At 71.5% G+C, this 56,551-nt stretch carries 52 protein-coding genes and 2 pseudogenes (2 of these 54 cut by a window edge); 33 read left to right on the top strand and 21 right to left on the bottom strand.

Annotated features, from left to right (window positions below):
• From ACIBN2_RS21900 to ACIBN2_RS21880, 5 genes and pseudogenes are all read left to right on the top strand, one after another.
• Positions 1–86: the 3' end of a recombinase family protein gene (locus tag ACIBN2_RS21900; protein WP_399136373.1), read on the top strand. 1,564 nt of this gene lie to the left of the window's left edge; the window shows 86 of its 1,650 coding nt (coding positions 1,565–1,650); the start codon falls outside the window, past its left edge; it ends in the stop codon at positions 84–86.
• Between the two features lie 303 nt (positions 87–389).
• Entirely contained in the window at positions 390–698 is a 309-nt protein-coding gene (locus ACIBN2_RS21895; protein WP_399136372.1) for a hypothetical protein, read from the top strand.
• The gene (locus ACIBN2_RS21890; RefSeq protein ID WP_399136370.1) at positions 691–1,230 is read left to right on the top strand and encodes a hypothetical protein; all 540 of its coding nucleotides are present in this window, start codon (positions 691–693) and stop codon (positions 1,228–1,230) included. Before ACIBN2_RS21895 ends, ACIBN2_RS21890 begins: the two co-directional genes overlap by 8 nt.
• A gap of 284 nt (positions 1,231–1,514) precedes the next feature.
• Positions 1,515–2,069 (top strand): annotated as a pseudogene (locus tag ACIBN2_RS21885) (recombinase family protein).
• Positions 2,070–2,137: 68 nt separating this feature from the next.
• Entirely contained in the window at positions 2,138–3,127 is a 990-nt protein-coding gene (locus ACIBN2_RS21880; protein WP_399136369.1) for an aldo/keto reductase, read from the top strand.
• A 135-nt stretch (positions 3,128–3,262) separates the two neighbouring features.
• On the opposite strand, the pseudogene ACIBN2_RS21875 reads toward ACIBN2_RS21880, so the two are convergent.
• Positions 3,263–3,415 (bottom strand): annotated as a pseudogene (locus ACIBN2_RS21875) (aldo/keto reductase); the annotation flags it as partial.
• A gap of 49 nt (positions 3,416–3,464) precedes the next feature.
• A complete protein-coding gene (locus ACIBN2_RS21870) occupies positions 3,465–4,139 on the bottom strand; it encodes a GDSL-type esterase/lipase family protein (protein ID WP_399136367.1) in 675 nt (224 codons plus the stop codon).
• A 125-nt stretch (positions 4,140–4,264) separates the two neighbouring features.
• Here ACIBN2_RS21870 and ACIBN2_RS21865 point away from each other — a divergent pair, with 125 nt between their 5' ends.
• Positions 4,265–5,239 carry a WD40 repeat domain-containing protein gene (locus ACIBN2_RS21865; RefSeq protein WP_399136366.1) on the top strand — a complete coding sequence of 325 codons (975 nt, stop codon included), beginning with the start codon at positions 4,265–4,267 and terminating at the stop codon, positions 5,237–5,239.
• 113 nt (positions 5,240–5,352) lie between these two features.
• Positions 5,353–6,870, top strand: coding sequence for a cellulase family glycosylhydrolase (locus ACIBN2_RS21860; RefSeq protein WP_399136365.1), 1,518 nt, complete (start codon positions 5,353–5,355; stop codon positions 6,868–6,870).
• 67 nt (positions 6,871–6,937) lie between these two features.
• On the opposite strand, the gene serC is transcribed toward ACIBN2_RS21860, so the two are convergent.
• The 7 genes from serC to ACIBN2_RS21825 form a co-directional block, all read right to left on the bottom strand.
• Positions 6,938–8,056: a phosphoserine transaminase gene (gene serC, locus ACIBN2_RS21855; RefSeq protein WP_399136364.1), complete on the bottom strand. Its 1,119-nt coding sequence runs from the start codon at positions 8,054–8,056 to the stop codon at positions 6,938–6,940.
• An 85-nt stretch (positions 8,057–8,141) separates the two neighbouring features.
• Complete coding sequence (locus ACIBN2_RS21850; RefSeq protein WP_399136363.1) at positions 8,142–9,452, bottom strand: cytochrome P450; 1,311 nt, start codon at positions 9,450–9,452, stop codon at positions 8,142–8,144.
• Positions 9,449–10,678 carry a cytochrome P450 gene (locus tag ACIBN2_RS21845; RefSeq protein WP_399136361.1) on the bottom strand — a complete coding sequence of 410 codons (1,230 nt, stop codon included), beginning with the start codon at positions 10,676–10,678 and terminating at the stop codon, positions 9,449–9,451. The genes ACIBN2_RS21850 and ACIBN2_RS21845 overlap by 4 nt, the downstream gene beginning before the upstream one ends.
• Positions 10,675–11,295, bottom strand: a complete 621-nt coding sequence (locus ACIBN2_RS21840) for a GTP-binding protein (protein ID WP_399136359.1) — start codon at positions 11,293–11,295, stop codon at positions 10,675–10,677. Before ACIBN2_RS21840 ends, ACIBN2_RS21845 begins: the two co-directional genes overlap by 4 nt.
• Positions 11,276–11,623, bottom strand: coding sequence for a DUF742 domain-containing protein (locus ACIBN2_RS21835; protein WP_399136357.1), 348 nt, complete (start codon positions 11,621–11,623; stop codon positions 11,276–11,278). Before ACIBN2_RS21835 ends, ACIBN2_RS21840 begins: the two co-directional genes overlap by 20 nt.
• On the bottom strand, positions 11,620–12,027 hold the full coding sequence (locus tag ACIBN2_RS21830) for a roadblock/LC7 domain-containing protein (protein WP_399136356.1): 408 nt from the start codon (positions 12,025–12,027) through the stop codon (positions 11,620–11,622). The genes ACIBN2_RS21835 and ACIBN2_RS21830 overlap by 4 nt, the downstream gene beginning before the upstream one ends.
• Positions 12,024–13,700 carry an ATP-binding protein gene (locus tag ACIBN2_RS21825; protein ID WP_399136354.1) on the bottom strand — a complete coding sequence of 559 codons (1,677 nt, stop codon included), beginning with the start codon at positions 13,698–13,700 and terminating at the stop codon, positions 12,024–12,026. The genes ACIBN2_RS21830 and ACIBN2_RS21825 overlap by 4 nt, the downstream gene beginning before the upstream one ends.
• Before the next feature lie 260 nt (positions 13,701–13,960).
• Between ACIBN2_RS21825 and ACIBN2_RS21820 the strand changes: the two genes are divergently transcribed.
• From ACIBN2_RS21820 to ACIBN2_RS21805, 4 genes are all read left to right on the top strand, one after another.
• Positions 13,961–16,831, top strand: coding sequence for an FAD-binding and (Fe-S)-binding domain-containing protein (locus tag ACIBN2_RS21820; RefSeq protein ID WP_399136352.1), 2,871 nt, complete (start codon positions 13,961–13,963; stop codon positions 16,829–16,831).
• A gap of 252 nt (positions 16,832–17,083) precedes the next feature.
• Positions 17,084–17,218, top strand: coding sequence for a hypothetical protein (locus tag ACIBN2_RS21815; RefSeq protein ID WP_399136350.1), 135 nt, complete (start codon positions 17,084–17,086; stop codon positions 17,216–17,218).
• Positions 17,219–17,299: 81 nt separating this feature from the next.
• Positions 17,300–19,285 (top strand): ABC transporter ATP-binding protein, encoded by a 1,986-nt coding sequence (locus ACIBN2_RS21810; RefSeq protein ID WP_399136348.1) that lies wholly within the window; start codon positions 17,300–17,302, stop codon positions 19,283–19,285.
• A gap of 138 nt (positions 19,286–19,423) precedes the next feature.
• Positions 19,424–20,359, top strand: a complete 936-nt coding sequence (locus ACIBN2_RS21805; RefSeq protein ID WP_399136346.1) for an EamA family transporter — start codon at positions 19,424–19,426, stop codon at positions 20,357–20,359.
• Between the two features lie 27 nt (positions 20,360–20,386).
• On the opposite strand, the gene ACIBN2_RS21800 is transcribed toward ACIBN2_RS21805, so the two are convergent.
• The 3 genes from ACIBN2_RS21800 to ACIBN2_RS21790 are packed head-to-tail and all read right to left on the bottom strand — an operon-like array spanning position 20,387 to position 22,182.
• Complete coding sequence (locus tag ACIBN2_RS21800; RefSeq protein ID WP_399136344.1) at positions 20,387–21,127, bottom strand: class I SAM-dependent DNA methyltransferase; 741 nt, start codon at positions 21,125–21,127, stop codon at positions 20,387–20,389.
• Between the two features lie 43 nt (positions 21,128–21,170).
• The gene (locus ACIBN2_RS21795; protein ID WP_399136342.1) at positions 21,171–21,362 is read right to left on the bottom strand and encodes a DUF397 domain-containing protein; all 192 of its coding nucleotides are present in this window, start codon (positions 21,360–21,362) and stop codon (positions 21,171–21,173) included.
• The gene (locus ACIBN2_RS21790) at positions 21,322–22,182 is read right to left on the bottom strand and encodes a Scr1 family TA system antitoxin-like transcriptional regulator (protein WP_399136340.1); all 861 of its coding nucleotides are present in this window, start codon (positions 22,180–22,182) and stop codon (positions 21,322–21,324) included. The genes ACIBN2_RS21795 and ACIBN2_RS21790 overlap by 41 nt, the downstream gene beginning before the upstream one ends.
• Positions 22,183–22,286: 104 nt before the next feature.
• On the opposite strand from ACIBN2_RS21790, the gene ACIBN2_RS21785 reads away from it, so the two are divergent.
• The 8 genes from ACIBN2_RS21785 (at position 22,287) to ACIBN2_RS21750 (ending at position 32,596) form a co-directional block, all read left to right on the top strand.
• Entirely contained in the window at positions 22,287–23,081 is a 795-nt protein-coding gene (locus ACIBN2_RS21785) for a TIGR03084 family metal-binding protein (protein WP_399136338.1), read from the top strand.
• A complete protein-coding gene (locus ACIBN2_RS21780) occupies positions 23,078–24,760 on the top strand; it encodes an acyclic terpene utilization AtuA family protein (RefSeq protein WP_399136336.1) in 1,683 nt (560 codons plus the stop codon). Before ACIBN2_RS21785 ends, ACIBN2_RS21780 begins: the two co-directional genes overlap by 4 nt.
• A gap of 13 nt (positions 24,761–24,773) precedes the next feature.
• The gene (locus tag ACIBN2_RS21775) at positions 24,774–26,372 is read left to right on the top strand and encodes an acyl-CoA carboxylase subunit beta (protein WP_399136335.1); all 1,599 of its coding nucleotides are present in this window, start codon (positions 24,774–24,776) and stop codon (positions 26,370–26,372) included.
• A gap of 29 nt (positions 26,373–26,401) precedes the next feature.
• Positions 26,402–28,309, top strand: coding sequence for a biotin carboxylase N-terminal domain-containing protein (locus ACIBN2_RS21770; protein WP_399136333.1), 1,908 nt, complete (start codon positions 26,402–26,404; stop codon positions 28,307–28,309).
• A gap of 68 nt (positions 28,310–28,377) precedes the next feature.
• Complete coding sequence (locus tag ACIBN2_RS21765) at positions 28,378–29,514, top strand: acyl-CoA dehydrogenase family protein (protein ID WP_399136331.1); 1,137 nt, start codon at positions 28,378–28,380, stop codon at positions 29,512–29,514.
• Positions 29,515–29,534: 20 nt separating this feature from the next.
• Positions 29,535–31,112: a 4-coumarate--CoA ligase family protein gene (locus ACIBN2_RS21760; protein WP_399136329.1), complete on the top strand. Its 1,578-nt coding sequence runs from the start codon at positions 29,535–29,537 to the stop codon at positions 31,110–31,112.
• Positions 31,109–31,843, top strand: a complete 735-nt coding sequence (locus ACIBN2_RS21755; RefSeq protein WP_399136327.1) for an enoyl-CoA hydratase family protein — start codon at positions 31,109–31,111, stop codon at positions 31,841–31,843. The genes ACIBN2_RS21760 and ACIBN2_RS21755 overlap by 4 nt, the downstream gene beginning before the upstream one ends.
• Positions 31,844–31,972: 129 nt before the next feature.
• Positions 31,973–32,596, top strand: a complete 624-nt coding sequence (locus tag ACIBN2_RS21750; RefSeq protein WP_399136325.1) for a TetR/AcrR family transcriptional regulator — start codon at positions 31,973–31,975, stop codon at positions 32,594–32,596.
• Here ACIBN2_RS21750 and pdxH read toward each other — a convergent pair.
• Positions 32,586–33,254: a pyridoxamine 5'-phosphate oxidase gene (gene pdxH / locus ACIBN2_RS21745; protein WP_399136323.1), complete on the bottom strand. Its 669-nt coding sequence runs from the start codon at positions 33,252–33,254 to the stop codon at positions 32,586–32,588. The genes ACIBN2_RS21750 and pdxH overlap by 11 nt on opposite strands.
• Before the next feature lie 268 nt (positions 33,255–33,522).
• Here pdxH and ACIBN2_RS21740 point away from each other — a divergent pair, with 268 nt between their 5' ends.
• From ACIBN2_RS21740 to ACIBN2_RS21725, 4 genes are all read left to right on the top strand, one after another.
• Complete coding sequence (locus ACIBN2_RS21740) at positions 33,523–34,623, top strand: citrate synthase 2 (RefSeq protein ID WP_399136321.1); 1,101 nt, start codon at positions 33,523–33,525, stop codon at positions 34,621–34,623.
• Positions 34,624–34,942: 319 nt separating this feature from the next.
• Positions 34,943–35,341, top strand: coding sequence for a RidA family protein (locus ACIBN2_RS21735; RefSeq protein ID WP_399136319.1), 399 nt, complete (start codon positions 34,943–34,945; stop codon positions 35,339–35,341).
• A gap of 7 nt (positions 35,342–35,348) precedes the next feature.
• Complete coding sequence (locus ACIBN2_RS21730; RefSeq protein ID WP_399136318.1) at positions 35,349–35,786, top strand: GNAT family N-acetyltransferase; 438 nt, start codon at positions 35,349–35,351, stop codon at positions 35,784–35,786.
• Positions 35,787–35,919: 133 nt separating this feature from the next.
• A complete protein-coding gene (locus ACIBN2_RS21725) occupies positions 35,920–37,329 on the top strand; it encodes a PAS domain-containing protein (RefSeq protein ID WP_399136316.1) in 1,410 nt (469 codons plus the stop codon).
• 24 nt (positions 37,330–37,353) lie between these two features.
• On the opposite strand, the gene ACIBN2_RS21720 is transcribed toward ACIBN2_RS21725, so the two are convergent.
• Entirely contained in the window at positions 37,354–38,109 is a 756-nt protein-coding gene (locus ACIBN2_RS21720; RefSeq protein ID WP_399136314.1) for an SIS domain-containing protein, read from the bottom strand.
• A 228-nt stretch (positions 38,110–38,337) separates the two neighbouring features.
• Here ACIBN2_RS21720 and ACIBN2_RS21715 point away from each other — a divergent pair, with 228 nt between their 5' ends.
• Positions 38,338–39,030 carry a metal-dependent transcriptional regulator gene (locus ACIBN2_RS21715; RefSeq protein ID WP_399136312.1) on the top strand — a complete coding sequence of 231 codons (693 nt, stop codon included), beginning with the start codon at positions 38,338–38,340 and terminating at the stop codon, positions 39,028–39,030.
• A gap of 519 nt (positions 39,031–39,549) precedes the next feature.
• A complete protein-coding gene (locus ACIBN2_RS21710; protein ID WP_399136310.1) occupies positions 39,550–40,434 on the top strand; it encodes an alpha/beta fold hydrolase in 885 nt (294 codons plus the stop codon).
• Between the two features lie 103 nt (positions 40,435–40,537).
• Here the strand turns inward: ACIBN2_RS21710 and ACIBN2_RS21705 are convergent, their stop codons facing one another.
• Genes ACIBN2_RS21705 through ACIBN2_RS21695 form a run of 3 tightly spaced genes read right to left on the bottom strand, consistent with a single transcriptional unit; the run spans position 40,538 to position 43,618 of the window.
• Positions 40,538–42,139, bottom strand: a complete 1,602-nt coding sequence (locus ACIBN2_RS21705; protein ID WP_399136308.1) for a transporter — start codon at positions 42,137–42,139, stop codon at positions 40,538–40,540.
• Positions 42,136–42,927 (bottom strand): ABC transporter ATP-binding protein, encoded by a 792-nt coding sequence (locus ACIBN2_RS21700; RefSeq protein ID WP_399136306.1) that lies wholly within the window; start codon positions 42,925–42,927, stop codon positions 42,136–42,138. Before ACIBN2_RS21700 ends, ACIBN2_RS21705 begins: the two co-directional genes overlap by 4 nt.
• A 37-nt stretch (positions 42,928–42,964) precedes the next feature.
• The gene (locus tag ACIBN2_RS21695) at positions 42,965–43,618 is read right to left on the bottom strand and encodes a bifunctional DNA primase/polymerase (RefSeq protein ID WP_399136304.1); all 654 of its coding nucleotides are present in this window, start codon (positions 43,616–43,618) and stop codon (positions 42,965–42,967) included.
• Between the two features lie 265 nt (positions 43,619–43,883).
• Here ACIBN2_RS21695 and ACIBN2_RS21690 point away from each other — a divergent pair, with 265 nt between their 5' ends.
• Both ACIBN2_RS21690 and ACIBN2_RS21685 read left to right on the top strand, forming a co-directional pair.
• The gene (locus ACIBN2_RS21690; RefSeq protein WP_399136303.1) at positions 43,884–45,269 is read left to right on the top strand and encodes a transcriptional regulator; all 1,386 of its coding nucleotides are present in this window, start codon (positions 43,884–43,886) and stop codon (positions 45,267–45,269) included.
• 167 nt (positions 45,270–45,436) lie between these two features.
• A complete protein-coding gene (locus tag ACIBN2_RS21685) occupies positions 45,437–47,080 on the top strand; it encodes a hypothetical protein (RefSeq protein ID WP_399136301.1) in 1,644 nt (547 codons plus the stop codon).
• Between the two features lie 41 nt (positions 47,081–47,121).
• Here ACIBN2_RS21685 and ACIBN2_RS21680 read toward each other — a convergent pair whose 3' ends face one another.
• Positions 47,122–48,429, bottom strand: a complete 1,308-nt coding sequence (locus tag ACIBN2_RS21680; RefSeq protein WP_399136300.1) for an ABC transporter substrate-binding protein — start codon at positions 48,427–48,429, stop codon at positions 47,122–47,124.
• A gap of 117 nt (positions 48,430–48,546) precedes the next feature.
• Between ACIBN2_RS21680 and ACIBN2_RS21675 the strand changes: the two genes are divergently transcribed.
• Both ACIBN2_RS21675 and purU read left to right on the top strand, forming a co-directional pair.
• Positions 48,547–49,047, top strand: a complete 501-nt coding sequence (locus tag ACIBN2_RS21675; RefSeq protein ID WP_399136299.1) for a hypothetical protein — start codon at positions 48,547–48,549, stop codon at positions 49,045–49,047.
• 46 nt (positions 49,048–49,093) lie between these two features.
• Entirely contained in the window at positions 49,094–49,975 is an 882-nt protein-coding gene (gene purU, locus ACIBN2_RS21670) for a formyltetrahydrofolate deformylase (protein WP_399136297.1), read from the top strand.
• 179 nt (positions 49,976–50,154) lie between these two features.
• On the opposite strand, the gene ACIBN2_RS21665 is transcribed toward purU, so the two are convergent.
• Complete coding sequence (locus ACIBN2_RS21665; protein WP_399136295.1) at positions 50,155–51,528, bottom strand: maleylpyruvate isomerase N-terminal domain-containing protein; 1,374 nt, start codon at positions 51,526–51,528, stop codon at positions 50,155–50,157.
• Positions 51,525–52,106, bottom strand: coding sequence for a sigma-70 family RNA polymerase sigma factor (locus tag ACIBN2_RS21660; protein WP_399136294.1), 582 nt, complete (start codon positions 52,104–52,106; stop codon positions 51,525–51,527). Before ACIBN2_RS21660 ends, ACIBN2_RS21665 begins: the two co-directional genes overlap by 4 nt.
• A gap of 311 nt (positions 52,107–52,417) precedes the next feature.
• On the opposite strand from ACIBN2_RS21660, the gene ACIBN2_RS21655 reads away from it, so the two are divergent.
• Entirely contained in the window at positions 52,418–52,798 is a 381-nt protein-coding gene (locus ACIBN2_RS21655; RefSeq protein WP_399136694.1) for an STAS domain-containing protein, read from the top strand.
• 145 nt (positions 52,799–52,943) lie between these two features.
• On the top strand, positions 52,944–53,456 hold the full coding sequence (locus tag ACIBN2_RS21650) for an EF-hand domain-containing protein (protein ID WP_399136292.1): 513 nt from the start codon (positions 52,944–52,946) through the stop codon (positions 53,454–53,456).
• Here the strand turns inward: ACIBN2_RS21650 and ACIBN2_RS21645 are convergent.
• Complete coding sequence (locus tag ACIBN2_RS21645; RefSeq protein WP_399136291.1) at positions 53,435–54,943, bottom strand: class I adenylate-forming enzyme family protein; 1,509 nt, start codon at positions 54,941–54,943, stop codon at positions 53,435–53,437. The genes ACIBN2_RS21650 and ACIBN2_RS21645 overlap by 22 nt on opposite strands.
• Before the next feature lie 151 nt (positions 54,944–55,094).
• Here ACIBN2_RS21645 and ACIBN2_RS21640 point away from each other — a divergent pair, with 151 nt between their 5' ends.
• Positions 55,095–56,294, top strand: a complete 1,200-nt coding sequence (locus ACIBN2_RS21640) for an amidohydrolase family protein (protein WP_399136289.1) — start codon at positions 55,095–55,097, stop codon at positions 56,292–56,294.
• On the top strand, positions 56,294–56,551 hold the 5' portion of the coding sequence (locus ACIBN2_RS21635; protein ID WP_399136286.1) for an acyl-CoA dehydrogenase family protein. 876 nt of this gene lie beyond the right edge of the window; the window shows 258 of its 1,134 coding nt (coding positions 1–258); its start codon is at positions 56,294–56,296; the stop codon falls past the right edge of the window. Before ACIBN2_RS21640 ends, ACIBN2_RS21635 begins: the two co-directional genes overlap by 1 nt.

Here is a 56,551-nt window from a genome sequence, read left to right as displayed (position 1 = left end):
ACCCCGTCGGACGGGTTCAGGTTCTGATCCCGTTGGACTTCAAGCAGCGCGTACGCAACATCGCGGCGGTTCGCAGCGAGGACTGACGAAGCCGAAGCGCGAGAGGAACCGAGAGGGCCTCGAACGCGGGGCCCTGTCGGCCTTTGTAAGTGCGTCAGCCGTCTGACCTCTGGCGGCCTGCGGCCGACCAGCACGCAGACCGCTGGCGAACTGCGAAGCCAGAAGCCGCCCAACGACAAAGAGGTAAGCAGCAGGGGCGGCTGTAGCTTTCGCCTGTCGCATCGCCGTAGGAGAGAGTAATCCCTCCAACTCGAACGAGGTAGCAGAGTACGGGAGTTGAGACTGTGAACGCGTTGCTCAGAGTGCCGCGTGCGCCGTACCGTGACCGCGTGGCAACCTTCAACCAGTACAACCAGACTGTCGGCGTTCAGCACAACGCTGAGAACATGATCGTTGGATCGTCGGCCTCGATGGCCGACATTGCTGCGGGGCTGGAAAACGTCCTGGCGCACGCTCACCAGACGGAGCCGCTCCTGCCTCCCGAGGTACAGGCGGAGCTGGAGTCCGCGCGCAATGCAGCAGCGTCTGGCGACACCGCTGAGACGGGAGGACGGCTGCGGCGAGTGCTCGAGATGGGCAGCCTGGCCACGGGCATCGGGAGTCAGATCGCCGCGATGCTTGGGGCGCTCAGTGGATGAAAGCAGCTTCGACCAGCAGGGGCAGCACGTAGGACTTCAGTTCAACGCCGATCTCCAGACAGTTGAAGAGACGGTATTCGGCGACAAGTACTCGATCACCGTTGCCCACCAGGCGGACTCTCCACGTCAACGCGCCGCGAGCGAGATGTACGTGAACATGGCGCGACTCTCCGAGACTGTCAAGCAGGTCTGGAACCACGTAGTGGAAAGGGGGAATGCCCCCGGTGACACAGATGAGCTTCAACGACTGCGGCACGACACGCTGACGCACCTTGACCAGCTCACGGTTCAGCTCCTCCGATTTCGCGCCGCAGTGCCGTCATGGAAGGAGGAGAGTGGGCCCAAATTTCTGCACGATGAATTCATCGAAGCAATGAATGAGGTCATGAGGCTGGCGGCCAGATGGAGCGGCGAGATTCACCAAACCCCAAGAGATGCGCTTACAGCAGAGATCTGGCCCGAAGTCGAGGGCGCAGTAATGCACATGGAGGCCATGTTGAGGATGTTCCTGCACAAAGTCGTGAGAGCTTGATCAACCCTGAAACCGTGGCGCGATCTCAGCCGGTAAGACTCGGCGGTCGAGCATAGACCCTTCCGGGGGTCGTACCCCACCCCTTTCCGCCATCGCCAAGGCTGGCCCGTGCCGCGGCCGGCGAATGGCTGTGCGCCCGCGCGGGTGACTGGCAGGCTGCGCTTACCAGCGGGCCCGCGAGATCACAGCGACGCACAGGCAGACGGCATGCGTCGGTACCACCGCGACCGACAAGGCACAGCGCGTGATCAGAAACGAGCGTCTCAGAAACCACTGGCCAGCTCATCGGGTACGCCCGAGTCTCCACCGGCGACCAAGAGACGCAGCTCCAGCGCGACGCGCTCGCCGACGCAGGCTGCGCCCGCATCTTCGAGGACAAGGCCAGCGGCAAGCACGCCGATCGGCCGGAGTTGCACGTAGCACTCGACTACGCCCGTGCCAGCGACACCTTGTGCGTGTGAAAGCTGGACCGCTTCGCCCGGTCGCTCATCGACCTCGTGTCCATGGTCGACACCCCTCGAGAGCGGGACATCGGCTTCCATGTGCTTACGGGTGCACTGGCCAGCATCGACCCCGGCACGGCCGACGGCCGCCTCATGCTCCAGGTCGTCGAAGCGATGGCCGAGTTCGAGCGCAGCCTCATCAAGGAGCGCACCCGTGCCGGGCTGGACGCGGCCAGGGCGCAGGGGCGTACCGGTGGACGGCCCGGTGTCACGAACGACGACATGCTCACGGTCGCCCGCGCCAGACGGGTCAAGGGCGAGAGCGTCAATGCCATCGCCAAGGCCCTGGGCGTCTCACACGCCACGCTGTACCGGCACATCGACGAGGGCGCCTGAGGCAGGCGTACCCGCCGCCCGCCGGACGTCTTGCATGAAGTGGACTCGAAGGGGTTCGCTTGGCGTCCATGGAATACACGCAGCTGGGACGTACCGGACTCAAGGTCAGTCGCATCGTGCTCGGCACGATGAACTTCGGCCCTCAGGCGGATGAAGTCACCAGCCACACCATCATGGATGCGGCGCTCGATGCGGGGCTGAATTTCGTTGACACTGCAAATGTGTACGGGTGGGGCGAGAACAAGGGGCGCACCGAGGAGATCGTCGGTACCTGGTTCGCCAAGGGCGGCGGGCATCGTGACAAGACGGTCCTGGCCACCAAGGTCTACGGGAACATGGGCGCCGACGGACCGGCCTGGCCCAACCATGACCGGCTCAGCGCCGTGAACATCCGCCGCGCCGTGGACGCTTCCCTCAAGCGGCTCCAGACCGACTACATCGACGTCTACCAGTTCCATCACATCGACCGGTCGACGCCGTTCGAGGAGATCTGGCAGGCGATCGACGTCTTGATCCAACAGGGGAAAATCCTGTACGCCGGTTCCTCGAACTTCCCCGGCTACAAGATCGCCCAGGCCAATGAGATCGCGAAGACACACGGCCGGGTCGGGCTCGTCAGCGAGCAGTGCCTCTACAACCTCGCCGAGCGCCGCGCCGAGATGGAGGTCATCCCTGCCGCGCAGGACTACGGCCTCGGTGTCATCCCGTGGTCGCCGCTGCACGGCGGGCTGCTCGGCGGAGTCCTCAAGAAGGAGGCCACGGAGGGGCGCCGGGCGAGCGGACGGGCCGCCGACGCCCTCAAGGACGCCCGCACGCGAGAGCAGATCCAGGCGTACGAGAACCTGCTCGACAAGCACGGCATCGAACCGGGCGAGGCCGCCCTGGCCTGGCTGCTCACCCGTCCCGGCGTGACAGGACCGATCGTCGGCCCGCGCACGCAGGAGCAGCTTGACTCGGCTCTGCGCGCCCTCGAACTGGACCTGGGCGCGGAGCTTCTTGCGGCTCTCGACGAGATCTTCCCGGGGCCGGGACCGTCCCCCGAAGCTTTCGCATGGTGAAGTAACAAATCTGCATGTGGACCGGTGCCTCCTGCTCTGCGTGCAGGGCGAGTTGGGGGCGGCGGTCGGTGCTCTCTGTGGTCCCGCGTGCGCGCTGGCGGCACGCTACGATGCAGTTCGGTATGAAAATTGCGGGTTGGCGGTGTCGAAGAAGTTGATGCCGGCCGCCAGCGCCGCGTCCATGATCGCGTGGCTGTCGGCCTCGTCCGTCTGCGGTCCGAAGTTCATCGTGCCGAGGACCAGTCGGCTGACCTTGAGTCCCGTGCGTCCGAGTTGCGTGTACTTCATGACCACCCAGCCAACGGCGTCGAGTGCGCTCTAGGCAAGGGGAAAGGGCTCAGAGCTCGTAGGGCTCGCCCACTCCCCACGCCTGGTGCATCGCGTCGGCGAAGGCCGCGGCGATCTTGTGCTCGCCGCTCGCGTTCGGGTGCGTGCCGTCGTAGGTGTCGAGGTTGATGTCGTACGAGGGCGGGGGCGAGGCCAGCAGCAGGGGGGAGCGGGGCTCGTCCAGGTCGGCGAGCGCCTTCGCCAGCAGCTCGTTGAAGCGCGCCACCTGGGCGGCGAAGGGGGCGTCGGCGGCGGCGCGGACGTTCGGGATCACCGGCAGCACGACGATCCGCACGCGCGGCCCGGCCGCCCTCGCCTCCGCCACGAACCGCCGTGCGTTGTCCGCCGTCTGGTCCGCGTCGGTGTAGAAGCCGAGGTCGATCAGGCCCAGCGAGACCAGCAGCACGTCCGCGCGGCAGGAGCGCACCGCCTCGCCGATCAGCGGCACCATGTGCTGCCAGCCCTCGCCCCAGCCGGCCAGATGGCCGCAGGGGAAGGCGGGATCGGCGTAGTCGTACGACGTCGGCGCGTCCGTCGCCTTGTCGTAGAGCGTCTCGCGCGGGCCGACGACGGTGAACGGGCCACCGTACGTGTCACGCAGGTGCCGCCACATCCGGTACCGCCAGGTGTGTTCGCCCGCGCTCCCGATCGTCATCGAGTCGCCGACCGGCATGAACCTGAGCATCCGCTCATGATGGACGATGCGCGGGGGATCAATGGGACGGGTGTGGTGTGAGCCCTGCCACGGCGGGGCGCGTCGGGAACCCGGTGCGGGCGGTCAACCGTTCGGCGGGATGGCAGGCTTGGTGCATGCGCCGACCGTTCGCCCTCCTCGCCGGAGTTCTGCTCGTGGGCGTCTTCGCCCTGCCCGCCGCGGCCGACGACGGGGGCCGGGGGTTCACCATCAAGGACCCGCGCATCACCGAGTCCAGCGGCCTCGCCGCCTCCCGTCTGCACCCCGGGATCTACTGGACGCACAACGACAGCGACGACGGCCCGTACATCTACGCGGTGGACAGTTCGACCGGGAAGACGGTCGCCCGCGTCACGCTGAGCGGCGTCGGCCGGCCCCGCGACGTCGAGGCCATCTCCATCGGCCCGGACCACCAGATCTACGTCGGCGACATCGGTGACAACCTCGGCGGCACATGGCCCTACGTGTGGATCTACCGGCTGCCCGAGCCGAAGAAGCTGGTCGACCAGACGATCCGGGCCACGCAGTACGTCGTGAAGTACGCGGACGGGCCGCGCAACGCCGAGTCGCTGGTCGTCGACCCGAAGAGCGGCCGACCGTACATCATCGACAAGAACGAGGACGGCGGGCACCTCTACGAGGGGCCGGCCAAGCTCTCCACCTCCGGTGCGAACATCTTCCGGCCCGTCGCCGCCGTCGACCTCTGGGCCACCGACGCGGCCATCTCGCCCGATGACCAACAGCTCGCCGTACGCGGCTACTTCGGCGGGATCTACTACGACTGGAACGGCGGGAGGATCAAGCGAGCGGGCCGGCTGAACGTGCCGCTCCAGGGGCAGGGCGAGTCCGTCACCTACTCGATCGACGGGACCCGGCTCCTGTACGGCAGCGAGGGCTCCGACAGCCCGGTGCAGGTGGAGGACGCCCCGGGAGCGAAGGGCGGCTCCAAGTCGCCCTCCTCGGGCGGTGGTTCGGCGAGCTCGGACAACGGCGGGGGCGTCACGTCCGGCAACGTCAAGATCGGCGCGCTGGCCGTCGCCGCGGCGGCGGCCGTCATCTTCGGCTTCCGCCGTCTGCTGCGGCGCAACTGAACACCCGCAGCATGCTTGACGTGTTCATGTAGCTACGGCTTCCATGGAGGTGCCGGGTTGTGGGAGCGCTCCCACTCGTTCCGGGCCCGCGCCTCCCGAGAGGAAGCAGCGACATGTTCCGCAGCCTGCGAAGAGTGCTGTGCGCCGTTGCCGTGGCGCTCGTGTTACCGCTGGCCGGGTCAGGTGTCACCACGGCGGACGCGGCCGAGGCGCCCGGGGCCGGGTACTGGCACACCAGCGGCCGTCAGATCCTCGACGCGGCCGGGCAGCCGGTCCGGATCGCCGGGATCAACTGGTTCGGCTTCGAGACCGGCAACCACGTGGTCCACGGCCTGTGGTCCCGCGACTACAAGTCCATGATCGACCAGATGAGGTCGCTGGGCTACAACACCATCCGGCTCCCCTACAGCGACGACATCTTCAAGCCCGGCACCGTCCCCAACAGCATCGACTTCAGCAGCGGCAAGAACGCGGACCTGCAGGGCCTCGACTCCCTCCAGGTCATGGACAAGATCGTCGCGTACGCCGGCCAGGACGGCCTGAAGGTCATCCTCGACCGGCACCGGCCGGACTCCGGCGGGCAGTCGGCGCTCTGGTACACCTCGGCCGTCCCCGAGTCGACGTGGATCGCCGATCTCAAGGCCCTGGCGGCGCGTTACCGGGGCCAGGACACCGTCATCGGCATCGACCTGCACAACGAACCCCACGATCCGGCCTGTTGGGGCTGCGGCGACGCGGCCACCGACTGGCGCCTGGCCGCGCAACGGGCCGGCGACGCGGTGCTGTCCGTCAACTCCGACCTGCTGATCTTCGTCGAGGGCGTGCAGACGTACAACGGCGTCTCCGGCTGGTGGGGCGGCAACCTCATGGGCGTGGGCCAGTACCCGGTGCAACTCGACGTGGCGAACCGGGTCGTGTACTCCGCCCACGACTACGCGACCAGCGTGGCGCAGCAGCCCTGGTTCAGCGATCCGTCCTTCCCCGCCAACATGCCGGGCGTGTGGGACAAGTACTGGGGCTACATCTTCAAGCAGAACATCGCGCCGGTCTGGGTGGGCGAGTTCGGTACCACGCTGGCGTCCACGGTGGACCAGAAGTGGCTCACCGCGCTGGTGAGTTACCTGCGGCCGACCTCGACCTACGGCGCCGACTCCTTCCAGTGGACCTTCTGGTCGTGGAACCCCAACTCGGGTGACACGGGCGGGATCCTGAAGGACGACTGGCAGACCGTGGACACCGTGAAGGACGGCTACCTGGCGAGCGTCAAGGCACCGCTGTTCCCCGGTACGGGCACGGGCGGCGGGGGCGGCGGCGGGGGCGGCGGCAGCACGGCCGCATGCAGCGCCGCCTACACCGTCAGCAGCGACTGGGGCAGCGGCTTCAACGCGGACGTGAAGGTCACCAACACCGGCACGGGCCCCCTCACGTCCTGGAAGGTCACCTGGACCTTCGACGGCTCCCAGCAGGTCGGCTCCATGTGGAACGCCTCGTACACGCAGACCGGCCGGACGGTGACGGCGACGAACGCCGCCCACAACGGCGGTGTGGCGGCGGGAGGTTCGACGAGCTTCGGCTTCGGGGCGGCGCCGGGCGGGGGCGCGGTGCCGAGCGTGAGCTGCACGGCGGGATGAGAGAAGGGCGCCGGGTGGGTGTCACCGGGCGCCCTTCACCGTCGTACGGGTGTCGTACGGGTGACGACTACAGCTTCTCGATCACGTAGTCGACGCACTTCGTCAGGGCCTCGACGTCCGCCGGGTCGATCGCCGGGAACATCGCGACGCGGAGCTGGTTGCGTCCGAGCTTGCGGTAGGGCTCGGTGTCGACGATGCCGTTGGCGCGCAGGACCTTGGCGACGGCGGCCGCGTCGACCTCGTCGGCGAAGTCGATGGTGCCGATGACCTGGGAGCGCTTGGCCGGGTCGGCCACGAAGGGGCTCGCGTACTTGAGGTCCTCGGCCCAGGTGTAGAGGCGGGTGGAGGAGTCCTTGGTGCGCGCGGTGGACCAGGCCAGTCCGCCCTGGCCGTTGATCCACTCCAGCTGCTGGTTCAGCAGGAAGAGCGTGGCGAGAGCCGGGGTGTTGTACGTCTGGTTCTTGCGGGAGTTGTCGATCGCCGTCGGGAGCGAGAAGAACTCCGGGACGTGACGGCCGGACGCGTGCACCCGCTCGGCGCGCTCGATCGCGGCCGGGGAGAAGACGCCGATCCACAGGCCGCCGTCGGAGGCGAAGGACTTCTGCGGGGCGAAGTAGTAGACGTCCGTCTCCGACACGTCCACCGGCAGGCCGCCGGCGCCGGACGTGGCGTCGACCAGGACCAGGGCGCCCTCGTCGGCACCGGCCACGCGCTTGATCGGCATGGCGACACCGGTCGAGGTCTCGTTGTGCGTGAAGGCGTAGACGTCGACGCCCGCCTCGGCCCGCGGCTCCGGGTGGGTGCCGGGGTCGGAGGCGATCACGGTGGGCTCGGCCAGCCAGGGCGCCAGCTTGGCGGCCTTGGCGAACTTGGAGCTGAACTCGCCGAAGTTGAGGTGCTGCGACTTGTTCTCGATCAGGCCGTGGGTGGCGATGTCCCAGAACGCCGTCGAGCCGCCGTTGCCGAGGACCACCTCGTAGCCCTCGGGCAGCTGGAACAGGTCGGAGATGCCTTCGCGCACCTTGCCGACCAGGTTCTTCACCGGGGCCTGGCGGTGGGACGTGCCGAGCAGAGAGGTGCCTGTCGCGGCGAGGGCGTCCAGGGCCTCCGTCCGCACTTTGGAGGGACCCGCGCCGAAACGTCCGTCCGCGGGCTTGATGTCAGCGGGAATCTGAATCTCAGCCACGAGCCGGAGGGTATCCCGTCGGTGAAACCCGCCGGAAACGTGTCCGTCGGATGAGACGACTCCTCCGGCCCGTGGATCTGTGCGATCAGCTCGGCGGCGACAGCCGTACCGGCAGCTCGAACAGGTCGTTCTGCGTCACCACCGGCTTGTGGCGGAGCTCGGCCGCCGGGACCGCGAGGTCCAGGCCGGGGAAGCGGGCGTAGAGGGCCGGGAGGGCCACGCCGGCCTCCAGCCGGGACAGTGCCGCGCCGGGGCAGACGTGGGGGCCGTGGCCGAAGCTGATGTGGCGGTTGGCCGAGGTGCGGGTGATGTCGAAGTCGCCGGCCGTCGGGCCGTGGGCCTGCTCGTCGCGGCCGATCGCGGCGTACGAGACGATCAGCGCGTCGCCCGCGGGCAGCACCTTGTCGCCGACCTGGACGTCCTCGGTGGCGAAGCGGATCAGGACGTGCGAGGTGGGGGTGGAGTGCCGGAGCGTCTCCTCGATCACCGACGACCAGTCCGCCTCGCCGGACAGCACGAGCGTTCGCTGGTCCGGATGGAGTGACAGGTTGAGCACGGCGTTGACGATGAGGGAGATCGTCGTCTCGTGGCCCGCCGCGACCATCAGCTGGAGCGTGGAGACGATCTCCTGGTCGGTGAGGTGGTCGCCGTCCTCCGAGGCGAGGATCAGCGCGGAGGTGAGGTCGTCGCCGGGCTCGGCGCGCTTGGCGGCGACCGTGTCGGCCATGATGCCCGCGAGTTCGGTGAGCGTGGCGAGGACCTCGGCCGGCGGGGTCTGCGTGGAGAAGAACTTCTCGAACAGCTCCTTCAGCCGGGGCAGCCGCGCCTCCTCGATGCCCATCAGGTCGGCGATGACGTACATGGGCAGGGGGTAGGCGAAGGCCGCCTTGAGGTCCACGACGGTGCCCGCGTCCGCGGGCAGCCGGTCCAGCAGGCCCTCGGTCAGCTCGGTGATCCGCTCCCGCATCCGCTCCACCCGGCGCGGGGTGAGCGCCTGCGCGACCAGCGTCCGCATCCGGCGGTGGTCGGCGCCGTCCACGGTGAGCATGGAGCGGCCCGGGTTGGCGAGCCCGATCAGCGGCCAGTCGGCGGGTATCTCGCCGCGCCGCCAGGCACCCCAGACCTCGATGTCCTTCACCAGCCGCGGATCGGTGAGGAGTTGCTTCGCCTCGGCGTGGTGGGTGACGGCCCAGACGGGCACTCCGCCGGGGAGCTCCACGGCGGCCAGCGGGCCCGCGGCGCGCAGCCTCGTGCTCTCGCCGTCCAGGTCGCCGACGAAGGGGTCGAGCGCGATACGGGTCTCGTCGGCCGTACGGGTCTCGTCGGCTGTACGGGTCTCGTCGGCTGTACGGGTCCGGTCGGTCGTACGGGTCTCTTCGGTGCCGCTCGTCGTCATACGGGGGTGCCTCCCAGGGCCGGGGTCGGGGCGAACCGCACGGGCAGTTCGGTCAGCCCTCGCAGCCAGGGCGAGGGCCGACGCGTCAGGGACCCGGCCGGTACGGCGAGGTCGATGTCGGGCAGGCGGTCCAGTACGACCTCGATGGCGGTGCGCGCGATGACCTCGGCGACCTCCTGCGCCGGGAACGGGCACCGGTGCTCGCCGTGCCCGAAGGAGAAGTGCGCGCTGTTGCCGCCGGTGAGCGCGGAGCCGTCGGTGCGCACCTGGGGGTCGGAGTTGGCGCCCTGGAGGCCGAGCAGCAGCAGGTCGCCGGCGCGGATGCGGCGGCCGCCGAGCTGGGTGTCGCGGGCGGCCCAGCGGCCGGCCACGTTCTGTGTGGGCGTGTCCTCCCACAGGACCTCGTTCATGGCGTCGGCGACGCTGTTGCGGCCGCCGAACAGGGAGGCCGCGAACCGGTCGTCGGTGAGCATCAGCCGCAGGGAGTTGCCGATCCAGTCGGCGGTGGGCTGGTGGCCCGCCGCCATCATCACCATCAGGTCCTGGGCGATCTCCTCCTCGCTGAAGCCGCCCGGGTCGGCGAGCATCCGCGACACCACGTCGTCGGCCGGCGCCGCCCGCCGCTCCGCCAGCAACTGCGCCATGGACGTGGCCAGATGGGTCTGTCCCGCGATCGCCCGCTCGCGCCCGTCGATCATGTCGTTGAGCGCCGTCACCAGGCCCGGGCCCTGCTCGTCCGGGAAGCCGAAGAGGCGGGCCAGGACGCGCACGGGCAGCAGCATGGCGTAGTCGGCGACGACGTCCGCCTCGCCGCGGGTGCTGAACGCGTCGACCAGCTCGTCGGCGAACTTCTCGGCGTAGCCGCGCAGTTCGAAGGGGCTGACCGCTTCCAGCGCGCCGCTGATCATCGAGGCGCGCTCACGGTGGCGTTCCCCGACCGTGTAGAGGATCGAGGGCTGCCTGCGGCCGATCATCGGCAGCAGGGGCCAGTCGTCGGGGATGCGGTCCCACTGGTTCCACAGGTCGGAGTCCCGGCTGAACAGCACGGGATCGCCGGTGACCTGGTGCAGCTCGCGGTAGCCGAGCACCAGCCAGGCCGGTACGCCGCCGTCCAGCACGACCGGGGTGACGGCACCGTGCTCGCGCCGCATCTCCCGGTACAGCTGCGCGGGTTCGGTCTGGAACCTGGGTCCGCCGAGCGGTACGGGGGCGGTGGGGGCGGTCACAGTGCCAACTCCTGTGGGGGGCGGTGGTTTTGGGCCGCGTGCCGGTTGGCGACGTGTTCCACCAGCGTGATCAGGACCTGCTTGCCGGAGGCGCGGGAACGGGCGTCGCAGTCGAGCAGCGGCACCTGCGGGTCGAGGTCGAGCGCCTCGCGGATCTGCTGCGGGGCGTAGGCCGGGCCGCCGAAGTCGTTGCAGGCCACGATGAACGGCGTGCCGTGGTGTTCCAGCCGGTCGATGGCGTACCAGGAGTCGTCGATACGGCGGGTGTCGACCAGCACGACCGCGCCGAGCGTGCCGGAGAACAGGCGGTCCCAGAGGAACCAGAAGCGCTCCTGGCCCGGCGCGCCGAAGAGGTACAGCACGTTGCGGGCGTCGAGCGTGATGCGGCCGAAGTCGAAGGCGACGGTGGTGGCCTTCTTCTCGCGCACCTCGCTGATGTCGTCGACGTGCTCGCCCGCCCGGGTCATCGTCTCCTCCGTGTTGAGGGGGCGGATCTCGCTGACCGAGCGGATGAGGGTCGTCTTGCCGGCGCCGAAGCCGCCTACGACCACGATCTTCAGGCCGTTCTCGGCCGTGACGTGCAGCGGGATACGCGCGTCAGAGGTTGCGGAGTCCAACGAGCACCTGTTCCAGGACGTCGGGATCGGGGACGGCGGCCTTGCGCGGGTGGCGGGCGCTGACGCGGCCCGCCGCGAGGAGGTCGGCGAGCAGAATCTTGGTGATGCTCACGGGGAGCTTCAGCTCGGCCGCCAACTCGACCACAGCCGTCGGGAGTTGGGTGAGCCGCAGGATAGCCGCGTGTTCCGACTGCATGCCGGGCGCCGGATCGCACTCGGCGACCACCAGGGTCACCAGGTCGAAGGGGCTGTCGGGCGCGGAGCGGGCGCGGCCTTGGGTGAGGGTGTAGAGGCGGTCGGGTGAGTCGTCCCTGCCGGGGCGGCTCATGAGGTCCGGGGCTGCGCGGTCAGATGGGCGCCGAGCTGTTCCACCAGCTCGCTCATGTTGTGACCGACGAGCCCGGCGTCGGCGTCCTCCGTGGTCACCACGGCCAGGTGCGCGCCTTCGCCCGCCTCCACGATGAACAGCACCCCTCCGTAGAACTCGGTCATCGCCGAGCGCACGCCTCCGGTGCCGTCTCCGAACTCCACCGAGGCGCCGTGCGACAGCGACTGGATTCCGGCGGCGATCGCGGCGAGCTGGTCGGCCTGGTCGACGGTGAGCTCCGGTGTCCGGCACAGCTTGAGGCCGTCCCGGGACAGCACGAGCGCGTGCCGCGCGCCCGGCGTGCGCTCCAGGAGGCCCTCGATGAGCCAGGTGAGCTTCGCGTCGGCGGTGGTCGTGCCGGTCATGACGTGGAGTTGCCTTCCGGGTCCGGGTGCGGGTGAGGGGTGGCTGACGATGCGGCCGCGGGTGCGGCGGTGTCCTCGTCCGGCGCCGGTACGCCCTGGTCGGACAGGGAGCCGCGCACGGCCCGGCGGAAGCTGCTGAAACGGGCGGCACGGCTGAGGGGGTCGTCCAGGGGGACGGGCGCGGGACCCGGCCCGGTGATGCCGGAATCGGCCGCACGCGCGCGTACGCGCTCCCGCTCCCGCTCGGCCTCGGCGAGCGCGCGGCCCCGGCGGCGCTTGGGCAGGCCCGAGGCGGGCGCGTCGCCGCCCGGGCCGGCGGACTCGTGGTGGTGGGCGCGGACGTGGTCGGCCTCGGGATCGGCGCCGGTGTCCTGGTGCGGCGTGGTGTGCCGGGGCTCGTACGACCTCCGCGGGTGCTCGTCGACCGGCTCCGGGCGCCTGTCGGCCGGTTCCGGATGCGCGGGCGCGGGCGCCGGCTCCGGGCGGTCGGCCCGTGGCTCCGGGAGGGGGAGCGCGTCCTGGGGCTGCGGGGCGTACTGCTCCGGTACGAGGATGTCCTGCGGGACGAGCACGAGGACGCCGGTGCCGCCGCGCGCGGACGGGCGGAAGGACACCTTGAGGCCGTACTTGCGGGCGAGCCGGCCGACGACCGCGAGGCCGAGCCGGGTGCCCGTGAGACCGCCCAGCCCCGCCTCGTCGCCGGAGACCGCCTGTTCGGCGCGGCGCAGCTGCACCTCGCCCATGACCAGGCCGCTGTCCTCGACGGACACGATGACGCCGGCCGGGACCTCCTCGACGTAGACGTGCACCTCGGCGGTCGGCGGCGAGAAGTTCGCGGCGTTGTCGAGGAGTTCGGCGAGCGCGTGCATGACGCCCTCGGCGGCGTGCCCGGCGACGGCGGCCTCGCTGGCGGAGTGCACGCGCACGCGCTGGTAGCCGCCGATGCGGCCCATCGCGCCGCGCAGGATCGACTCCATCGAGATGGGGCGCGCCCAGCGGCGGCCGGAGCGGGCGCCGGCGAGGACGGCGACGGAGTCGGCGAGCCGGCCCGCCTGCGCGGTGCGGTGGTCGAGGTGGAGCAGGTCGGCGAGGACGTCCTCGTCCTCGTGCCGCTCCTCCATGGCGCGCAGGTCGGCGAGCATGCCGGTGGCCAGCGCCTGCATGCGGCCCGCCGCGTTGGCGGTGGCGGAGACCGCGGCGGCGCGTTCATGGCCGGCCCGGCGGGCCTGCTCGGCCAGGCGGGCGTTCTCGGCGGTGAGGCGGGCGCGGTCCTGCTCGAACGCCGCGGTCAGCCGCACCCGTTCCTGGGTGAGCTCCGCCACGTGGCGGGCCCGCTCGTGGGTCAGTTCCTCGGTCAGGCGCACCCGCTCCTGGTCGAACTGCGCGCTCTGCCGGATCCGGTCCTGCAGCAGCCGGCCGGCGTCCTGGGTGACCTCCTCCAGGCGGCGGCGGGCGATCCGGGCCCGCTGGAGCGCGTACACGGCGAGCGCGACGGCGGCGCACAGCAGCAGCGCGCCCGTGCCGGCGCCGAGCGCGAGCGGGGCGCGGTCCCGTTCGGGGACGCGGGCGACCGCGCCGGCGACCGCGAGCGCGGCCAGGAGGGCCGTGAGCAGCGGGGCGGGTGCGACGGTGCGGAAGGTGGGGCGTTCGCCGGGCACGTGGGGGGCGGTCATGAATCGGGTCCTCGGTAGGGGCCTCGGTCGTCCTTGATCGGGTTCCGCTGTCGTTCCTGGAGAGAGCTGTCGTTCCAGGGAAATAGCTGTCGTTCCTGCGTGCGAAGCGACACCTGTTGCCCAACTGACGGTCACTATATGGGAGTTCGTGATCGAATTGGGAAGGTTCTGGATCCGTTCACGGGTTTCGGCGGGGACGCGGCGAGACGCCTGTGGACAGAGGCATCGTGACTGTCGGTCGCCGGATGCATGCTGGGAGCATGACGGATCTCCAGGCCGAACTGCGCAGGGCCGTCCGTGGTGACGTCGGCTTCGACGTCACCTCCCGGGCGCTGGTCACGATGGACGCCTCCAACTACCGGCGGGTTCCGCTGGGGGTGGTGGCGCCCAGGGACGCCGACGACGTGGCGGCCGTGCTGGCGGTGTGCCGGGAGCGCAGGGTGCCGGTCGTGGCGCGGGGCGGCGGCACGTCGATCGCCGGGCAGGCCACCGGCACCGGTGTGGTGCTGGACTTCACCCGTCACATGAACCGGCTGCTGTCGGTCGACCCGCAGGCGCGTACGGCCGTCGTACAGCCGGGGCTCGTCCTCGACCGGCTCCAGGAGGCCGCCGCGCCGCACGGGCTGCGGTTCGGACCCGACCCGTCCACGCACAGCCGGTGCACGCTGGGCGGGATGATCGGCAACAACTCGTGCGGTTCGCACTCGGTGGCCTGGGGGACCACGGCGGACAGCGTGCGGGAGCTGGACGTGGTCACCGCGCGCGGGGAGCGGCTGCGGCTCGGGCGGGAGTGGGCCGGCGCGCCCGAGGGCCTGCGGGCCCTGGTGGAAGGGGAGTTGGCGCGGCTGCGGACAGGTTTCCCGGAGCTGCCCCGCCGTATCTCCGGGTACGCGCTGGACGCACTGCTCCCGGAGAAGGGCGCCGACGTCGCCCGTTCCTTCTGCGGCAGCGAGGGCACGCTGGGCGTGCTGACCGAGGCGGTCGTACGGCTCGTGGAGGCACCGCGCGCGCGTGCGCTGGCGGTGCTCGCGTACGCCGACGAGAGCGCGGCGGCCCATGCCGCGGCGGGACTTCTGGAGCACGGGCCGCTCACGGTGGAGGGGATGGCGGCCGACCTGGTGCCTTCCACGGCCTCCCTGCCGCGGGGCGGGGCCTGGCTGTTCGTGGAGACGGGAGGGGAGTCGCAGGCGGAGGCACGCGCACGTGCGGAGGCGATCGTACGGGCCGCCGACGTCCTGGACTCGCTGATCGTCACCGATCCCGCCGGGCAGCGGGCGCTGTGGCGGATCCGGGAGGACGCGAGCGGTACGGCGACCCGGATGCCGGACGGCAGCGAGGCATGGCCGGGCTGGGAGGACTGCGCGGTGCCGCCCGCCCGACTCGGCGCCTATCTGCGGGACTTCCGGAAGCTGCTGACCTCCCACGGACTGCGCGGCACTCCGTACGGGCACTTCGGGGACGGCTGCATCCACGTCCGCATCGACTTCGACCTGCTGACCGAGGCGGGCGTCGGCCGCTTCCGCCGCTTCTCCGAGGAACTGGCCGAACTGGTCGCCGCACACGGCGGTTCGCTGTCCGGGGAGCACGGCGACGGGCAGGCGCGGGCCGAACTGCTGCCCAAGATGTACGGCCCCGAGCTGGTCGCCCTCTTCGAGCGCGCCAAGGGGGTCTGGGACCCGGACGACCTCCTCAACCCCGGGATGCTGGTGCGCCCTTCGCCTCTGGACACCAACCTGCGCTTCTCCGTGCTGCCCCGGAAGCCGGTCGAGGTGGCCTTCGGCTACCCCGCCGACGGCGGCGACTTCTCGGCGGCGGTGCGGCGCTGCGTCGGGGTCGCGAAGTGCCGTACGGCACCGGCGGCCGGCTCGTCCGTGATGTGCCCGTCCTTCCGGGCGACCGGCGAGGAGGAGCACTCCACGCGCGGGCGGGCCCGCCTGCTGCACGAGATGCTCGCCGGTGAGCTGGTGACCGACGGCTGGCGGTCCACCGAGGTGCGGGACGCGCTGGATCTGTGCCTGTCCTGCAAGGGGTGCCGCTCCGACTGCCCGGTCGAGGTCGACATGGCCACGTACAAGGCGGAGTTCCTGCACCACCACTACGAGGGCCGGCGCCGCCCGGCCGCCCACCACAGCATGGGACGGCTGCCGGTGTGGCTGCGCTGGGTGGCCCGTACGCGCACCGCGCGGGTCGTCAACACCCTCGCCTCCGTACGGCCGTTGGCGTCGCTCGCCAAACGGCTCGGCGGGATCGCGCCCGAGCGGCGCATCCCGCGGGTGGCGGCGGAGACGTTCGGGCGGTGGTGGATCCGACGGCACGGCGGGTCGGCCGACGGGCGTGACCTGGTGATCCTTTGGCCGGACACCTTCACCGAGCACCTCTCGCCGTCCGTGGGGCGCGCGGCCGTACGGGTGCTGGAGGCGGCCGGGCTGCGGGTGGCGGTCCCGCCCACCGTGCACCTCGCGAAGGCGCCTGTGGGCGACGGCCGGACGGTCGCCCTCGATCCGCTGTCCCTGCTGCGAGGGCGCGGGCGGGTGTGCTGCGGCCTGACGTACGTCTCGACGGGCCAGCTGGACCGCGCCCGCAAAGTCATGCGCCGCACGCTGGACCTGATGGAACCGGTCCTGGAGACCGACGCCCCGGTGGTCGTCCTGGAGCCGAGCTGCGCCGCAGCCCTGCGCACCGATCTGCCCGAGCTCCTGGCCGGCGACCCGCGCGCGGCCCGGCTCGCCGCCTCGGTCCTGACCTTCGCCGAGGCGCTGGAGCGGTACGCCCCGGGCTGGGTGCCGCCGTCCGTGAACCGCCCGGCCACCGGCCAGACCCACTGCCACCAGCACGCCGTCCTCGGCGACGCCGCCGACCGCCGGCTGCGCGAAGCGGCCGGTCTCACCGGGGAGCTGGCGGGCGGCTGCTGCGGACTCGCGGGCAACTTCGGCTTCGAGAAGGGGCATTACGAGGTGTCGAAGGCATGCGCGGAGGACCAGTTGCTGCCCGCGGTCCGGGGCGCGGCGGACGGGACGGTCGTCCTCGCGGACGGCTTCTCCTGCCGGACCCAGCTGGAGCAGCTGGCCGGCGTGCGCGGACGGCATCTGGCGGAGGTGCTGGCGGCGGCGCTGGACGACGGGGTTTCATAAGCCGGCTCTCAGCTTCATAAGAGAACTCTCAGCTTCGGCGGGGGCCGCTCAGGAATCTCCAAGGTATTCACAGCCGCTGTTTGCCGTTACCCGGCCGACTTTGCCGTTCCTTGAGATGTGTGGCGTGTAGGTTCTTCGTTGTCGGGCGGCGGAAGATCCCGGATGACGATCCGGAAAGAAATCCCGTCCGTATCCGCGGTATTTGCAGAGAATTCTCGCCCCTCCAGCAATGCACGATCCCAAGGAGTCGGAATGAGCCTCAAGAAGCTTGCCCCGCTGCCCCCCAAGCCCAGGTCGAAGCAGCTTCCCCCGCCGCCGAAGCCGAAGCCGAAGAAGAAGCACCCCAAGCCGCCGGTGCCGAAGCCCATCCCCGGCGACGACAACTGATGAGCCAGAGGGCCGACGTCCACGCCGTCGGCCCTCTTCGCTTCATCGAATTCAGGAATTTACGGGGCGGAGGGCTGTGAAATGAATACGGAAGTGGACGAGGAACTCGAGTATGAGGAACTCGAATACGAGGACACTCCCACCATTCCCGCCCGCATCGCTTTCCGTCGTTTCTGGCCGCTGACCAGAGGTCTGAGGAAATGGCTCCTGGCCGTCTGGGCGTGCACCGTGCTCGCCGCGCTCGCCGAGACCGAGGCCATCCTGGTCTTCGGCGACCTCACCGACAACGCCCTGCAGAAGGGATCGCTCGCCGCGTTCTGGACCCCGGCCGCGAAGTGGCTGGGGGTGGCGGTCGTCGGCGCGGTCGTCGCGTACGCCGGCAACTCGCTCGCCGCCTGGGTCACCGAGCGCTTCGTGATGAGACTGCGCGAGCATGTCTTCGACCACGTACAGCAGTTGCCGCCGCACTTCTTCCAAGGCCACCGCCAGGGCGACCTGTTGTCCCGTCTGACCGGCGACGTGGAAGCCATCGAGACCATGGTCGTCTCCGGCCTGGTCGGCGCCGCGTCGGCCGCCTTCTCCGCCGTCTTCTACGCGGCCGCCGCCTTCTGGCTGCGCTGGGACCTGGCCGCCGCCACCTTCGTCCTCGCGCCGCTGTTCTGGCTGGCGGCCCGCCGTTTCTCGGGCTCCATCAAGGACGTGTCCCGGGAGGGCCGCGTCGCGGACGGCGCCATCACCTCCGTGGTCGAGGAGTCGCTGTCCAACATCGTGCTCACCCAGGCGTACGACCGCCGGGACGCCGAGCGCCGGCGGCTGCACGAGGAGGCGACCGCCTGGTTCCGCGCCTCGGTCCGCTCCACCCGCCTCAACGAGGCGTACGAGCAGCTCGTGCAGGTCATCGAGACGGTGTGCGTGCTCGCGGTGATCGGCATCGGCGCCTGGGAGATCTCCACCGGCCGTATGACCCTCGGCCAGCTCCTCGCCTTCGCCGCCTTCCTCGGCTACCTCTACCCGCCGGTGCGCGGCCTGGCGCAGCTCGGTCTCACGGTCACCGCGGCGACGGCGGGCGCGGAGCGGCTGATCGAGATCCTGGACGCCGAGCCGTCCGTCACCGACCCGCGCCACGACACCGGAGCCGGTCGCCCCGACGGCACCGTCGAGATGCGGGGCGTCTCCTTCAGCTACCCCGGCGCCGACACCGTCGCCCTGCGGGACCTGTCCTTCACGGTCGCCCCCGGCGAGCTGGTGATCGTCACCGGCCCGAGCGGCGCGGGCAAGTCGACGGTCTCCAAGCTGCTGCTCCGCTTCTACGACCCGGACGCGGGAGAGGTGCTGCTCGACGGCGTCCCCCTGCGCGACTTCCCGCTGGCCCGGCTGCGCGAGTACGTCACCCTGCTCCCGCAGGAGACGCTCGTCCTGCACGACACCGTCCGCGCCAACATCGCCTGCGGCCGCCCCGGCGCCAGCGAGCAGGCCATCGAGGAGGCGGCGCGGGCGGCCGACGCGCACGACTTCATCGTCCGGCTCCCGGAGGGCTACGACACCAGGGTCGACCCCAACTCGGCGCGTCTGTCCGGCGGTCAGCTCCAGCGCCTCGCGATCGCCCGCGCGATCCTGCGCGACGCGCCCGTGCTGGTGCTCGACGAGCCGACGACCGGCCTCGACGCCATGGCCGCCCGCCGGGTGGTCAAGCCGCTGCGCCGCCTGATGGCTGGCCGTACGACGATCATGATCACCCACGACCTCAACCTCGCCCCGGACGCCGACCGCATCCTGGTCGTCGACCGCGGCCGGATCGTGGAGACGGGCCGCCACGAGGAGCTGCTCGCATGGGGCGGGGCGTACGCCCGGCTGCACCGCTCGCAGAACAACGCGGTGCTGGACACGGCGGAGCTGAAGCTGCCGCTGTCGGCGGAGCAGCCGACGTACGCGTACGAGGGATACGGGGCCTGGCAGGCGCCGGCGCAGACGCCGACAGAGACCTACGAGCCCTACGGTTCGTGGCCCGCCGTCCTCCCCGACGGGCGTCCCCTCTTCCGGGACGAGGAGCCCTGGCCCGGCAACTGAGCCGTCGTCCGGGTCGCCGTCCGAGTCCATGATGCGGGACAGTGGCAAAACAGGTTCACACGCCTGACCGAGTCCATTACCCTGGACTTGACAGTGCACCCTGATGCACGAACCTCGAGCCGAGCACCTGGACCGCCCGTGACCACGCCCAGTAACACCACCACGTCCTCGCCCTCCGCGGTGCACCCTTCCGGCACCCCGGGTCGCGGGGGCTCCCTCGGTCCGGTCGGGCTGGTGCTCGGGGCCGGGTTCTCGGTGCAGTTCGGTGCGGCGCTGGCGGTGAGCCTGATGCCGCGGGCCGGGGCGCTCGGCGTCGTCACCCTGCGGTTGATCGCGGCGGCCGTCGTCCTGCTGGTGGTGTGCCGGCCGCGTCTGCGCGGCCACTCGCGCGCCGACTGGGGAACCGTCGTCGTCTTCGGCGTCGCGATGGGCGCGATGAACGGCCTCTTCTACCAGGCGGTCGACCGCATCCCGCTCGGTGCCGCGGTCACCCTGGAGGTCCTCGGCCCGCTCGCGCTCTCCGTCCTCGCCTCCCGCCGCGCGCTCAACGCGGTCTGGGCCGCGCTCGCGCTGGGCGGTGTCGTTCTCCTCAGCGGCGGCGGGGGCTTCGGTGGCCTCGACCCGGTCGGCGTCGCCTTCGCGCTGGGGGCGGGCGCCATGTGGGCGACCTACATCATCTTCAGCGCGCGTACGGGCCGGCGGTTCCCGCAGGCCGACGGGCTCGCGCTGGCCATGGCGGTCGGAGCGCTGCTGATGCTGCCGCTGGGGGTCGCGGAATCGGGCTCCAAGCTCGCCGATCCGACGACGATCGCCCTGGGCTCGTCGGTCGCGATCCTCTCCTCCGTCCTGCCGTACACCTTCGAACTGCTCGCGCTGCGCAGCCTCCCCGCCTCCACCTTCGCGATCATGATGAGCCTGGAACCCGCCCTCGCCGCGACCGCGGGCTTCCTGATCCTCGGCCAGGCCCTGTCCGCCGTGCAGGCGGCCGCGATCGCCATGGTCATCGCGGCGAGCATGGGCGCGGTGCGGACGCAGGTGGGGCGCCGCAAGGTGCCGATTCCTCCGGAGGTCTGACCGGCCGGGCGGGGCGGCGCCGGCGGCTCAGTCGGCCGGCTTCTCCCAGACCGACACGTGCTGCCGGCTCTCACCGGTGAAGGGCTCCCGGGTCCAACTGTCCCACCGGTGGACCAGCCGCATCCCGGCCAGCCGGGCCATGAGGTCGAGTTCGGACGGCCAGACGTAGCGGAACGGGACGGCGAGGTACTCGGTGCGGCCGTCCTTCACCCGGACATGGTGCGAGGTCATCGCCTGCGTCGCCACGTCGTACTCGTCGAAGCCCAGGCGGCCCTCGCTCACGTGGAACGGCACGGCGTTCTGCCCGGGCGGCAGGCGCCGCAGATCGGGAACCCCGACCTCGACGACGAAGCGGCCACCGGGCTCCAGATGGCCCGCGACATTGCGGAAGCAGTCGACCTGGGAGTCCTGGGTGGTGAGGTTCGAGATCGTGTTGAAGACCAGGTAGGCGAGCGAGAACCCGCCGTCCACCTCGGCCGTCGCGAAGTCCCCGATGGTCACGCCGATCGCGTCACCGCCGGGCTTGGCCCGCAGCCGCTCCACCATCGCGCGGGACATGTCGATCCCGTGCACCTCGACTCCGCGGGCCGACAGGGGCAACGCGATCCGCCCCGTACCGACGCCCAGTTCAAGGGCCCGCCCGCCCCCGGCCAACTCCGCCAGCAGGTCTACGGCCGGCCCCACGACCTCCGCCGCGAACATCTCGGCCGACGACTCGTCGTACCCCGCGGCAACGGGCTCTCCGAAGTAACCGTCTTCATCGATCACCGGAGGACCGTACTGCCGGCTGCGGGCCGGCGCGTCCGATTTTTCAGCGGAGGGCGCGCAGGAACACGGAGAAGGCACCGGAGGAGACGGTGACCACGCCTCCGGCGGGATGCTTGGAGTCCCGGATGGCTATGCGGGGACGGAGGTCGGCGACCTCGACGCAATCGCCTCCGGTGTCGCCGCTGTACGAGGACTTACGCCACTGCGCGTCTATCAGGGCCGGATCGGTTCCCATATCGTTCCTCCATCACGCGGGCGATCAGGGTGGCTGAATCCCTTGGGGGAAGCGCCGCAGCCTGTAGATGATCGTAACGGGCGGAACCCTCCCTGATAGCGGGCGGATTGGCCGTCATGTGCCCCTGGACGAAGTCCTCGGTGTAGACGATGGCCGGGTCGTTTTCGAAGCGCAGCAAGTTGAACGAGCCCATCAGCCCCGTGTGCGCACCCGCCTCGAACGGAAGCACCTGGATGTCCAGCCACCTGCGCTGTTGCAGGGTCAACAGATGGGCCAGCTGATCCCGCATGACCTCGCGGCCGCCCACCTCCTGATGCAGTGCCGCCTCGCTCAGCACCACCCACGTCACCGGCGGTTCAGGCCTGTCCAGGATGCGCTGACGATCCAGCCGTGCGGCCACCAGGGCGTCGGCGGTGCTTTCCTCGCGGACTCCTAGCAGCGCCTGCGCGTAGGCTCGCGTCTGGAGAAGCCCGTAGACCACCTGTGCTTGATAGACGGAGATGTACGCCGCCCTCGCCTCCATCTCCGCATACGGCTGAAACCAGCTCGGCAACTGGCTGCGCAGCACCAACCCCACCAGACGCGAGAACGTCCCGTCCGTCCCCAGTGCCGCATCCACCCGCTCGGAGAACTCCCGCGTGGGCACCCGCACCGTTGTCTCGATCTGGCCGATCAGGGACCCCGTGCAGAACACGATCGAACCGAGCGCCTGCTGGGTCAGGCCCGCTGCCTCGCGCGCCCGCCGCAGCTCGTAGCCGTAGTAGTCCAGGGGAGACCCGCTGGGATCAAGTTCGCGAATATGCACGGCCACCACCTCCACTCACTGAGCGTAGCCATACGACTGCGCACAGGTGACAGCCTGTGGAAAAACAAATTAATGCAAGCACGCTTGATTGTTTCTGGTGCCGCTGCCATGCTCGCCCCATGGCTGACCCGACGCCCGTGATCGACGATCTCTGCGCGGAGAGCGAGGAACTCGACCGCATCGTGGCCGAGTTGAGCCCGGAGCAGTGGGCGCTCGCGACCCCCGCACCCGGCTGGACCGTCGCGCACCAGATCGCGCACCTCGCCTGGACCGACCACCACTCCGTGTTGGCCGTGACGGACCAGGACGCCTTCTCCCGCGAGGTCGAGAAGGCGCTCGCCCAGCCCGGCGACTTCGTGGACAACGGCGCGGCGGAGGGCGCCGCCAAACCGCCCGCGCGGCTGCTCGCGGACTGGCGCGCCGGGCGCACGGCGCTCGCCGACGCGCTGCGGGCCGCGCCGGACGGCGCCCGATTCCCCTGGTACGGCCCGCCCATGGCCACCGCCTCCATGGCCACCGCCCGCCTCATGGAGACCTGGGCCCACGGGGGAGACGTGGCGGAGGCGCTGGGCGTGGAGCGCACCCCCACCGACCGGCTCCGGCACATCGTCCGGCTCGGCGTCCGTACCCGCGACTTCGCCTTCGGCGTGCGCGGACTGCCCGTGCCGTTCGAGGAGTTCAGGGTCGAACTGGCGGCTCCTTCAGGTGAGTTGTGGGTGTACGGGCCCGAGGACGCCGACAACCGCGTCACCGGCCCCGCCCTCGACTTCTGCCTCCTGGTCACCCAGCGCGCCCACCGGTCCGACCTCGCCCTCGAAGCCGTGGGTGAGGACGCCGACCAGTGGCTGGACATCGCCCAGGCCTTCGCCGGGCCTCCGGGTGATGGCCGTCCGCCGAAGGGAGGCACCGCATGACGCCCCTGCGCATCGGCAACGCCTCCGGCTTCTACGGCGACCGCTTCGACGCCATGCGCGAGATGCTCACCGGCGGCGAACTCGACGTCCTGACCGGCGACTACCTCGCCGAGCTGACCATGCTGATCCTGGGACGGGACCGGCTGAAGGATCCCGCCGCCGGCTACGCCCGCACCTTCCTGCGCCAGCTGGAGGAGTGCCTCGGGCTCGCCCAGGAGCGCGGCGTCCGCCTCGTCACCAACGCCGGCGGCCTCAATCCGTCCGGACTCGCCGACGCCGTGAGGAAGCTGGCCGACCGCCTCGGCGTCCCCGTCCGCGTCGCGCACGTCGAGGGCGACGACCTCACCGCCGCCCACCCGGGCAGCCTCGCCGCCCACGCCTACCTCGGCGGGTTCGGGATCGCCGAGTGCCTGCGGGCGGGCGCGGACGTCGTCGTCACCGGCCGGGTCACGGACGCGGCGCTGGTCACCGGGCCCGCCGCCGCGCACTTCGGCTGGCAGCCGGGGGAGTACGACCGGCTCGCGGGGGCCGTCGTCGCCGGGCACGTCCTGGAGTGCGGGACGCAGGCCACCGGCGGCAACTACGCGTTCTTCAAGGAGCGGGCGGGCGACGTCCGACGGCCCGGTTTCCCACTCGCCGAGGTCCACGAGGACGGCAGCTGCGTCATCACCAAACACCCCGGCACCGGCGGCTTCGTCGACGTCGGCACGGTGACCGCGCAGCTCCTGTACGAGACCGGCGGCGCCCGGTACGCCGGCCCCGACGTCACCGCCCGCCTCGACACGATCCGGCTCACCCAGGACGGGCCCGACCGCGTCCGCATCGACGGCGTACGCGGCGAGGCCCCGCCGCCGACCCTCAAGGTCGGCCTCAACCGGCTCGGCGGCTTCCGCAACGAGGTCGCCTTCGTCCTCACCGGCCTCGACATCGAGGCCAAGGCGGCGCTCGTGCGCGAGCAGATGACGGATGCGCTCGCCAAGTCGCCGCCTGCCGAGGTGCGTTGGGACCTCGTCCGCACCGACAAGTCCGACGCCGAGACCGAGGAGACCGCGAGTGCCGTGCTCCGGCTCGTCGTACGGGATGCGGACCAGGCGGTCGTCGGCCGGCCGCTGAGCGGGGCCGCCATCGAGCTGGCGCTGGCCGGCTACCCCGGCTTCCACGTGCTCGCGCCACCCGGAAAGGGCGCGCCCTACGGGGTCTTCGACGCCGTGTACGTCCCCCAGGGCGAGGTCGGGCACGAAGCCGTGCTCGACGACGGGCGACGGATTCCCGTACCGCCGGCCCACGACAGCCTCGTACTCGAAGACCTGCCGGAGCCGGAAGCGCCCGAGCCGCTGCCGCAACCGCGTACCCGCCGCGTGCCTCTCGGCCTCGTCGCGGGCGCCCGCAGCGGGGACAAGGGCGGGAACGCCAACGTCGGGGTGTGGGTGCGGTCCGACGAGGCCTGGCGATGGCTGGTGCACACCCTGACCGTCGACCGTTTCCGTGAACTGCTTCCGGAGACGGCCGAGTTGGGCGTCGAACGGCATGTCCTGCCGAATCTGCGCGCGCTGAACTTCGTCGTCGAGGGCATCCTCGGCGCGGGCGTCGCCGCCCAGCACCGCTTCGACCCGCAGGCCAAGGCGCTCGGCGAATGGCTGCGCTCCCGCCATCTGGACATCCCGGAGGACCTGCTTTGAGGGAGGACCTGCTGTGACGGTGATCAACTCGGGCCTGGACACGGCCGGTTCCGACTACCGGGCCAACCGCGAGACCATGCTCGAAAAGCTCGCCGACCTCGACGCCGAGCACGCCAAGGCGCTCGCCGGCGGCGGCGAGAAGTACGTCGAGCGGCACCGGGGGCGGGGCAAGCTGCTCGCCCGCGAGCGCATCGAGCTGCTCCTCGACCCGGACACGCCGTTCCTGGAGCTGTCGCCGCTCGCCGCCTGGGGGAGCGACTACGCCGTGGGCGCCTCGCTCGTCACCGGCATCGGGGTCGTCGAGGGCGTGGAGTGCCTGATCACGGCCAACGACCCGACCGTCCGCGGCGGCGCAAGCAACCCCTGGTCGCTGAAGAAGGCCCTGCGCGCGAACGACATCGCGCTCGCCAACCGGCTGCCCTGCATCAGCCTGGTGGAGTCGGGAGGCGCCGATCTGCCGTCCCAGAAGGAGATCTTCATCCCGGGCGGCGCCATCTTCCGCGACCTGACCCGGCTCTCCGCCGCCGGAATCCCCACCGTCGCCGTCGTCTTCGGGAACTCGACCGCCGGAGGCGCGTACATCCCCGGCATGTCCGACCACGTGATCATGGTCAAGGAGCGCGCGAAGGTCTTCCTCGGCGGTCCGCCCCTGGTCAAGATGGCGACCGGCGAGGAGAGCGACGACGAGTCGCTGGGCGGCGCCGAGATGCACGCGCGCGTGTCGGGCCTCGCGGACTACTTCGCCGTGGACGAGCCGGACGCCCTGCGGCAGGCGCGGCGGGTCGTGGCCCGCCTCAACCATCGCAAGGCGTACGAGGATCCGGGGCCCGCCGCACCCCCCAAGTACGACGAGGAGGAGCTGCTCGGCATCGTCCCCGGGGACCTCAAGATCCCCTTCGACCCGCGCGAGGTGATCGCCCGGATCGTCGACGCCTCCGACTTCGACGAGTTCAAGCCGATGTACGGGACCAGCCTCACCACGGGGTGGGCCGCCCTGCACGGCTATCCCGTCGGAATCCTCGCCAACGCCCAGGGGGTGCTCTTCAGCGAGGAGTCGCAGAAGGCCGCCCAGTTCATCCAGCTCGCCAACCAGCGCGACATCCCGCTGCTCTTCCTGCACAACACCACCGGCTACATGGTCGGCAAGGAGTACGAGCAGGGCGGCATCATCAAGCACGGCGCGATGATGATCAACGCGGTCAGCAACAGCCGGGTCCCGCACCTGTCGGTGCTGATGGGCGCCTCGTACGGCGCCGGTCACTACGGCATGTGCGGGCGGGCCTACGACCCGCGCTTCCTGTTCGCGTGGCCCAGCGCCAAGTCGGCCGTCATGGGCCCGCAGCAGCTCGCCGGCGTCCTGTCGATCGTGGCCCGCCAGTCGGCGGCCGCGAAGGGCCGGCCGTACGACGACGAGGCGGACGCCGGGCTGCGCGCCATGGTGGAGCAGCAGATCGAGTCCGAGTCGCTGCCGAAGTTCCTGTCCGGGCGGCTGTACGACGACGGCGTCATCGACCCGCGCGACACCCGCACCGTCCTCGGCCTGTGCCTGTCGGCCGTCCACACGGCGCCCTACGAGGGCGCGCGCGGCGGCTTCGGCGTCTTCCGGATGTGAGGGGTCACGTGATGACAACAGGAGCTTCTGTGATCACTTCAGTGCTCGTCGCCAACCGCGGCGAGATCGCCTGCCGGATCTTCCGGACCTGCCGGGAGCTGGGCATCCGGACCGTCGCCGTGCACTCGGACGCCGACGAGAACGCGCTCCACGCGCGCGTGGCCGACACGGCCGTACGGCTGCCGGGCGCCGCGCCCACGGAGACGTATCTGCGCGGCGACCTGATCGTGAAGGCGGCCGTCGCCGCCGGGGCGGACGCCGTCCACCCCGGCTACGGCTTCCTCTCCGAGAACGCCGACTTCGCGCGCGCCGTGATCGACGCCGGGCTGGTGTGGATCGGCCCGCCGCCCGAGGCGATCGAGGCGATGGCGTCCAAGACCCGGGCCAAGCAGCTGATGGGCATCCCGTCCCTGGACCGGGACCGGGTCACCGAGTCCGACCTGCCGGTACTGGTGAAGGCCGCCGCGGGCGGCGGCGGGCGCGGCATGCGCATCGTGCGCCGCCTCGCCGACCTCGACGGGGCGCTGGAGGGCGCCCGCGCCGAGGCCGCGAGCGCCTTCGGCGACGGCGCGGTCTTCGTCGAGCCCTACGTGGAGGGCGGCCGGCACGTCGAGGTGCAGGTCCTCGCCGACACCCACGGCACGGTGTGGGCGCTGGGCACCCGCGACTGCTCCCTGCAACGGCGCCACCAGAAGGTGATCGAGGAGGCGCCCGCGCCCGGCCTCTCCGACGAGCTCAGGGACGAACTGCACTCGCTTGCGGTACGCGCCGCCCGCGCCGTCGACTACGTCGGAGCCGGAACCGTCGAGTTCCTCGTCTCCTCGGCGGGCAGCGCCCACTTCCTGGAGATGAACACCCGCCTCCAGGTCGAACACCCCGTCACGGAAGCGGTGTTCGGCCTCGACCTGGTGGCCGAGCAGATCCGCGTCGCCGAAGGCCACGCTCTCGAATCCGGTCCTCCACGCGCGCGTGGCCATGCGATCGAGGCCCGCCTGTACGCCGAGGACCCGGCGGCGGACTGGGCCCCGCAGACCGGCACCCTGCACCGCCTCACCGTCCCCGGCGACGTCCGCCTGGACACCGGCTACGGCGACGGCGACGGCATCGGCGTCCACTACGACCCCATGCTCGCCAAGGTGATCGCCCACGCCCCCACGCGCGCGGAGGCCGTCCGCAGGCTGTCGGGCGCCCTGGAACGGGCCACGATCCACGGCCCGGTCACCAACCGCGACCTCCTCGTCCGCTCCCTGCGGCACAAGGAGTTCACCGGCGCCGGCATGGACACGGGCTTCTACGACCGCCACCTCGCCGAACTGACCGCCCCGGACCCGGACCCGTACGCCCACCCGTCTCCCGCCACCGCCCTCAACGGAGTCGCTGCGCGACCACCTCTAGTTGCACTCGCCGCGGCCCTCGCCGACGCACAGACCCGCGTCTCCCGCTTCGGCGGCTACCGCAACCTGCCCTCCCAGCCGCAGGTGAAGCGGTACACGACGGCGGGCGAGGAGCACGAGGTCAGCTACCGGCACACCCGGGCGGGCCTGGAGGCGGACGGCGTACGGGTGGTGCGGGCCACGCCCGGCCTCGTCGTCCTCGAAGCGGACGGCGTGCAGCGGAGGTTCGAGGTCACGCGGTACGGCGACCAGGTGTACGTCAACGCCACCGCCCTGACCGCCCTGCCCCGCTTCTCCGACCCCACCGCCCAGCACGCCCCCGGCACCCTGCTGGCCCCCATGCCCGGCACCGTCGTGAAGATCGCCGACGGCCTGGCCGCGGGGGCGGCCGTACAGGCCGGAGAGCCCCTGCTGTGGCTGGAGGCCATGAAGATGCAGCACAAGATCGCGGCGCCGGCCACCGGCACGCTGAGCGCCCTGCATGTCGTGCCCGGCCAGCAGGTCACGGTCGGTTCCTTGCTGGCGGTGGTGCAGGAGACCTAGGGGCGCGGGGCTGTATTCATTTGCGGCCACCGCCGCGCGAGCGCGGCCAGCCACGACGAAGGAGTCACATGTCCACGATCGAAACCGCGGAGCACAAAGCCCTCCGCTCGGCCGTCGCCGCCCTCGGCAAACGCCACGGCCGCGACTACGACCGCGAAGCCCTCTGGGCCGAGGCCGCCAAGCTCGGCTACCTCGGCGTCAACCTGCCGGAGGCATACGGCGGTGGAGGCGGCGGCATCGCCGAACTCTCCATCGTGCTGGAGGAGCTGGGCGCGGCCGGCTGCCCCCTGCTGATGATGATCGTGTCCCCGGCGATCTGCGGCACCGTCATCGCCCGCTTCGGCACCGAGAGCCAGCAGCAGGCGTGGCTGCCGGGCCTCGCCGACGGCACCCGCACCATGGCCTTCGGCATCACCGAACCCGACGCCGGCTCCAACTCCCACCGCATCACCACCACCGCCCGCCGCGACCCCGACACCGGCGACTGGCTGCTCACCGGCCGCAAGGTCTTCATCTCCGGCGTCGACATCGCGGACGCCACCCTCATCGTCGGCCGCACCGCGGACGCCCGCACCGGCAACCTCAAGCCGTGCCTGTTCATCGTCCCGCGCGACGCCGAGGGCTTCACCCGGCGCGCCATCGACATGGAACTCGGCGCCGTGGAGAAGCAGTTCGAGCTGACCCTCGACGACGTCCGGCTGCCCGCCGACGCCCTCGTAGGCGACGAGGACGCGGGCCTGCTGCAGCTCTTCGCCGGACTCAACCCCGAACGCATCATGACGGCCGCCTTCGCGATCGGCATGGGCCGCTACGCCCTCTCCCGCGCCATCGAGTACGCGCGCGACCGCCAGGTCTGGAAGACCCCCATCGGCGCCCACCAGGCCATCGCACACCCCCTCGCGCAGGCGCACATCGACCTCGAACTCGCCCGCCTGATGATGCAGAAGGCCGCCCACCTCTACGACGCCGGGGACGACATCGGCGCAGGTGAGGCCGCCAACATGGCCAAATACGCGGCGGGCGAGGCGTGCGTGCGGGCGGTCGACCAGTCCGTGCACACCCTCGGCGGCAACGGCCTCACCCGCGAATTCGGGCTCGCATCGTTGATAACCGCATCACGCGTGGCTCGTATTGCTCCGGTGAGCCGGGAGATGATTCTCAACTACGTCTCCCACCAGACCCTGGGTCTGCCCAAGTCGTACTAGGCCGCCGCCTTGGAGGAACCGTGTTCCGCAGCGAGTACGCCGACGTCCCGCCCGTCGAACTCCCCATCCACGAGGCGGTCCTGGGCCGGGCCGCCGAATTCGGAGACGCGCCCGCCCTGATCGACGGGACCGACGGCACCACCCTGTCGTACGAACAACTCGACCGCTTCCACCGGCGCATCGCCGCCGCGCTCGCCGAGGCGGGCGTACGCAAAGGCGACGTGCTGGCCCTGCACAGCCCCAACACCGTCGCCTTCCCGACCGCCTTCTACGCCGCCACGCGCGCGGGTGCCGCCGTCACCACCGTGCACCCGCTGGCCACCGCCGAGGAGTTCGGCAAGCAGCTCAAGGACTCGTCGGCCCGGTGGATCATCACCGTGTCGCCGCTGCTGGACACCGCCCGCCGGGCGGCCGAACTCGCGGGCGGCGTCGAGGAGATCTTCGTCTGCGACAGCGCGCCCGGACACCGGTCGCTGATCGACATGCTGGCCTCCGCCGCCCCCGAGCCGCAGGTCGCCATCGACCCCGCCGAGGACGTCGCCGCCCTGCCGTACTCCTCCGGCACCACCGGCATCCCCAAGGGCGTGATGCTCACTCACCGCCAGATCGCCACCAACCTCGCCCAGCTCGAACCGCTCATCCCGGCAGGCCCCGGCGACCGCATCCTCGCCGTCCTGCCCTTCTTCCACATCTACGGCCTCACCGCCCTGATGAACGCACCCCTCAGGCAGGGCGCCACGGTCGTCGTGCTGCCGCGCTTCGAGCTGGAGACCTTCCTCGCGGCCATCCAGAACCACCGCATCACCGGCCTGTTCGTGGCCCCGCCCATCGTCCTGGCCCTCGCCAAGCACCCGCTGGTCGCCCAGTACGACCTGTCGTCGCTGACCCACATCGTCAGCGCCGCCGCGCCCCTGGACGCCGCCCTCGCCGCCGCCTGCTCCCACCGCCTCGGCCTGCCGCCCGTCGGCCAGGCCTACGGCATGACCGAGCTGTCGCCCGGCACCCACGTCGTACCGCTGGAGGCCATGCGCGACGCGCCGCCCGGAACCGTCGGCAAGCTCATCGCCGGCACCGAGATGCGCATCGTCTCCCTCGACGACCCCGACAAGGACCTCCCCGCAGGCGAGTCCGGCGAGATCCTCATCCGCGGCCCCCAGGTCATGAAGGGCTACCTCGGCCGCCCCGACGCCACCGCCCAGATGATCGACCCCGACGGCTGGCTGCACACCGGGGACGTCGGCCATGTCGACGACGACGGCTGGCTGTTCGTCGTCGACCGGGTCAAGGAACTCATCAAGTACAAGGGCTTCCAGGTGGCCCCCGCCGAACTCGAGGCCCTCCTGCTGACCCACCCCGGCATCGCCGACGCCGCCGTCATCGGCGTCTACAACGAGGACCACAACGAAGTCCCGCACGCGTACGTGGTGCGCCAGCCGAACGCGGCCGGCCTCTCCGAGTCAGAGGTCATGATGTACGTCGCCGAACGCGTCTCCCCCTACAAGCGCGTCCGCCAGGTCACCTTCATCGACGGCATCCCACGGGCCGCCTCCGGGAAGATCCTGCGCCGCGAACTGCGGGCCCTGAAGGAGCAGACGTGACCCTGATCGGACGCACGCGCGCACGTGGCGTCGAGACACTCAGCCTCGACTCCACGGCCAACCGCAACGCGCTCTCGGCGGCACTCGTGGGAGAGCTCGCCGACGCGCTGACGGACTGCGCCAAGGACGGCGACGTACGCGCGATCGTCCTCACCCACACCGGCAACACCTTCAGCGCGGGCGCCGACCTGCGCGACCCGCCGCACCCGGACGCCCTCGTGGGCGTGCTCCGGCAGATCGTCGCCCTGCCCAAACCCGTCGTCGCCCGGGTCACCGGGCACGTACGGGCGGGCGGTCTCGGCCTGCTCGCGGCGTGCGACATCGCGGCGGCCTCCGGCACCTCGACCTTCGCCTTCACCGAGGTCCGGATCGGGGTTGCCCCCGCGGTGATCTCGCTGCCCCTGCTGCCCCGCACCGACCCCCGGGCGCTGGCCCGCTACTACCTCACCGGCGAGCGCTTCGACGCCGCCGAGGCCGCCCGCATCGGCCTGGTGACGGTCGCAGGCGAGGACGTCGACGAAGCCCTGGCCCCGATCCTCGACGGTCTGCGCCGGTCCGCCCCTCAGGGGCTGGCCGAGACGAAACAGCTGCTCACGGCTAAGGTGCTCGAGACATTCGACCGTGACGCGGCCGATCTCACCGCGCTCTCGGCCCGGCTGTTCGCCTCCCCGCAGGCCCGCGAGGGGATGACCGCCTTCCTGGAACGACGGGACCCGACGTGGGTCCTGTGAGACCGGACGCGATGAGACCCGACGCGATGAGACCCGACGCGATGAGACCCGACGCGATGAGACCGGACGCGATGAGACCAGACGCGATGAGATCGGACGATGCGCGATGGACGCTGTGAGACGGCTGCCATGACCTCGGTCGACCGCGTGCCCAAGCAGGACCGCAGCCGGGCCACCCGGCAGCGGCTCCTGGAGGCCGCCGTGGCCTGCCTCGCCGAGCGCGGCTGGGCGGGCTCCACGGTCTCCGTCGTGGCCGAACGCGCCGGCGTCTCCCGCGGCGCCGCCCAGCACCACTTCCCGACCCGCGAGGACCTCTTCACCGCAGCCGTCGAGTACGTCGCCGAGGAACGCTCCACGGCGATGCGCGCCCTCTTCCCCCACGGCGCGTCCGGCGACCGGCGAGCCGTGGTCACCGCCCTCGTCGACCTCTACACGGGCCCCCTGTTCCGGGCCGCCCTCCACCTGTGGGTCGCCGCCTCCAACGAGGAGCAGCTGCGCCCCCGCGTCACCGAACTCGAGGCCCGCGTCGGCCGCGAGACCCACCGCATAGCCGTCGACCTCCTGGCCGCCGACGAGTCCCGCCACGGCGTCCGCGAAACCGTCCAGGGCCTCCTGGACATGGCCCGCGGCCTCGGCCTCGCGAACCTGCTCACGGACGACGGCGGGCGACGGGAGCGGGTGGTGGCGCAGTGGGCGTCGTTGCTGGACGAGGTGCTCGGCCGAGACGGGCCCGGGGAGGACCTCAGGGACTGAGCCGCTCCAGCCGCCAGCCGCCGGCCGCCTGTGCCACGTAGCGCAACCGGTCGTGCAGCCGGTTCTCGCGGCCCTGCCAGAACTCCACCGACTCCGGAGCGACCCGGAAGCCGCCCCAGTGCGGCGGGACCGGGACCTTCTCACCCTCGGGGTAGCGGTCGGCCAGCTCGGCGTACGCGGCGTCGAGTTCCGCGCGGCCGGCGATCACGCTCGACTGCGCGCTGGCCCAGGCACCGAGCTGCGACCCGTGCGGGCGGGTGCGGAAGTAGGCGGCCGTCTCGTCGCGGCCGGTGCGGCGGGCGACGCCCGAGACGATGACCTGGCGGGCCATCGGGTGCCAGGGGAAGAGCAGCGAGACGTACGGGTTCTCCGCGAGGTCGGCGGCCTTGCGGGAGCCGTAGTTGGTGTAGAAGACGAAGCCCCGCTCGTCGAAGCTCTTCAGCAGCACGGTGCGCGAGCTGGGGCGGCCCTCCGCGTTCGCCGTGGAGACGACCATGGCGTTCGGCTCGAAGAGGTGGGCCTCGGTCGCGGCCTGCTCGAACCAGCTGGCGAACTGGGCCACCGGGGTCGCGGGCAGGTCGGTCTCGGCGAGACCCTCGGCCCGGTACTGCCTGCGCATCGCGGCGGGGTCGAAGGGGACGGCGTCTCGGTCGGTCACGCGGTCATCTTGCCGTATGCGCGCGTGCCGTCCCGCGGGGTGTCCGTCATGATGGGAGAGTCGTACGTGGCACTCAGTGCCGCGAAGTCTCCCCAAAACTGGCACTCGGAGATATCGTGCTGGTCCGTTCTGGTTGAGCGACCAGCCGCACGGGGCATCACACCCGTGGCCACCCAGGACCACGAGTCGCACGAGCGGCCGGGGATCCGGCGGCGGGCCGCCCTTTGAGTCGTGCATATCCGCCGTACACATCACGAGGAGCCGCCTGATGTCCGACTTCGTACCCGGACTCGAGGGAGTCGTCGCGTTCGAGACGGAGATCGCCGAACCGGACAAGGAGGGCGGCGCCCTTCGCTACCGCGGCGTCGACATCGAGGACCTGGTCGGTCACGTCTCGTTCGGCAACGTCTGGGGGCTGCTCGTCGACGGCGCCTTCAACCCCGGCCTGCCGCCCGCCGAACCGTTCCCGATCCCCGTGCACTCCGGCGACATCCGCGTCGACGTGCAGTCGGCGCTGGCCATGCTGGCGCCGGTGTGGGGCCTGAAACCACTGCTGGACATCGACGCCGATCAGGCCCGCGCGGACCTGGCCAGAGCGGCCGTCATGGCGCTCTCCTACGTCGCCCAGTCCGCCCGCGGCCAGGGCCGGCCCATGGTCCCGCAGCGGGAGATCGACAAGGCCCACTCGATCACCGAGCGCTTCATGATCCGCTGGCGCGGCGAGCCCGACCCCAAGCACGTCGCGGCCGTCGACGCCTACTGGACCTCCGCCGCCGAGCACGGCATGAACGCCTCCACCTTCACGGCGCGGGTGATCGCGTCGACCGGCGCGGACGTCGCCGCCGCGCTCTCCGGCGCAGTAGGAGCGATGTCCGGGCCGCTGCACGGCGGCGCACCCTCGCGCGTGCTCGGCATGATCGAGGAGATCGAGCGGACCGGGGACGCCGAGGCATACGTGAAGCAGGCACTGGACAGGGGCGAGCGCCTGATGGGCTTCGGGCACCGCGTCTACCGCGCCGAGGACCCCCGCGCGCGCGTGCTGCGGCGCACGGCCCGCGAGCTGGGCGCGCCGCGCTTCCAGGTGGCCGAGGCGCTGGAGAAGGCGGCTCTGGAGGAGCTGCACGCCCGCCGCCCGGACCGGGTCCTCGCGACCAACGTCGAGTTCTGGGCGGCGATCGTCCTCGACTTCGCCGAGGTCCCGGCCCACATGTTCACGTCCATGTTCACCTGCGCCCGCACGGCCGGCTGGTCGGCGCACATCCTGGAGCAGAAGCGGACGGGACGGCTGGTGCGGCCGTCGGCCCGGTATGTGGGTCCGTCGTCGCGGAGTCCGCAGGAGATCGAGGGGTACGAGGACATCGCCCGCTGAGCGATGCGAACCCCTGGCAACGCAGACGACCCGCGAGCTCGGGTTCCCCTGCCTCACGGCGGGGGAGCCGGCCGGACGTACCGGCGAGCTCGCGGGTCGGGTGACTGCTGGGATTGGGCCGGCTGCACGTTTCTCTCACGTGCTGGTCCGGCACCGCACTGGATGTGGTGACGAGCCGCTAGCCCGCAGCCACCTCACGCGTCCGGTATTCATACATCTGCCGAACCACCTCCCTTCTCGTGTACGCCACACCCTAAGAACCGCTCCGCGCACGATCAACCTCTTTTTTGGCTCAGGCCCGTGACCTAGCGTTTCGCGCATGACGCAGCGACGCGCGATCCTCAGTGGGTCGACCTTCGAGGAGCAGATCGGGTACGCACGGGCCGTGGTGGACGGGGAGTGGGTGCATGTCTCCGGGACCACCGGGTTCGACTACACGACCATGACCATCTCCGACGACGTGGTCGAGCAGGCCGAGCAGTGCATATGGAACATCGGGACGGCGCTCACGGAGGCGGGGTGCGGCTTCGCCGATGTCGTGCGGGTGCGGTATCTGCTGCCCGAGCGGGACGACTTCGAGCCGTGCTGGCCGGTCCTGCGGAGGGTGTTCGGGGACGTGCGGCCGGCGGCGACGATGATGGTCGTCGGGCTCGCGGATCCCCGGATGAAGATCGAGATCGAGGTGTACGCGCGGCGCGGAGAGGGTCCTCGTGACTGAGCTCCGTATGGAGGCGGTGGCCGGGGAGGCCATGCTCGAGGAGTGGCGGCATGTGCACAACGTGATCGTGCCGCCCGCGGCGATGTCCCTCGACGAGGTGCGGGAGCGCGCCGGACGGTACCGGCTGGAGAACGCCTACGTCGGTGACGAGCTCGTCGGGTGTTCGACGGTGCGGCCGCCCGGGGGCGCGGACGCGGTGGCGACGGTCATCGCGCGCGTGCTGCCTGCATTCCGCGGGCGCGGGTTCGGGACGGCTCTCTACGAGAAAGGGCTCGAGTACGCGCGCGTGCAGGGGGCAGGCGTGATCGAGACGTGCGTTCTGGCGGTCAATGAGGACGGCCTGCGCTTTGCCGAAAAGCAGGGATTCGTCGAGGTCGAGCGGTATGTGCTGGACGGCGAGGACGACCTGTGGATTGATCTTCGGCTGGTGGACGCCGGATCATAGGAGTGGCGGGCGTTGCAACGATTCCTTCAATCTTGGGGAACTCGGTGTGTGCTGTGTCACGTTCAGGTTGGATGATTGCAAGTGAGCGAACCGACGCGCTGTTGGTGCGGACGCAGCTTGGCAGGGGGTCCAGGTGAGTGCTTCCCGGCGTAGTGGGACCACCGATGAGCTGGGGCCGGACGAGCCCGAGCCGGTAGGTCCGGTGGGCCCTGACGGCTCCGATCTGCTGGCCGCGCTGCTCGACGGAATGGACGCGGCACTGTGTGCCTTCGACGCCGGCGGTGTCGTGACCCACTGGAACCGCGAGGCCGAGCGGATTCTGGGATGGACCGCGGCCGAGGCCGTGGGCCGGCACGGGTTCGCCGGTTGGGCCGTGCGGGAGGCGGACGCCGCGGAGGTCGAGGAGCGGCTGATGTCCGCCATGGAGGCCCCCGGACGGCAGGTGCACGAGTTCGCGCTGCTGACGAAGGACGGCGGACGGGTGCTGGTGCGCACGCAGTCCGCCGCGGTGCGCGGGCCCGACGGCAAGCCCGCGGGCGTGTACTGCGCCTTCAGCGAGGTGCACGCGCAGATCGACCTGGAGCGGTCGATCGCGCTGAGCGAGGCGCTGTTCGAGGACGCGAGCTGGGGTGTGGTGCTGGTCGACGCCGACCTGCGGCCGGCCGTGGTGAACGCGCACGCCGCGCGTGCGCTCGGCATAGGGCGTACTTCCGCGCTGGGCCGCCCGCTGGGCGAGCTGCTCGCCCAGGGCGTGGAGGAGCTGGAGAGCGCGCTCACGCATGTGCTCGCGGAGGGTGCGCCGCCCGCGCCGGCCGAGATCTGGGTGAGTGTGCGGACGGCGGAGGGCGAGCAGCGGCGGTGCTGGCGCTGCGGCTTCGTACGGCTTGCCTCGCCGCTGGCGGAGGAGCCGGTGCCGCTGGGCGTCGCCTGGCTCTTCGTGGACGTGACCGCGGGCAAGCAGGGGGAGCAGGAGGCTGCGCAGCTGCGGTTCCGGGCGAATCAGCTGCACCGGGCGGCGCGTGCGGCCGCGGAGAGCGAGGATCCGCGGGAGGCGGCGACCGTCCATCTCGATTTCGCGCTCGCCGGGTTCGCCGACCACGCGCTGATCGACCGGGTCGCCGGTGGTGCCGTGGCCGACGGGGAGGGGGGCCCCGTACGGCTGGTGCGGGTCGCCGCGACGCCCTCCGGGGCGCCGGGGCCGAGCCTGCTCACCGGGCAGGCGGGGCTGCCGGTGCGGTATGCGCAGGGGCATCCGGCGCTGCAGTGCGTGGAGCGGACGGGGTCCGTGCGGGCGACCGTGGGCGCGGTGCCGGCCGAGCAGGCGCGGGAGTGGGCGGTGGCGCGGCAGTGGCCCGCGGACACGGTGCACGCGTTGTGCGCGGTGCTGCGGAGCCGCGGGCGTTCGTTCGGTGTCGTGACGTTTCTGCGCGGGGGTGGGCGGAGTCCCTTCGAGCGGTCCGACGCGGTGTACGCGGAGGACGTGGCCGTACGGATCGCGGCGGCGCTGGATCTGGCGGAGGTCCTGGGGCACGACAGGCCCTAGGACCCGCGTGCGTGCGGGTGGCGCTTACTGCTGGTAGAAGATCCGGTCGCCGTACTCCTTCATCACCTGGGCGTTCCACTCGTGGCCGCCGTCCACGTTGCCCGAACGCAGGAGCGGGGGCTCGATGCCGCGGGAGGCGAGGGCGCCGGCCGCCGTGGCCATGACCGACTGGAGGATCGCGCTGGTGACGACGGTGGACGCCGGGGCGAAGGGGGCCGGGACGGTGTCCAGGGTGAGGGTCGCGTCGCCGATGGCGATCTTGGAGTCCAGGACGATGTCGCAGTGGTCGCGCAGGTAGGTGCCCGAGGCGTGCCGGGAACGGGTCTCCGTCGCGTACGCCACCGAGGTCACGCCGATGACCTTCACACCCAGGTCGCGCGCCTTCATCGCCATCTCCACGGGGAGGGCGTTGCGGCCGGAGAGCGAGATGATCACCAGCGCGTCGCCGGCGCGCAGCGGGGAGCAGTCGAGCACCACGCTCGCGAGGCCGTCCACGCGCTCCAGGGCGGAGCCCAGCGTGGCGGGCCGGACGTCGACGCCGACGACGCCCGGCACGGTGAGCAGGTTCATCAGGGCGAGGCCGCCCGCGCGGTAGACGACGTCCTGCGCGGCGAGCGAGGAGTGCCCGGCGCCGAAGGCGAAGAGCCGTCCGCCCTCCGTGACCGTGTCGGCGAGCAGCGTTCCGGCCGCCGTGATGGACTCCGCCTCCTCGTCCCGGACCCGGCGCAGGAGGTCGATCGCGGCGTCGAAGAACTGGTCGGCCAGTTTGCCGTCGCTCATGCGGGCCCTTCCGGTAAGGCGTCGGGTGTCTGTGTCGCGGATCACCGTGCGGTCTGGACCAGTGCCGTGTCAATACGGTGGTGGGGGCCCTGTGGCGCACGGGGCGGGAGGCCCTGGTTTCAACGGCGCGGCACGGTTGTCAGTGGTATGCGTCAGAATTGGCTCCAGGGCCAGCGCACGCGCCGGGAAGCTGTCGTTGCTTCCGGCAGATCTCACCGAGGGGCATGTATGTCCGGACTGATCGACACCACGGAGATGTATCTCCGCACCATCCTCGAGCTGGAGGAGGAAGGTGTGGTGCCCATGCGGGCCCGGATCGCCGAGCGCCTGGACCAGAGCGGGCCGACCGTCAGCCAGACGGTGGCGCGGATGGAGCGTGACGGCCTGGTGTCCGTCGCCACCGACCGTCACCTGGAGCTCACGGACGAGGGGCGCCGGCTCGCCACGCGCGTGATGCGCAAGCACCGCCTCGCCGAGTGTCTGCTCGTCGATGTGATCGGTCTGGAGTGGGAGCAGGTGCACGCCGAGGCGTGCCGCTGGGAGCACGTGATGAGCGAGGCCGTGGAGCGGCGCGTGCTGGAGCTGCTGCGCCACCCGACCGAGTCGCCGTACGGCAACCCGATCCCGGGCCTGGAGGAGCTGGGCGAGAAGGACGGCGCCCTCCCGTTCCTGGACGAGGGCATGGTGTCGCTGGCGGACCTCGACCCGGGTGCCGACGGCAAGACGGTCGTGGTGCGCCGCATCGGCGAGCCGATCCAGACGGACGCGCAGCTGATGTACACGCTGCGGCGGGCGGGCGTGCAGCCCGGTTCGGTGGTCAGCGTGACGGAGTCGGCGGGCGGCGTGCTGGTGGGCAGCGGCGGTGAGGCGGCCGAGCTTGAGGCGGACGTGGCCTCCCACGTGTTCGTCGCCAAGCGCTGAGTCCGGCCGGCCCGCGGTCACTCGTCAACCTCCGTTGCCCCAAGGGAAATTGAGGTGCCGTGCGGATTTCGCGGCCATCGCTTCGAGGCCACGGACCGGTGGCCGAAATCGCAAGCGCCCGGACGTTTCGCGTGCAAGGCTGTCGCGTGAGGCATATGACCTGAGGGGGCGGGAGGATGTGCCGCAGACGTGTGGAGGGCCCCGGCGCCGCATGGCGCCGGGGCCTGTCCTCCCCTGTGCTGACCCGGAGCCCCGAGCTCCCAGGGTCATCCCCACGGACCGTTTTCCCCGAGCGGTCCGCTCCCCGCAGAAGATCTCCCCTCGGCGGCGGCGATCATGCCTTGGGGGAGGTCACTCGTACGAGGGGTGTTGCTCGCAGATACAGCATTTTCGAATAGTCATTCGATAGCCTGCGGTGGGCGGTCACGCGGGATGTGCGCTGGGGAGTGGCGCACAGGGACCGGTCATCCGCAGGCGACGGCAGGACGCGGTTCACGGAGCCAGGGGGGTACCAGAACCATGGCGCGACGCATCGACGTGACCGGGGCGGGCGGTGTACGCCTCGCGGCCTGGGAGTTCGGCGACCCGCCCAAGACCGACCCGGCGGACGGCACACCGGGCGAGGACACCCCGGGCGTGCTGTTATTGCACGGCCTGATGGGCCGCGCCTCGCACTGGGCCTCCACGGCCCGCTGGCTCTCCGAGCGGCACCGCGCGGTCGCGCTCGACCAGCGTGGTCACGGCCAGAGCGACAAGCCCCCGCGGGCCGCCTTCACGCGTGAGGCCTACGTCCAGGACGCCGAGGCCGCCCTGGAACAGCTCGGCCTCGCCCCGGCCGTCCTCATCGGCCACGCCATGGGCGCGCTGACCGCCTGGCAGCTGGCCGCGGCCCGGCCCGACCTGGTGCAGGGCGTGATCATCTGCGACATGCGGGCGTCGGCGCTGGGTGCCGCCTCGCAGCGGGAGTGGTCGGAGTGGTTCGAGGCGTGGCCGGTGCCGTTCGCCACGCTGGCCGACGTACGGAAGTGGTTCGGCGAGGACGATCCGTGGGTGGAGCGGCCCAACGCGGCGCGGGGGGAGTTCTACGCCGAGGTGATGCACGAGTCCGCCGACGGCTGGCGGCCGGTGTTCGTGCCCGATCAGATGCTGAAGTCGCGTGAGACGTGGGTGTACGACGCGCACTGGGAGGAGCTGGCGCAGGTGCGGTGCGCCGCGCTGGTGGTGCGGGGGCTGGACGGGGAGCTGGGGCGGGCCGAGGCGCAGGAGATGGTGCGGGTGCTGCCGCGGGGGGAGTATGCGGAGGTTGCCGATGCGGGGCATCTTGTGCATTACGACCAGCCGGAGGGATGGCGGGCCGCGATTGAGCCGTTTCTCGATGCGGTGCGGGGGGCTGGGGGCGCCTAGTGGGGTGGGGGCCCGTGTGTGTCGGCGGGTGCGGGTGCGTCGTGGTTTCTCGCGCCGTTCCCCGCGCCCCTGAAGACCTGCAGGTCCTTGTGTGCCGAAAAGGTCAGCCCTTGCTCACCGCCGTCAGGATCTCCGGCAGGCGGGACGCCGTGCGGGGGGCTGCCAGGCGGAGGCCGGACCAGGTGATCGTGGCACCGTAGGCGGCGCCCAGGGGGAGGAGGAGCCAGCCCCACTGGTCGCCGTTCTTCGCGATGTTGACCCAGATCGCCGCGACGATGACGGGGGAGCACAGCAGGGCCGCGGAGATCATGCCGCCCAGGATGGAGATCACGGCGAGGCCGGTCTGGCCGGGGGCGACGTTCTTGTAGCCCTCCTGCGGGATGGAGTACGGGAAGCGGGCGGAGGTCCAGGCGCCGGTCGCGAGCATCGCGCCGAGGAGGGCGAAGGAGAGGCCGAGCACCTCGGGCAGGCGGGGCCAGCCGCCGAGCATCGCGGTGGTCAGGACGGTGACGAGGGTCGCGTACGGCAGGGTGATCACCAGCAGGGCCAGGGCCCGCCCGCGCAGCTCGACGTAGGCGTCGTGCGGGGAGGAGATGGTCGTGGCGACCATCCAGAACGCGGAGGTGTCCTGCCCGAACTGGTTGTACATCTGGATGCCGAGCATCCCGGCGGCGAAGCACGCGAAGTAGATCGAGCCGGTGCCCTGCAGCGCGTTGAACACCGGCACGATGACGCCGATCGCCAGCGAGGTGACCCAGGCGGCCTTGGTCTTGGGATCGCGCCAGACGTAGCGCAGGCTGCGCTCCATGACCGTGCCGGTGCGGCCGGCCGGCAGCAGCCGGGCGAGGCCGCCGGCCGAGCGCCCACGGCCGACGGGCCGGTCGGTGGCGGCCTGGAGGGTGGAGCCGTCGGGGTAGGTCATCAACTTCGTCAGATGGCGCGACCATACGGCGATCAGCGCGAACAACGCGGCGGCGCTCAGGGCCAGTTGTGCGGCCGCGGCTCCGTACGAGCCCTCGCTCACCGAACGGACCGCACCGATCGCCGACGCCGGCGGCACCCATTCCAGTACGTCGGCCACCGGGTCGAGCTGCGAGAGTCCCGACGAACCCAGGTGCTGGGCGCCGAAGTTGACCAGCTGCGCCCCGATCGCGATGACCAGCCCGCTCAGCACCGCCAGATCACGGCCCTTGCGGCTGGTCAGCAGCCGGATGTTCGCGGCGGCGACGGCCCGCGCCAGGGCCACGCACACCAGCAGCGCGAGGACGACCGCCACGACGCCGACGGCGTACGCCGCGCCGCCGTGCGCGACCGCGACCACCGAACCGGTCAGCAGGAGCAGGGTGAACAGCGGCCCGATGCCCACCAGGGAGGCCGCGAGCAGAGCCCGCACCAGCGGCCGGGGCCGCAGCGGCAGCATCACCAGCCGGGTCGGGTCGAGGGTCTCGTCGCCGCTCGGGAAGAACAGCGGCATCACGGCCCAGCCCAGCGCCAGGACGGCCACCAGCAGCGTGACCACGGACAGGGCGTGCGCGTTCCCGCGCAGGGCGATCAGCCCCAGCAACTGCAGCGCCCCGAAGAGCACCACGACCACGGCCGACACGACGTAGGCGGCCCGCCGCCCGCCGGACTGCTTGAGGCCGTTGCGCAGCAGCGACAGCTTCAGCCGTACGACGACGGGGGTGATGTTCGCTTCGGTCGTCATCGTGCCCCGCCGCCCAGCCAGTCGAGGTTGGAGCCGGTGTCGCGGCCGCCCGCGCCGACGAGTTCGAGGAACGCCTGCTGGAGCGAGGCCGCCTCCCCGCGCACCTCGGTGAGGGTGCCCTGGGCGCGGATGCGGCCGGCGGCCAGGACGGCCACCCAGTCGCACAGGGACTCCACGAGCTCCATGACGTGGGAGGAGAAGACGACGGTGGCGCCCGAGGCGGTGTACCGCTCGAGCACCCCGCGGATGATCTGGGCGGACACCGGGTCGACGCCCTCGAACGGCTCGTCCAGGAAGAGCACTTCGGGATTGTGGAGGAGCGCGGCCGCGAGGCCGATCTTCTTGCGCATGCCCGTCGAGTAGTCGACGACGAGCTTGTGCTGGGCGCCGGCCAGGTCGAGCACGTCGAGCAGCTGGGTGGCCCGCTTGTCGACCTCGGCGCCGGGCAGTCCGCGCAACCGCCCGCTGTAGCCGAGGAGTTCACGTCCGGAGAGCCGTTCGAAGAGCCGGAGCCCCTCCGGCAGCACCCCGATCCGTGCCTTCACCGCCGCGGGGTCCTGCCACACGTCGTGCCCGACGACCTCCACGCTCCCCTGATCGGGCCGCAGCAACCCCGTCACCATGGAGAGAGTGGTGGTCTTCCCGGCACCGTTGGGCCCGACCAGCCCGATGAACTTCCCCGCCGGCAGGTCGAGATCGATCCCGGCGACGGCGACCTGCTGCCCGAACCGCTTCCAGAGCCCTCGCACGCGCACGGCGGCGATCCCGACCTCGTTTCCCTCTGTCATGCGGGAAACCCTAGGGGGTCGTCGCCGGGCGGGAGGATCAGCGGTCGCGTCCGCAGGCGTAGGCGAGGGGGGAGATCAGCTCCTCGGCGTCGGGCAGCCAGCGGTTGGCGGGGGTCGGGCGGCAGGCCCACTGCACGGCGCCGCGCGAGCCGAAGCGGGTGGGCGGCGCGGCCACGTACGCCCCCTCGCCGAGCGCGACCAGGTCCAGCGAGGCCGGCGACCAGCCCAGCTTGCGCACCAGTTCCGGCACCTTCACGGCCGCGCCGGGCAGGACGAAGAAGTGCATGCGCCGGTTCGGGGTGACCGTCACGGGGCCGAGCGTCAACTCCATGCGCTCCATGCGCGCGAGGGCCAGGAAGCCCGCGCTCTCCGCCACCTCGATCGCGTCGAACGTACGGCCCGTCGGCAGCAGGATCGACGCCGTCGGCTGCTTCTGCCACATCCGGCGGGCGACGGTCGCGCTGCCCGTGGCCAGCGTCGCCCAGTCCTCGCGCGCCGGATGCGCGCCGGGCACGGCGCACGCGGGCTCGGAGCAGGAGCAGTGCTGCACCCCGTCGACGGCCTCGAGCCAGGTGCCGGGGAAGACGTCCCAGTGGCGCTCCTCGGCGTAGCGTACGGCGGTCTCCAGCAGCGAATCGCCGCGCTGCTTCGGAATCTGAGCGGCTTCGGTTCCCGCGATCGTCTCTTCCACGATGAACTCAACTCCCGCACCCACCTCGGGTTACGGCCGTACCGCGCGCGGGGGAGGAGCATCGATTCCACGGCTGGGGCGCATGGATGCATGGGTGGGGGCGCGCAGGAGGAACCCCGCGGTGATCTGGGTAACCACATGCGGGGTCGGCAACTGCCTTTACCCCGGCAATCCGCGCAAGCCTCGCATTTTACGTATGGCACCGGGGCATTGATCTTCACGGCCGGATCTTTTCGCTTCAGGGGTTGTTCCCAGGGGGTACGCCATGGCCGCAAGGCCTCTCGTCGCGCGACAGCCGAACGAACGGTTGCAGGCGCTCATCCAGGAGGCGGGGTGCTCGAACGCCGGGCTCGCCCGCCGGGTCAACATGTGCGGTGCCGAGCACGGTCTCGACCTGCGCTACGACAAGACGTCCGTGGCCCGCTGGCTGCGCGGCCAGCAGCCGCGCGGACGCGCCCCCGCGATCATCGCGGAGGCGCTGGGCCGCAAGCTGGGCCGCACGGTCACGATCGACGAGATCGGCATGGCCAACGGCAAGAACCTCGCCTCGGGCGTCGGCCTCCAGTTCTCGCCGACGGTGCTGGGAGCCATCGAGCAGGTCTGCGAGCTGTGGCGCAGCGACGTGGGACGCCGGGACTTCCTGTCCGGCTCGTCCGTCGCCGCCTCCGCGCTCGTCGAGCCCAGCCGTGACTGGCTGATCTCCGCGCCCGACTCGCAGGTCTCGCGCTCGGCGGGGCCGCGGGTGGGGCAGTCGGACGTGGCCGCCGTGCGCGCGATGACGCAGGCGCTCACCGACCTGGACCACCAGTACGGCAGCGGGCATGTGCGCCCGGTCGTCGTGCACTACCTCAACAGCGTCGTCTCGGGGCTGCTGGCGGGGTCGTACCGGGAGGCGGTCGGGCGCGACCTGTTCGCCGCGGTGGCCCGGCTGACCGAGCTCGCGGGCTACATGGCCGTCGACACCGGCCAGCCCGGGCTGGCCCAGCGCTACTACATCCAGGCCCTGCGCCTCGCACAGGCGGCGGGCGACCGGGGCTACGGCGGATACGTGCTGGCCGCCTCCATGAGCCACCTCGCCGCGCAGCTCGGAAACCCGCGTGAGATCGCGCAGTTGGCGCGGGCGGCGCAGGAAGGGGCGCGGGGGCGCGTGACCCCGCGCGCGGAGGCCATGTTCCATGCGGCGGAGGCGCGCGGGCACGCGCTGATGGGCGACGCGCGCGCGACCGCCGGGGCGTCGGGGCGGGCGGTCACGGCGCTCGAGGCCGCCGACTCCGCGTCCGGGGACGACCCGGCGTGGATCACGCACTTCGACGAGGCGTATCTCGCCGACGAGTTGGCGCACTGCCACCGGGACCTCGGACAGGCCGACGCGGCGGCACGGCAGGCGCAGGAGGCACTGGACCGGCTCCCCGAGACGAAGGCGCGCAGGCGGGCCATCGGCTATGTCCTGCTGGCCACGGCGCTGGTGCAGCAGCGCGAGGTCGAGCAGGCCTGCACCACCGGGCTGAAGGCCGTGGACCTCCTCGAGACCCTGCGCTCCAACCGGGGCGCCGAGTACCTCGAGGACTTCCAGCAGCGGCTGGAGCCGTATCAGGAAGAGCCGGTGGTAAGGGAGTTCGGGGCGCGCATGGACGTGCAGGCGGCGGCCTGAGCGCCGTGCGAGCCCCGAAAAGTGGACAAATGCAGCGCTCTGTAGACCGGTTTTGTTACGGCAGTCACAGGTAAGGAGGTTGGGCCCAGAGCTGCGTGGCACCCGGCTCGGGGGACCCGGTAGCGTGAGCCGACGATTCCGAAGGTCCCCCATTCGTAGGAGTCCCGGTGACGCAGAGTGGACAGGGCGAGGAGCCCTCGCAGCGCGAAGCGCGCGAAGGCATCGTGCTGCCCTCGGACGGGAGCGAACCGCTGCTGCCGGGCATGCTGGGCGCACCGGCCCCGGCAGGCCCGTACAACGGCCGGCACAGCGGCTCGCACGACGCCACCGGCTCGTACGGCGGCCCGCAGGCCGGAGCCCCGACCGGCGGACAGGCCTGGGGCACGCCCTGGGGCCCCGGCGAGCAGCAGAGCCCGGCGCCGGGCGAGGGCTGGGGAGAGCCGCAGACCCAGTCGTGGACCGCGCCCGAGCAGCATGAGCCGCAGGCGGACCAGTGGAGAGCGCCCGCGCCCGGCCCGTCGGCGGCGCTGCCGCCGCAGAGCCCGTCCTACGGCGCCCCCGGCGCGGCCCTTCCGCCGCCCCGGCAGGGCGGCCGCCACTCCGCGCCCCTGCCGCCCGCCGACGGGTACACCGCCCAGGACCACGGGGCCCCTCTGCCGCCCGCCGACCCGGGCCCCTACGGATCTCACGCCGCCGGTGCGTACGGCGGGCCGCTGCCGCCCGCGGCCGACGAGGGCGCCACGCAGTTCATCCCGCCGATGGCCGCGCCGGCCGACGAAGGGGCGACGCAGTACATACCCCCCGTCGGACCGGGAGCACTGCCGCCCGAGGTGGGCGGCGCACCGGCCGCCTCCGAGGCGACGCAGTTCCTGGGGCGCGCGCAGCAGCCCGGTGCCGGGCCGATGCCGCCCGCGTCCGGGCCCGACGCCGAGGCCACGCAGTACATCGCCCCGGTGACCGACCAGCCCGGCGGAGCGCCGTACGGCATGGCGCACGGCGAGGACCGGCAGCCACCCGCCGAGTTCGACAACCTCTTCCGCAGCGGGCCCGGCGGCGAGAGCCCGGCCGCGGCCACCCAGCAGATGCCGCGCTTCGAGCAGCCCCAGCAGCCCGGCTACGGCCGTCCCCAGCAGCCCGCGTACGCCCCGCCAGGCGACGAGGGCCGGGGCAGGCGCGGCGGCGGCCGGGGCGGGTCGCGAATACCGCTCATCGCGGCCGTCGGCATCGGCATCGTCGTCCTCGGTGTCGGCGCCGGTGCGCTGCTCGGCGGTGGCGGGAGCGGCGGCAAGGACAAGAACCAGACGGTCTCCGCCACGGCCCCGGCGACGGACGGGTCCGCCTCGCCCGCCGCCGACCCGGCCAAGCAGCAGGCCGTCGACCTGGACAAGCTGCTCGCCGACAGCGGCGACAGCCGGGCCTCGGTGATCCGGGCGGTGGCCGACGTCAAGGGGTGCACGAACCTGGGCCAGGCGTCCACGGACCTGCGTTCCGCGGCGAAGCAGCGCAACCAGCTGGTCACCCGGCTGTCCGGTCTGTCCGTCGACAAGCTCCCGAACCACGCGGCGCTGACCACCGCGCTGACCAAGGCGTGGCAGGCGTCGGCAGCCGCCGACAACCACTACGCGGCCTGGGCCGACCAGGTCGGCGGCAAGAGGGGCTGCAAGAAGGGCCAGGCCCGCCCGAGCGGCCAGACCCAGGCCGGCAACCGCGCGAGCGGCACGGCGAGCCAGCAGAAGGCGCAGGCGGCCGGGCTGTGGAACGCCATCGCCAAGTCGTACGGTCTCACCCAGCGCCAGCCGACCCAGCTCTGACCGGCGGGGCGGGACCCGCGCCGAGGGCGCGGACGTGCACCTCAGTGCACGTCCGCGCCCTCCAGCGTCCCGGTCGCGTTGACGAACCCCTTGTCCGCCGCCACGAGCTGGCCCTGGCGCACCACCTGAAGCGTCACGTCGGCGTTGACCAGGCGCGGGAAGCCGATGGCGGCCAGCCGGCTCTCGTCGGCCCAGTGCAGCGTCGGCGTGAGACCGCCCGTGGTGACCTTCAGCCCGTCGTCGAGGGCCTTGCGTACGGTGTCGGCGGTGACGTCGCCCTTGCCCAGCGACTCGACGGCGGCCTTGAACACCGTGTACGCGATCCAGGTCGTCTGCACCCCGGCGTCCGCGGGGTCGATGCGGTTGTCGCCGAAGGCGTGCTCCCGGATCACCTTCTTCATGGGGTCCCAGCGCTTGTCGTTCGCCACCGGGTACCAGCCGGTGACGTACGACCCCTCGTACGGTCCGGACTGCCCGCCGGACTCGTTGATCACCGTCTGGTCGACGCTGTCGAGCGTGGCGGCGGTCTTCACCGCGGGATACTCCTCGCGGTCGCGCCGGAAGGAGTCCATGAAGGTGTCGGTGCGGTCCCCGAGCGCGGGGATCACGCACCCCTTCTTCGCCGGGTCGGTCGTGGTGGTCTTCAGCGCCTTCTGCGCGGGCCACGAGTACTCGGTGGTGTCGTCCGCAGCCCGCTGGTCGGCCGCGGCCGGGTGCGCGCCCGCCTTGAGGCCGGAGTCGAGCATGGCTGGCAGTTCGTCGCCCGCGATGCTGTCGGGCCGTATCAGCGCCACGGGGCCGCAGCCGCCGGCGAGTTCCTTGCCGAGACCCGCCAGCAGGGCGGGCTGGCCGCCGTTGACGGGGTAGGACAGCGGGCTGGTGAACTCGGCGGTGGTGACGCCGTAGCCGCCTATGTAGGGGATGCCGGCGCTCTCCAGCGTCGGCAGATAGGAGTCGCCGTACTGGCTGTAGGAGCCGACGACCGCGACGACGTCGTTCTTGACGGCGGTGGTCGCGCACTGCGCGGCGGCCACGCTGTCGTTGTGGTCGTTGCAGGTCAGGACCTTGAGCTGGTGGCCGGCGATGCCGCCGTGCGCGTTGACCCAGCGGGCGTAGGCCCGGGCGAAGGCGGGCATGCCGGGCTTGTTGGTCGCGCCGGTCTGCTCCGGGGCCCAGGTCATGACCGTGATCGGGCCGTCCCCGGCGCCCCCCGTGGCACCGGGGATGACCCCGCATCCGGCGGCGAGCGACGCACACGCGGCCAACGCCACCGCCGACAGCACGGTGGCTCTGCGCGGCCTGGTGTGCAGAGGACGGATGGTGTTGCGGGTGCGTCGCCGACCGGTCATGTACCCACACGCTTCCGCCACATCGCCAACCCGGGGGTGACCCTCGGTTATCGAACGGTGGCGTCGAGGTGAAATGCAGGGGGCGATGAGGCGCCCGAGCGGAAGAACGTACGATCGATGACCGTGCAAGCTCCGGAGAACTCTTCCCGCCGTGGCCGTCGCTCCCCCACCATGGGCGGCATGCCACTCAACGACATGCCGTGGTGGCGCTGGCGCAGCAATGTGCGCTCCGCGCTGCACATGCTCTCCGACCCCGTGTTCCAGCGGGAGGTCTGGCTGGCCGGTGTCGACGGGTACGGGGACGTGACCGACGCCGTCTACCGCCTGGTCGAGGACACCTGGCTGGACAACTGGTCCGCCGAGAAGTACGTCGGCACGATCTTCCGGGACTCCCAGGAGGCGGCCCTCGTCGACACCGCCGTGCTGCGGGTGCTGCGGATCATGCACCAGGTCGGGCCGGACGCCCAGGTCTCCGCGTACTTCGAGAACCAGGGCTGGCCGGAGGCGGTCCGGGCGGCCCGGGACGCGCACGTGCGGATGGCGACGGCCGACGGCGAGGACCCGGACACCCCGCCGCGCACCCTCGAGGTGCTGCGGATCATGACGCGGTCCGCCTAGCGGACCAGGGCCCGCCCGCGGGCCCGCGTATGGGACCCTGTCCTGCATGAACGAGCAGTCCACCCGAGCCGCGGCGGCCAGTGACCAGTACGTCCTCACGCTCTCCTGCCCCGACAAGCAGGGCATCGTGCACGCCGTGTCGAGCTACCTCTTCATGACCGGCTGCAACATCGAGGACAGCCAGCAGTTCGGCGACCATGACACGGGTCTGTTCTTCATGCGCGTCCACTTCTCGGCGGAGACCCCGGTGACGGTGGACAAGCTGCGCGCGAGTTTCGCGGCCATCGGCGACGCCTTCCACATGGACTGGCAGATCAGCCGGGCCGACGAGAACATGCGGATCGTCCTCATGGTCAGCAAGTTCGGGCACTGCCTGAACGACCTGCTGTTCCGGGCGCGGATCGGTGCGCTGCCGGTGGAGATCGCCGCCGTGGTGTCCAACCACACCGACTTCGCCGAGCTCGTGGGCTCGTACGAGATCCCCTTCCACCACATTCCGGTGACCAAGGAGACCAAGGCCGACGCGGAGGCGCAGGTGCTGTCGATCGTTCGCGAGAACGACGTCGAGCTGGTCGTGCTGGCCCGGTACATGCAGGTGCTCTCCGACGACCTGTGCAAGCAGTTGAGCGGGAAGATCATCAACATCCACCACTCGTTCCTGCCGAGCTTCAAGGGCGCGAAGCCGTACCACCAGGCTCACGCCCGGGGGGTCAAGCTGATCGGGGCCACGGCGCACTATGTGACCGCCGACCTCGACGAGGGGCCGATCATCGAGCAGGAGGTCGAGCGGGTGGGGCACGACGTCACGCCGGATCAGTTGGTGGCCGTGGGGCGGGACGTGGAGTGCCAGGCGCTGGCGCGGGCCGTGAAGTGGCATGCGGAGCGTCGCATTCTGCTGAACGGGCGCCGGACTGTCGTGTTCGCCTAGTCGCTCGGGGGCGTTCTGGTTCGCCGGCGGGTGCGGGTTGTCGGTGGTTGCTCGCGCAGTTCCCCGCGCCCCTAGGGGGCTGCACCGCAAGTGTCTTCAGGGGCGCGGGGAACTGCGCGGCAAGCCACGACGCACCCGCACCCGCCGACGAAACCGCACCCACCCCCGCACGCGGCGCACTACAAACGGCTCAAGGACGCCGCAGCGAACAGCACATCCCTGATCGCCGCCTTGTCACCGACCTGACCGACCGCCGCATCCGCCGGAGGCACATGCCCGGCGGCCAGGCGGCAGAACTCCACGCCGTCCAGGGCGATATGGGCGACCTCGTGCTCGGCGGAGCCCACCGCCGCGGGGGAGTCGAGGGGGATCAGCCACTCGCCGCCGCCCGAGCCCTCGATCTCCAGGCGCAGGCTGCGGCCGGGCTCACCGGCGGGGACGAGGTGGCGTCCGTGGGTGGGCGAGGCCAGCCCCGTCCGGCGGCGCTGGGCCAGCGCGGCGGGCAGCACGCGGGCCGCGAGGTCGATCATGCGGTGCAGATGGCGCGGGGCGGGCGGGCCGTAGGGGTAGTCGACGGCCTCGGCGATGTCCTCCGCGTGCACCCAGCACTCGAAGGCCCGGTCCACCATCGCGTCGTGCAGCGGCAGTTCGAAGTCGCCGTAGGAGACCGCGAGGCGTGCGGAGCCGGTGCCGCCGCCCGCGAAGGCCACCGTGCGGACGAGGTCGTGGGTCTGCTCCCGCCAGGGTGCCCGGATGGAGCGGCCGGGCGGGACGTGCGCGGTGCGCCAGTACGTCTCCGTGCGGGTCCGGGGCGAGGGGCCCTCCGCGGCGGCCTCGCCCAGCGGGTCGTCCAGGCCGAGGGCGACCGCGACCAGGCCGTCGACCGACAGCAGGTGGGCGATGACGCCGGCGACGGTCGTACGGCGGCTCGCCGGGCCCTCGCCGTCGAACCAGCGCAGCCGTACGGGCGCGTGCCACTCGGCGTCCCCGATGTCCTGGAGCAGTGCGTCCAGGCGGGCGGTCTCGGCGTCGTACGGAGCCGCCCACCCGGGGACCGGGATGCGCGGCGGGCGCCGGTCGAGGCAGCCGTCCAGGACGCGGGTGCGCAGGGCCGGGTCCAGGTCGAGGGTCTCCTGCGGGTGCAGCAGGCCGACCGCCTCGCGCAGCCGCAGCGCCTCCTCGGCACAGGTGCCGCACTCGCCCAGGTGCTCCTCCACGGCCGCCGTCTCCTCCGGCGAGCAGGCGGCCAGCGCCCAGGCGCCGAGGAGCGACTTCAGCACCGGGTGCTCCAGCACGAGGGGGACGGGCCGCGGTGGCGGGTCGTCCAGGTTCGCCGGCGCGGGCAGCGGCCGGCACCCGTCTTCCACGGAGGAACGGGGCATGGGTATGCGGGGCGGCCGGTCGGGGTCCTTGCCGGTGCCACCGCCGTTCGCGGGGCCGCCCGGGACGCCGGGCTCCCGCTGCCGCCCGGTCCTGCTGCCCTGCTCCTCCTTGTCGTCCTTGCCCTCGAAGCCACCGGACTCGAAGCGGTCGGCGTCGCCTGCGTCGTTCACGCGGCACCCCCGTAGCCGGGCGGGGCCCCGGGTGCGCCGGCGTCGTGGGCGGTGGACAGCAGCTGCAGGCCCAGGCGGAGCCGGCGGCGGGCCTCGTCCTCGGTGACGCCGAGGTCGGCCGCGGTCTGGCGGTAGTCGCGGCGCTGGAAGTAGGCCAGCTCCAGGGCGGCGCGCAGCGGGACGGGCATGGACTGGACGATGTAGTCGGCGCGGGCGGCGATCGAGGCGCGGCGGACCCTGCGCTCCAGCTCCTCGGCGGAGCCGCCGGAGCCCTGGGCCATGGCGGCGGTCTCGGTGGCGCGCAGCCGCTGCACGGCGAGGCGGTGGGTCAGCGTGGCGACCCAGGAGCGCAGGGGGCCCTGCCTCGGGTCGTAGGACTCGGGGTGCTCCCACACGTGCACGAACACCTCGCGGGTGATGGTGTCCGCGGCACGCTCGTCACCGAGGACGCGGTGGGCGAGGCCGTGGACGAGCGAGGCGAACCGGTCGTAGAGCTCGCCGAGGGCGGCCGCCTCACCGCGTGCGAGCCGCTGCTGCATCTTGCGGTCCCAGCGGGGCGGTACGTCCTTCTTCGCCATGCGGCCCCCTCACCCGTGTGTCTGCCTCGACCCAGCCTGCGTCCATCGTCTCCTCGAATGTAGTCGGCACGTCCGACGGCGCACGCCCCTTTGTGCCATTGGGCGCCCCCCGGGCGGCCGGAGGTGATAGTGCGAGTTCCGCCTACCCGGTTCACATCTGATCGAACAGGATCGAAGGCGAACAAAACAAGCCGTTTCCGATCGCTTTTCGTTTCTGGCGCTGTGTTTCAGGGAACGGCGGCTGGGCAGCCGCGCTGCAAGGAAGCGAAGGGGTGGCTTCCGGTTGAGTGGGGGTCCGGCGAACGAAGGGCATGGTGGTGGCGTTCTATGTGATCGGTGGCGAGCAGGGCGAATGGACCGTGCTCAATGTGTCGGGCGAGCTGGACCTGGTCACGTCGCCGGTGCTGCGGCAGCGGGTGCACGACGTCGTGGCCGACGGCCGCCACAGCCTGGTCCTCGATCTCTCCGAGGTCTTCTTCTGCGACTCCAGCGGCGTCGGCGTGCTCATCGCCGCCCGCCGTCTGATCCGCTCCTGCCAGGGCAGCCTGCGGCTGATACTCCCGGCGCGGGGCGCGGTCGACGGCTCCCATGTCAACCGTGTCCTCGGCGCCCTCGGCGTGCGCCGTCTGTTCGACGTGTACGCCGACGTGGACGACGCCGTCTCCGAGGAGGCGGGCCCGCTCTCGGCTTAGCAAGCACCGGGGGCTTCTGCCACATCGTTGTCCCAAAATTCCCTCGGTCTTGGCACAAGCGTCGCTTTCCGCAGCCCGAAGGGCCCGCTGCGTCGTACGCTCCCGTGCAGATGCACCCGACGTGACGTGAGGCGGCCCGAAAGACATGGTCAGCAGCGAGTACGAGCGCAGGATCGCGGCCCGGTTCGCCACCTTCGACCAGGACGGCAACGGCTATATCGACCGCGAGGACTTCAACGTGGCGGCCAAGGCGCTGCTCGCCGAGTTCGATGTCGCGGCCCGCTCCGACAAGGGCCAGGCGCTGTACGCCGGCGCCGAGGCGTTCTGGCAGGGCATGGCCGGCATGGCGGACCGCGACGGCGACCAGCGCATCACCCGCGAGGAGTTCGTGAACGGCGCGGTCAAGCGGCTGCGCGACAACCCCGACCGGTTCGCCGAGATCGCCCGGCCCTTCCTGCACGCGGCCCTCGCCATCGCGGACACCGACGGTGACGGCGCGGCCACGGTCGAGGACACCGCGCGCGTGCTGAGAATCCTCGGCGCGGGCGAGGACGTCGCGGGTGCGAGCGCCGCCGTGCTCGACGCCGACGGCGACGGCAGGGTCGGCGAGTCGGAGATCGTCCCGGCGTTCGCCCGCTACTTCACGGTCCCGGAGTAGCGCTCCCGCAGCTTGTACTTGAGCACCTTGCGCAAGGTGTCGTTGCGCGGAAGGGCGTCCACCACCTCCAGCTGCTCCGGGAGCTTGTGCACCGACAGCCCTTCCGCGCGCAGATACGACGTCAGCTCCTCCAGGGGCGGGTCCCCGGCTCCGGGCCGCCGCTCCACCACGGCGCAGACCCGCTCCCCGCGCTCGGCGTCCGGCAGCCCGATCACGGCGACGTCCCCGACGGCCGGGTGGGCCGCCAGCAGGTCCTCGATCTCCTTCGCCGAGATGTTCTCGCCCTTGCGGATGATCACGTCCTTGAGCCGCCCGGTGAGCACCAGATGCCCGCTCTCCGTCACCCGCCCCAGGTCACCGGTGCGCAGGAACCCCTCCGCGTCGAAGGCCTCCGCGGTCTGCGCGGGGTCCAGATAGCCCTGGCACACGGCCTCCCCGCGCAGCCGGACCTCCCCGCCGGCGATCCGTATCTCCATGCCCTCCGGCGGCCGGCCCTCCGTCGTCGCCAGGTTCTCCGCGGTGTCGTCCGGCGCCCCCATGGTGATCATCGGCACCTCGGTCATGCCGTAGCCGTGCGTGAGCTGCACCCCCATCTCGCGTACGACGGCGTGGTACACCTCCGGCGGCTTGGGCGCCCCGCCGCCCGCGAGGAGCCGTAGCGAGGGAATGACCTTGGTGTCCGGCTGCTTGCGCTGCTCGGCGAGGAACATCGAGTAGAACGCCGTCGAGCCGCCCGCGACCGTCACGCGGTGCCTGCGGTAGCCCTCCAGCGCGTCCGGCAGCGCGAACTGCTCGAACATCACCGCGGGGAAGCCGTACAGCAGCAGCATCACCGTGTAGTCGGGCCCGGCGATGTGCGCGTAGGGGAAGGCCATCGAGCCCACGTCGTCCTCCGACAGGTGCAGCGCGTGCGCGAGGCACGAGCCGCCCGCGATCAGCGAACGGTCGGTGTGCAGTACGCCCTTGGGGTCGGAGGTGGTGCCCGAGGTCCAGTAGATCCAGCGCACGGAGGTGCCCTCGGCGGGCGGGGCGGGCAGCACGGACGGGTCCCCTTCGGGCAGGTCGTCGTACGCCTCGAAGACGCCCTTGGCGTCCAGCCGCCGTGCCATCGCGGTGTGGTCGAAGCCGCGCCACTCGCCGGGGACGGCGAAGTACTCGGCCTTGGACTCGCGCAGGGCGAAGGCGACCTCGCGGTCCCGGTAGAAGGGGATGATCGGTGTCTGCACGGCGCCGAGGCGGGCCAGCGCGAAGGTCAGCAGGGCCGTCTCCAGACGGGTCGGCAGCTGCCAGGCGACCACCGTGCCGGGGCGTACGCCCATGTCGTACAGGCCCGCCGCCACGCGCTCGGCCCCCGTGCGCAGCTCGCCGAAGCTCAGGGAGCGGTCGTCCTGGAGGAGGACCGGGCGGCCGGGGGTGAGGTCGGCGCGGCGGGCGAGCAGGTCCCAGAGGGTGCGGGACGCGCTCAGTGCGTGGGCGGTGTCGGTCACGGCGGCCCCCTCGATTGAGCTGACGGGCTGTCAGATCGTGCGCAGAGCGTAGGGCTCGGCGCCTTGTCGGTCCAGGGGTGCGGGGCTAGCCTGCTTGGCGAACAGATCTGACGGTCCATCAGAAAACAGTCGCGTCAGGCGGAGGGGACCCATGACCGAACTGCCCCGCATCATCAGCGTCGACGACCATGTGATCGAACCCGCCCACCTCTTCGAGACGTGGCTTCCGGCGAAGTACCGCGAACGGGGCCCGCAGCCCCTGACCGCGGGCATCGGCGAACTCGCCTACGTCGCCGGCAAGTACCAGATCACGATGGACCCGGAGGGCCAGCCGACCGACTGGTGGATCTACGAGGACCTGAAGTTCCCGTACAAGCGCAACATCGCCGCCGTCGGCTTCGACCGCGACGAGATGACCCTGGAGGGGATCACCCGGGAGGAGATGCGGCGCGGCTGCTGGGACCCCAAGGCCCGGCTGGAGGACATGGACCTCAACCACGTCGAGGCCAGCCTCTGCTTCCCCTCCTTCCCGCGCTTCTGCGGGCAGACCTTCGCCGAGGCGCACGACAAGGAGGTCGCGCTGGCCTGTGTGCGCGCCTACAACGACTGGATGGTCGAGGAGTGGTGCGGCGACAGCGGCGGCCGGCTCATCCCGCTGTGCCTGATCCCGCTGTGGGACGTGGAGCTGGCGGTCGCGGAGATCAGGCGCAACGCCGCGCGTGGCGTCAGAGCGGTGACCTTCTCCGAGATCCCCACCTACCTCGGCCTGCCGTCCATCCACTCGGGCTACTGGGACCCGTTCTTCGCGGTCTGCCAGGAGACCGGCACGGTCGTCAACATGCACATCGGCAGCAGCTCCCAGATGCCGGCCGCGTCCCCGGACGCGCCGCCCGCCGTCCAGGCGTCGCTGAGCTTCAACAACGCCATGGCCTCGATGATGGACTACCTGTTCAGCGGGGTCCTCGTGAAGTTCCCGCGCCTCAAACTCGCCTACTCCGAAGGGCAGATGGGCTGGATCCCGTACGCCCTGGAGCGTGCCGACGACGTGTGGGAGGAGCACCGCGCCTGGGGCGGGGTCCGGGACCTGGTGCCCGATCCGCCGTCGACGTACTACTACCGGCAGATGTTCTGCTGCTTCTTCCGCGACAAGCACGGGGTCGCCTCGCTGGACGTGGTCGGGCGCGACAACGCCACCTTCGAGACGGACTACCCGCACGTCGACTCGACCTTCCCGCACACCAAGGAGATCGCCCTCGACCATGTGAAGGGGCTCGACGACGAGACGGTCTACAAGCTGATGCGGGGCAACGCCATCCGCATGCTCGGCCTCGATCTCGACCTGGACCGCTAGTGGACCTGTCGTACACCCCGCAGGAGGAGGAGTTCCGGGCGCGGCTGCGGGAGTGGCTCGGCAAGGCGCTGCCGACGCTGCCGGACAAGCCGTCCCCGCAGGACTGGCCCGCGCGCAGGGCGTACGACCTCGGCTGGCAGCGGATGCTGTACGAGGCCGGGTACGCCGACGTCCACTGGGACGCCTCGCCGACCATCCGGCTGATCTTCCTGGAGGAGACCGAGCAGGCCGGAGCGCCCTACGTGGGGGCGAACTTC

The sequence above is a fragment of the Streptomyces sp. NPDC050534 genome (assembly GCF_044457745.1).
Taxonomy (GTDB): Bacteria; Actinomycetota; Actinomycetes; order Streptomycetales; family Streptomycetaceae; genus Streptomyces.
Note: the sequence above shows the minus strand (reverse complement) of the source record. Positions and strands in the feature narration are given on the sequence as shown.

Coding starts and splice junctions, on each gene's coding strand:
- ACIBN2_RS21880 (WP_399136369.1), top strand. CDS start 2,138: ATGGAATACACGCAGCTGGGACGTACCGGACTCAAGGTCAGTCGCATC.
- ACIBN2_RS21870 (WP_399136367.1), bottom strand. CDS start 4,139: ATGCTCAGGTTCATGCCGGTCGGCGACTCGATGACGATCGGGAGCGCG.
- ACIBN2_RS21865 (WP_399136366.1), top strand. CDS start 4,265: ATGCGCCGACCGTTCGCCCTCCTCGCCGGAGTTCTGCTCGTGGGCGTC.
- ACIBN2_RS21860 (WP_399136365.1), top strand. CDS start 5,353: ATGTTCCGCAGCCTGCGAAGAGTGCTGTGCGCCGTTGCCGTGGCGCTC.
- ACIBN2_RS21850 (WP_399136363.1), bottom strand. CDS start 9,452: ATGACGACGAGCGGCACCGAAGAGACCCGTACGACCGACCGGACCCGT.
- ACIBN2_RS21835 (WP_399136357.1), bottom strand. CDS start 11,623: ATGAGCCGCCCCGGCAGGGACGACTCACCCGACCGCCTCTACACCCTC.
- ACIBN2_RS21830 (WP_399136356.1), bottom strand. CDS start 12,027: ATGACCGGCACGACCACCGCCGACGCGAAGCTCACCTGGCTCATCGAG.
- ACIBN2_RS21825 (WP_399136354.1), bottom strand. CDS start 13,700: ATGACCGCCCCCCACGTGCCCGGCGAACGCCCCACCTTCCGCACCGTC.
- ACIBN2_RS21820 (WP_399136352.1), top strand. CDS start 13,961: ATGACGGATCTCCAGGCCGAACTGCGCAGGGCCGTCCGTGGTGACGTC.
- ACIBN2_RS21815 (WP_399136350.1), top strand. CDS start 17,084: ATGAGCCTCAAGAAGCTTGCCCCGCTGCCCCCCAAGCCCAGGTCGAAG.
- ACIBN2_RS21810 (WP_399136348.1), top strand. CDS start 17,300: ATGAATACGGAAGTGGACGAGGAACTCGAGTATGAGGAACTCGAATAC.
- ACIBN2_RS21795 (WP_399136342.1), bottom strand. CDS start 21,362: ATGGGAACCGATCCGGCCCTGATAGACGCGCAGTGGCGTAAGTCCTCG.
- ACIBN2_RS21785 (WP_399136338.1), top strand. CDS start 22,287: ATGGCTGACCCGACGCCCGTGATCGACGATCTCTGCGCGGAGAGCGAG.
- ACIBN2_RS21780 (WP_399136336.1), top strand. CDS start 23,078: ATGACGCCCCTGCGCATCGGCAACGCCTCCGGCTTCTACGGCGACCGC.
- ACIBN2_RS21765 (WP_399136331.1), top strand. CDS start 28,378: ATGTCCACGATCGAAACCGCGGAGCACAAAGCCCTCCGCTCGGCCGTC.
- ACIBN2_RS21750 (WP_399136325.1), top strand. CDS start 31,973: ATGACCTCGGTCGACCGCGTGCCCAAGCAGGACCGCAGCCGGGCCACC.
- ACIBN2_RS21740 (WP_399136321.1), top strand. CDS start 33,523: ATGTCCGACTTCGTACCCGGACTCGAGGGAGTCGTCGCGTTCGAGACG.
- ACIBN2_RS21735 (WP_399136319.1), top strand. CDS start 34,943: ATGACGCAGCGACGCGCGATCCTCAGTGGGTCGACCTTCGAGGAGCAG.
- ACIBN2_RS21730 (WP_399136318.1), top strand. CDS start 35,349: ATGGAGGCGGTGGCCGGGGAGGCCATGCTCGAGGAGTGGCGGCATGTG.
- ACIBN2_RS21720 (WP_399136314.1), bottom strand. CDS start 38,109: ATGAGCGACGGCAAACTGGCCGACCAGTTCTTCGACGCCGCGATCGAC.
- ACIBN2_RS21715 (WP_399136312.1), top strand. CDS start 38,338: ATGTCCGGACTGATCGACACCACGGAGATGTATCTCCGCACCATCCTC.
- ACIBN2_RS21710 (WP_399136310.1), top strand. CDS start 39,550: ATGGCGCGACGCATCGACGTGACCGGGGCGGGCGGTGTACGCCTCGCG.
- ACIBN2_RS21705 (WP_399136308.1), bottom strand. CDS start 42,139: ATGACGACCGAAGCGAACATCACCCCCGTCGTCGTACGGCTGAAGCTG.
- ACIBN2_RS21700 (WP_399136306.1), bottom strand. CDS start 42,927: ATGACAGAGGGAAACGAGGTCGGGATCGCCGCCGTGCGCGTGCGAGGG.
- ACIBN2_RS21690 (WP_399136303.1), top strand. CDS start 43,884: ATGGCCGCAAGGCCTCTCGTCGCGCGACAGCCGAACGAACGGTTGCAG.
- ACIBN2_RS21680 (WP_399136300.1), bottom strand. CDS start 48,429: ATGACCGGTCGGCGACGCACCCGCAACACCATCCGTCCTCTGCACACC.
- ACIBN2_RS21675 (WP_399136299.1), top strand. CDS start 48,547: ATGACCGTGCAAGCTCCGGAGAACTCTTCCCGCCGTGGCCGTCGCTCC.
- purU (WP_399136297.1), top strand. CDS start 49,094: ATGAACGAGCAGTCCACCCGAGCCGCGGCGGCCAGTGACCAGTACGTC.
- ACIBN2_RS21660 (WP_399136294.1), bottom strand. CDS start 52,106: ATGGCGAAGAAGGACGTACCGCCCCGCTGGGACCGCAAGATGCAGCAG.
- ACIBN2_RS21655 (WP_399136694.1), top strand. CDS start 52,418: ATGGTGGTGGCGTTCTATGTGATCGGTGGCGAGCAGGGCGAATGGACC.
- ACIBN2_RS21650 (WP_399136292.1), top strand. CDS start 52,944: ATGGTCAGCAGCGAGTACGAGCGCAGGATCGCGGCCCGGTTCGCCACC.
- ACIBN2_RS21640 (WP_399136289.1), top strand. CDS start 55,095: ATGACCGAACTGCCCCGCATCATCAGCGTCGACGACCATGTGATCGAA.